The 57,100-nt window shown below is 57.5% G+C and carries 52 protein-coding genes (1 of these 52 cut by a window edge); 23 read left to right on the top strand and 29 right to left on the bottom strand.

The window, feature by feature from the left end; all coding sequences use genetic code 11:
• Positions 1-34: 34 nt before the first annotated feature.
• The 3 genes from smc to PKC29_03160 all read right to left on the bottom strand — a co-directional run bounded on the left by smc (position 35) and on the right by PKC29_03160 (position 8,153).
• Positions 35-3,556, bottom strand: a complete 3,522-nt coding sequence (gene smc / locus PKC29_03150; protein ID HML94408.1) for a chromosome segregation protein SMC — start codon at positions 3,554-3,556, stop codon at positions 35-37.
• Between the two features lie 95 nt (positions 3,557-3,651).
• The gene (locus PKC29_03155) at positions 3,652-6,528 is read right to left on the bottom strand and encodes a DnaJ domain-containing protein (protein ID HML94409.1); all 2,877 of its coding nucleotides are present in this window, start codon (positions 6,526-6,528) and stop codon (positions 3,652-3,654) included.
• A gap of 26 nt (positions 6,529-6,554) precedes the next feature.
• Positions 6,555-8,153 (bottom strand): SurA N-terminal domain-containing protein, encoded by a 1,599-nt coding sequence (locus PKC29_03160; GenBank protein HML94410.1) that lies wholly within the window; start codon positions 8,151-8,153, stop codon positions 6,555-6,557.
• A gap of 273 nt (positions 8,154-8,426) precedes the next feature.
• Here PKC29_03160 and cofD point away from each other — a divergent pair, with 273 nt between their 5' ends.
• The 6 genes from cofD (at position 8,427) to PKC29_03190 (ending at position 14,133) form a co-directional block, all read left to right on the top strand.
• Positions 8,427-9,353, top strand: coding sequence for a 2-phospho-L-lactate transferase (gene cofD, locus PKC29_03165; protein ID HML94411.1), 927 nt, complete (start codon positions 8,427-8,429; stop codon positions 9,351-9,353).
• A gap of 128 nt (positions 9,354-9,481) precedes the next feature.
• A complete protein-coding gene (gene cofG, locus PKC29_03170) occupies positions 9,482-10,762 on the top strand; it encodes a 7,8-didemethyl-8-hydroxy-5-deazariboflavin synthase CofG (protein ID HML94412.1) in 1,281 nt (426 codons plus the stop codon).
• Positions 10,749-11,951, top strand: coding sequence for a 5-amino-6-(D-ribitylamino)uracil--L-tyrosine 4-hydroxyphenyl transferase CofH (gene cofH / locus PKC29_03175; GenBank protein HML94413.1), 1,203 nt, complete (start codon positions 10,749-10,751; stop codon positions 11,949-11,951). The genes cofG and cofH overlap by 14 nt, the downstream gene beginning before the upstream one ends.
• 153 nt (positions 11,952-12,104) lie before the next feature.
• Positions 12,105-12,644 (top strand): hypothetical protein, encoded by a 540-nt coding sequence (locus PKC29_03180; GenBank protein HML94414.1) that lies wholly within the window; start codon positions 12,105-12,107, stop codon positions 12,642-12,644.
• Entirely contained in the window at positions 12,644-13,516 is an 873-nt protein-coding gene (locus PKC29_03185) for a site-specific DNA-methyltransferase (GenBank protein HML94415.1), read from the top strand. The genes PKC29_03180 and PKC29_03185 overlap by 1 nt, the downstream gene beginning before the upstream one ends.
• Positions 13,517-13,524: 8 nt before the next feature.
• Positions 13,525-14,133 (top strand): MutH/Sau3AI family endonuclease, encoded by a 609-nt coding sequence (locus PKC29_03190; GenBank protein ID HML94416.1) that lies wholly within the window; start codon positions 13,525-13,527, stop codon positions 14,131-14,133.
• A gap of 2 nt (positions 14,134-14,135) precedes the next feature.
• Here PKC29_03190 and rimO read toward each other — a convergent pair whose 3' ends face one another.
• Together rimO and PKC29_03200 are read right to left on the bottom strand one after the other, a co-directional pair.
• A complete protein-coding gene (rimO, locus tag PKC29_03195; protein ID HML94417.1) occupies positions 14,136-15,443 on the bottom strand; it encodes a 30S ribosomal protein S12 methylthiotransferase RimO in 1,308 nt (435 codons plus the stop codon).
• A complete protein-coding gene (locus tag PKC29_03200; protein ID HML94418.1) occupies positions 15,440-16,558 on the bottom strand; it encodes an AAA family ATPase in 1,119 nt (372 codons plus the stop codon). The genes rimO and PKC29_03200 overlap by 4 nt, the downstream gene beginning before the upstream one ends.
• Before the next feature lie 250 nt (positions 16,559-16,808).
• On the opposite strand from PKC29_03200, the gene PKC29_03205 reads away from it, so the two are divergent.
• Entirely contained in the window at positions 16,809-17,075 is a 267-nt protein-coding gene (locus tag PKC29_03205) for a hypothetical protein (protein ID HML94419.1), read from the top strand.
• 57 nt (positions 17,076-17,132) lie between these two features.
• Here the strand turns inward: PKC29_03205 and argF are convergent, their stop codons facing one another.
• From argF to argB, 3 genes are read right to left on the bottom strand one after another with little or no spacing between them, the layout of a single operon-like run.
• A complete protein-coding gene (argF, locus tag PKC29_03210) occupies positions 17,133-18,035 on the bottom strand; it encodes an ornithine carbamoyltransferase (GenBank protein HML94420.1) in 903 nt (300 codons plus the stop codon).
• A complete protein-coding gene (locus PKC29_03215; protein ID HML94421.1) occupies positions 18,028-19,230 on the bottom strand; it encodes an acetylornithine transaminase in 1,203 nt (400 codons plus the stop codon). The genes argF and PKC29_03215 overlap by 8 nt, the downstream gene beginning before the upstream one ends.
• A complete protein-coding gene (argB, locus tag PKC29_03220) occupies positions 19,227-20,108 on the bottom strand; it encodes an acetylglutamate kinase (GenBank protein HML94422.1) in 882 nt (293 codons plus the stop codon). Before argB ends, PKC29_03215 begins: the two co-directional genes overlap by 4 nt.
• A 263-nt stretch (positions 20,109-20,371) precedes the next feature.
• Here argB and PKC29_03225 point away from each other — a divergent pair, with 263 nt between their 5' ends.
• A complete protein-coding gene (locus PKC29_03225; protein ID HML94423.1) occupies positions 20,372-21,097 on the top strand; it encodes a chlorite dismutase family protein in 726 nt (241 codons plus the stop codon).
• A 46-nt stretch (positions 21,098-21,143) separates the two neighbouring features.
• Here the strand turns inward: PKC29_03225 and hslU are convergent, their stop codons facing one another.
• The 6 genes from hslU to PKC29_03255 all read right to left on the bottom strand — a co-directional run bounded on the left by hslU (position 21,144) and on the right by PKC29_03255 (position 27,715).
• Positions 21,144-22,505 (bottom strand): ATP-dependent protease ATPase subunit HslU, encoded by a 1,362-nt coding sequence (hslU, locus tag PKC29_03230; GenBank protein ID HML94424.1) that lies wholly within the window; start codon positions 22,503-22,505, stop codon positions 21,144-21,146.
• A 4-nt stretch (positions 22,506-22,509) separates the two neighbouring features.
• Positions 22,510-23,043: an ATP-dependent protease subunit HslV gene (gene hslV, locus PKC29_03235; GenBank protein HML94425.1), complete on the bottom strand. Its 534-nt coding sequence runs from the start codon at positions 23,041-23,043 to the stop codon at positions 22,510-22,512.
• A 2-nt stretch (positions 23,044-23,045) separates the two neighbouring features.
• Positions 23,046-23,942: a tyrosine recombinase XerC gene (locus tag PKC29_03240; protein HML94426.1), complete on the bottom strand. Its 897-nt coding sequence runs from the start codon at positions 23,940-23,942 to the stop codon at positions 23,046-23,048.
• A 145-nt stretch (positions 23,943-24,087) separates the two neighbouring features.
• Entirely contained in the window at positions 24,088-26,769 is a 2,682-nt protein-coding gene (locus PKC29_03245; GenBank protein ID HML94427.1) for a LysM peptidoglycan-binding domain-containing protein, read from the bottom strand.
• Between the two features lie 304 nt (positions 26,770-27,073).
• The gene (locus tag PKC29_03250; protein HML94428.1) at positions 27,074-27,400 is read right to left on the bottom strand and encodes a hypothetical protein; all 327 of its coding nucleotides are present in this window, start codon (positions 27,398-27,400) and stop codon (positions 27,074-27,076) included.
• A gap of 66 nt (positions 27,401-27,466) precedes the next feature.
• Complete coding sequence (locus PKC29_03255) at positions 27,467-27,715, bottom strand: hypothetical protein (protein HML94429.1); 249 nt, start codon at positions 27,713-27,715, stop codon at positions 27,467-27,469.
• A 92-nt stretch (positions 27,716-27,807) separates the two neighbouring features.
• Between PKC29_03255 and PKC29_03260 the strand changes: the two genes are divergently transcribed.
• Positions 27,808-29,106, top strand: a complete 1,299-nt coding sequence (locus PKC29_03260; GenBank protein ID HML94430.1) for a glycosyltransferase family 4 protein — start codon at positions 27,808-27,810, stop codon at positions 29,104-29,106.
• Positions 29,099-30,409, top strand: coding sequence for a flippase (locus PKC29_03265; protein HML94431.1), 1,311 nt, complete (start codon positions 29,099-29,101; stop codon positions 30,407-30,409). Before PKC29_03260 ends, PKC29_03265 begins: the two co-directional genes overlap by 8 nt.
• A gap of 2 nt (positions 30,410-30,411) precedes the next feature.
• Here PKC29_03265 and PKC29_03270 read toward each other — a convergent pair whose 3' ends face one another.
• The gene (locus tag PKC29_03270; protein HML94432.1) at positions 30,412-31,530 is read right to left on the bottom strand and encodes an SGNH/GDSL hydrolase family protein; all 1,119 of its coding nucleotides are present in this window, start codon (positions 31,528-31,530) and stop codon (positions 30,412-30,414) included.
• Between the two features lie 198 nt (positions 31,531-31,728).
• Between PKC29_03270 and PKC29_03275 the strand changes: the two genes are divergently transcribed.
• The 6 genes from PKC29_03275 (at position 31,729) to fmt (ending at position 38,181) form a co-directional block, all read left to right on the top strand.
• Complete coding sequence (locus PKC29_03275; protein HML94433.1) at positions 31,729-32,847, top strand: hypothetical protein; 1,119 nt, start codon at positions 31,729-31,731, stop codon at positions 32,845-32,847.
• Between the two features lie 64 nt (positions 32,848-32,911).
• The gene (locus PKC29_03280; GenBank protein HML94434.1) at positions 32,912-33,526 is read left to right on the top strand and encodes a phosphoribosylanthranilate isomerase; all 615 of its coding nucleotides are present in this window, start codon (positions 32,912-32,914) and stop codon (positions 33,524-33,526) included.
• Positions 33,516-34,724 (top strand): tryptophan synthase subunit beta, encoded by a 1,209-nt coding sequence (gene trpB / locus PKC29_03285; protein ID HML94435.1) that lies wholly within the window; start codon positions 33,516-33,518, stop codon positions 34,722-34,724. The genes PKC29_03280 and trpB overlap by 11 nt, the downstream gene beginning before the upstream one ends.
• 242 nt (positions 34,725-34,966) lie before the next feature.
• Positions 34,967-35,800 carry a tryptophan synthase subunit alpha gene (gene trpA / locus PKC29_03290; protein ID HML94436.1) on the top strand — a complete coding sequence of 278 codons (834 nt, stop codon included), beginning with the start codon at positions 34,967-34,969 and terminating at the stop codon, positions 35,798-35,800.
• Positions 35,800-37,128 carry a DHH family phosphoesterase gene (locus tag PKC29_03295; GenBank protein ID HML94437.1) on the top strand — a complete coding sequence of 443 codons (1,329 nt, stop codon included), beginning with the start codon at positions 35,800-35,802 and terminating at the stop codon, positions 37,126-37,128. The genes trpA and PKC29_03295 overlap by 1 nt, the downstream gene beginning before the upstream one ends.
• 123 nt (positions 37,129-37,251) lie before the next feature.
• Positions 37,252-38,181, top strand: a complete 930-nt coding sequence (gene fmt / locus PKC29_03300; protein HML94438.1) for a methionyl-tRNA formyltransferase — start codon at positions 37,252-37,254, stop codon at positions 38,179-38,181.
• Between the two features lie 7 nt (positions 38,182-38,188).
• Here fmt and PKC29_03305 read toward each other — a convergent pair whose 3' ends face one another.
• The 4 genes from PKC29_03305 to PKC29_03320 form a co-directional block, all read right to left on the bottom strand.
• Complete coding sequence (locus tag PKC29_03305; GenBank protein ID HML94439.1) at positions 38,189-38,809, bottom strand: tetratricopeptide repeat protein; 621 nt, start codon at positions 38,807-38,809, stop codon at positions 38,189-38,191.
• Positions 38,767-39,315 carry a cysteine peptidase family C39 domain-containing protein gene (locus PKC29_03310; protein ID HML94440.1) on the bottom strand — a complete coding sequence of 183 codons (549 nt, stop codon included), beginning with the start codon at positions 39,313-39,315 and terminating at the stop codon, positions 38,767-38,769. Before PKC29_03310 ends, PKC29_03305 begins: the two co-directional genes overlap by 43 nt.
• A 25-nt stretch (positions 39,316-39,340) precedes the next feature.
• On the bottom strand, positions 39,341-39,739 hold the full coding sequence (locus PKC29_03315) for a PA2779 family protein (GenBank protein HML94441.1): 399 nt from the start codon (positions 39,737-39,739) through the stop codon (positions 39,341-39,343).
• Between the two features lie 183 nt (positions 39,740-39,922).
• A complete protein-coding gene (locus PKC29_03320; protein HML94442.1) occupies positions 39,923-40,960 on the bottom strand; it encodes a hypothetical protein in 1,038 nt (345 codons plus the stop codon).
• A gap of 323 nt (positions 40,961-41,283) precedes the next feature.
• On the opposite strand from PKC29_03320, the gene rsmD reads away from it, so the two are divergent.
• The 6 genes from rsmD to PKC29_03350 all read left to right on the top strand — a co-directional run bounded on the left by rsmD (position 41,284) and on the right by PKC29_03350 (position 46,512).
• Entirely contained in the window at positions 41,284-41,838 is a 555-nt protein-coding gene (rsmD, locus tag PKC29_03325; GenBank protein HML94443.1) for a 16S rRNA (guanine(966)-N(2))-methyltransferase RsmD, read from the top strand.
• The gene (gene coaD, locus PKC29_03330) at positions 41,838-42,323 is read left to right on the top strand and encodes a pantetheine-phosphate adenylyltransferase (protein ID HML94444.1); all 486 of its coding nucleotides are present in this window, start codon (positions 41,838-41,840) and stop codon (positions 42,321-42,323) included. Before rsmD ends, coaD begins: the two co-directional genes overlap by 1 nt.
• 15 nt (positions 42,324-42,338) lie before the next feature.
• Complete coding sequence (locus PKC29_03335) at positions 42,339-43,532, top strand: pyridoxal phosphate-dependent aminotransferase (protein ID HML94445.1); 1,194 nt, start codon at positions 42,339-42,341, stop codon at positions 43,530-43,532.
• Positions 43,533-43,631: 99 nt separating this feature from the next.
• Positions 43,632-44,765, top strand: a complete 1,134-nt coding sequence (locus PKC29_03340) for an amino acid ABC transporter substrate-binding protein (GenBank protein HML94446.1) — start codon at positions 43,632-43,634, stop codon at positions 44,763-44,765.
• A gap of 102 nt (positions 44,766-44,867) precedes the next feature.
• Positions 44,868-45,632: an NAD-dependent deacylase gene (locus PKC29_03345; protein HML94447.1), complete on the top strand. Its 765-nt coding sequence runs from the start codon at positions 44,868-44,870 to the stop codon at positions 45,630-45,632.
• Positions 45,633-45,780: 148 nt separating this feature from the next.
• Positions 45,781-46,512 carry a class I SAM-dependent methyltransferase gene (locus PKC29_03350; GenBank protein HML94448.1) on the top strand — a complete coding sequence of 244 codons (732 nt, stop codon included), beginning with the start codon at positions 45,781-45,783 and terminating at the stop codon, positions 46,510-46,512.
• A 39-nt stretch (positions 46,513-46,551) separates the two neighbouring features.
• On the opposite strand, the gene pdxA is transcribed toward PKC29_03350, so the two are convergent.
• The 9 genes from pdxA to PKC29_03395 all read right to left on the bottom strand — a co-directional run bounded on the left by pdxA (position 46,552) and on the right by PKC29_03395 (position 54,602).
• Entirely contained in the window at positions 46,552-47,514 is a 963-nt protein-coding gene (gene pdxA, locus PKC29_03355; GenBank protein ID HML94449.1) for a 4-hydroxythreonine-4-phosphate dehydrogenase PdxA, read from the bottom strand.
• Between the two features lie 46 nt (positions 47,515-47,560).
• A complete protein-coding gene (locus tag PKC29_03360; protein HML94450.1) occupies positions 47,561-48,322 on the bottom strand; it encodes a TatD family hydrolase in 762 nt (253 codons plus the stop codon).
• On the bottom strand, positions 48,322-48,849 hold the full coding sequence (gene nrdR, locus PKC29_03365) for a transcriptional regulator NrdR (GenBank protein HML94451.1): 528 nt from the start codon (positions 48,847-48,849) through the stop codon (positions 48,322-48,324). The genes PKC29_03360 and nrdR overlap by 1 nt, the downstream gene beginning before the upstream one ends.
• Positions 48,850-50,097 (bottom strand): serine hydroxymethyltransferase, encoded by a 1,248-nt coding sequence (glyA, locus tag PKC29_03370; GenBank protein ID HML94452.1) that lies wholly within the window; start codon positions 50,095-50,097, stop codon positions 48,850-48,852. It abuts the gene before it with no gap.
• Between the two features lie 223 nt (positions 50,098-50,320).
• Entirely contained in the window at positions 50,321-50,689 is a 369-nt protein-coding gene (locus PKC29_03375) for a hypothetical protein (GenBank protein ID HML94453.1), read from the bottom strand.
• Entirely contained in the window at positions 50,670-51,539 is an 870-nt protein-coding gene (locus PKC29_03380; GenBank protein ID HML94454.1) for an NAD(+)/NADH kinase, read from the bottom strand. Before PKC29_03380 ends, PKC29_03375 begins: the two co-directional genes overlap by 20 nt.
• A gap of 129 nt (positions 51,540-51,668) precedes the next feature.
• Positions 51,669-52,779 (bottom strand): peptide chain release factor 2 gene (gene prfB, locus PKC29_03385; GenBank protein HML94455.1). Its coding sequence is split into 2 segments (ribosomal slippage): positions 51,669-52,709 and positions 52,711-52,779, totalling 1,110 coding nucleotides; the frame shifts between segments, so codons are not numbered across the junction.
• A gap of 204 nt (positions 52,780-52,983) precedes the next feature.
• A complete protein-coding gene (locus PKC29_03390; protein ID HML94456.1) occupies positions 52,984-53,448 on the bottom strand; it encodes a DUF4411 family protein in 465 nt (154 codons plus the stop codon).
• A gap of 8 nt (positions 53,449-53,456) precedes the next feature.
• A complete protein-coding gene (locus PKC29_03395) occupies positions 53,457-54,602 on the bottom strand; it encodes an ImmA/IrrE family metallo-endopeptidase (GenBank protein ID HML94457.1) in 1,146 nt (381 codons plus the stop codon).
• Between the two features lie 513 nt (positions 54,603-55,115).
• On the opposite strand from PKC29_03395, the gene PKC29_03400 reads away from it, so the two are divergent.
• Positions 55,116-56,255: an alanine--glyoxylate aminotransferase family protein gene (locus tag PKC29_03400; protein HML94458.1), complete on the top strand. Its 1,140-nt coding sequence runs from the start codon at positions 55,116-55,118 to the stop codon at positions 56,253-56,255.
• 163 nt (positions 56,256-56,418) lie between these two features.
• On the opposite strand, the gene PKC29_03405 is transcribed toward PKC29_03400, so the two are convergent.
• Positions 56,419-57,100, bottom strand: partial view of a cation diffusion facilitator family transporter gene (locus PKC29_03405; GenBank protein HML94459.1) — the 3' portion only. Its footprint extends 242 nt past the window's final position; only the last 682 of its 924 coding nucleotides appear in the window; its start codon lies off the right edge, out of view; it ends in the stop codon at positions 56,419-56,421.

Genomic DNA, 57,100 nt, shown 5'->3' on the forward strand with positions numbered 1-57,100 from the left:
AGGTGTATATAGGACTTTTACGCGCGGGGCGAGGTCAGGTGAGGTCCACGGAAACGACCGTGGACGTGCCGGTTTTGTTGGACGTTATGCCTATGAGCGAGTTTACTTCCTGCATGGTTTTCTTGTTGTGAGTGATGAGGATGACCTGCGAATGGTCGTCGATTTCCTTTACGAGCTCGAGGAAGTAGGACGTGTTCCTGTCGTCGAGAGGGGCGTCTATCTCGTCGAAAAGGAGGAACGGCGCCGGTTTTATGAGGCACGCCGCGATTATGAGCGCGATAGCCGAAAGGGCCTTTTCGCCGCCCGAGAGGAGCGTGATCGACTGGAATTTCTTCCCCTTCGGCCTCACCATGACCTCGACGCCCGATTCGAGCATGTTTTCGGGGTCCGTGAGAACGAGCTTTCCTTCGCCGCCTTTGAAGAGCCTGCTGAATATCTCCTGGAACTTCGTGTTCATTATCTCGAACGTCTCGGAGAACCTCTTCTCGGATTCCTTGTCTATTTTGCTTATGGCCTTTCCGAGGGACGAAATAGCCTGGAGGAGGTCGTCCATCTGCTCGTTTAAGAACTGGTACCTCTCTTCGAGCTTCCCGTACTCCTCGGGCGCGAGGAGGTTCACCGGGCCGAATTTCTCGATCTGGGCCTGGAGCTTCCTGAGGCGGGGCTCCTCGGCGGAAAGGTTGATCTCCTCTTCGTCCGTGTCCTCGGGCTCTGCCGGGATTTCCTCTGAGCCGGTCGTGGCGAAGCTGCTCCTTCTCATTGCCTCGGATATGTTCTCGATCTCGATCTGGAGGCCGTTCAAGTCGAGCTCTAAAGAGTTGTTCTTTATCCTGAGCTCGGAGAGCCGGGCGTTCACGGCCTCGCGCTTCTCCTCGGCGGCTCTCAGCTCGGCGAGTATCGCGGCCCTGTCGTCCCGCATCTTCCCGAGCCTTCCTTCGCTCTCGGAAAGCGCCTTCTTTATCTCTTCTATCTCGTCTACGGTGCTCTTGTCCCTGTCGATGAATCTCAGCTTTTCGAGCTTTTTCTCCTCGATGCCCTGCGATTCGAGCTCTAAACGCCTGTCTATGGCCGCGACGCGCCTTTCGAGCCCGGCGATGTCTTCGGTGACGCCCGTTTCCTTCTGCATGAGCGAGGCGCGGCTGACTTTCTTGTCGGCTATCTCGTGCTCTATGGCGCGCTCCTCGTCCTCGGCGCTCTTTATCCGGGCCTCGACGTCGCCGAACCTCTGCTCCAAAACGGCCTTCTCGGCGTCGAGCTTCTCTATCTTCTTCCGCGTCTCTTCCATGAGGGCGAGCTTCTTGTCCGTCTCCATGGACGTTTCGGCGAGGACGCGGTTTATTATCTCGATCCTCTTTTCGAGCTTTTCGAGGTTGTTCTTGAAGTTGTGTACGTCCTTACGCGTCTCGGCCTCTTTTATGTCGAGCCCGACGAGCTCCGCCTGGCGGCTCTTTATGTCGGCGTCGAGCCCTTCGATACGGGCGTCGAGGCCCTCTATCCCGGCCGTCTTCGCGTCTATGAATTTCTGAAGGGCCGCGACGGAGGATTTCAAGTTCTCTATCTCGCGCTTCCTTTCGAGGACGCCCGGCTGCGCAGTGCCGCCCGAGACGGCGCCGCCCGGGTGCATGTAGTCGCCCTCGGCCGTAACGAAAGAGGCGTTTTCAGGGGCCGACGTCCTGAGCTCGACCGCCCGGCCGAGCGTGGGGACGAGGTATATGCTCTTCAGCATTTCCCTTACGGATTCGGGGCCGTCCGGGCCGAGCTCGACGAGCTCGGAGAGGGCCTTGCAGTCGGGGAGCGGGCTTCCGTGCCCCGCGCCGTTCTGCATCCCGCCCGGTATGAACGTCCCGCGCCCGAGAGACCTTTCGCGGAGCGCCCCGACGGCGCGGACGGCCTCGTTGTGTCCGCCGACGACTATCCACTTTATCTTTTCGCCGAGGGCCGATTCGACCGCCCTTTCGTAGCCCTCGAAGGCCGATATAAAGTCCGACACGGTGCCGAGGACGCCGTTCCCCTTGTTTTCGAGTATGAAATCCCTTATGCCCTCGGGGAGCCATTCGTAATTTATTTCTATCTGGTTTAGCGCGTTGAGCCGCGACGCGTTTTCCTTGAGCTCCTCGCGCGCCGATTCGTTTTCGGCGGCGTGCCGGGCCCTTTCCTCGCGGGCGGACCCCATGGCCAGGGTGAGCTCTTCTTTCTTCTCTCTTATCCCGGCCTTACGGGCTTCGTAGTCGGCGAGTATCCGTTCCGTACGCGAGATTTCCGAGACGAGGTGTTCCTTCTCCTCGCCGGCCTCGGCTATTTCACCGTCTATGGATTCCTTCTTGGAGTAAAGCTCCTTCAGCTCCTTTTCGTATCCGAGCGCCGCGCCCTTGAGCGAGCTGTACTCGTCGAGGGTCTTGAAGAGGGAGTCTCTTATCTCCCTGTGCTCGGTCCTTATCTCGGCGAAGCCCGCCTTTACGGCCGCGAGCTTTTCCTCGCTTCCGGCTATGTCCTCGCGGCCTATCCTGAGAGCTTCACGCACTTCTTCCAGGGCTGCCTTCTTGGCGTCGAGCTCGGAGAGGAGGCTGACGCGCTCGTTCGTCATGAGCCCGGTCTCGCTCTCGATCTTTTCGATGAACCTGTCGATGTTGGATATCTCGGTTTTTATGAGCTCCTGGGAGGATATCTTCTGGTTAAGCTCGGTCCTTGTCCTGAATATGGCTTCCTCGAGGTTCCTGAGCGCTTCCTCGGATTCGTGCGCTCGCTGTCCGAGCGCCTTCTGCACCCCGGCTGCCTGGAGGATTTCGGCCTCGGCTTCCGAGACGTGGCGGTCGAGCGTAGCCTTTTCGGCGAGCACCTTCCGCCTCCTGACTTCGAGCTTCCGGGTCTTCGCGCGCAGGATGCGGTATTCGAGGACCCGGGCTTCCTCGGAAAGCTCCCTGAACTCGGCCGCCTGTTTGGCCTGGAGGCTCAGGGTTTCCATCTGCCGCTTGACCTCGTTCGTCATGTCCTTGACGCGGGAGAGGTTCTCGCGCGTGGTCTTGATGCGGGTTTCGGTTTCGCGCCGCCTGAGCTTGTATTTCCTTATACCGGCGACCTCTTCTATGACCGTCCTCTTGTCCTCGGGCTTGGCCGTGATGAGCTGGTCCACACGGCCCTGTCCGATAATCGAGAATGCCCTCGCGCCCGAGCCGGTGTCTATGAATATGTCGGTTATGTCCTTGAGCCTGCACTGGACGCCGTTAAGGTAATACTCGTTCTCGCCCGAGCGGAACACGCGGCGCTTTATCTCGACCTGCTCGAAGTTGTAATTGGGCACCCTCTCCATCACGAGCGACACTTCTGCCATGCCGAGGGGCTTTAAAAACTCGCTCCCGTTCGAGATAATCTCTTCCATGACGTTCGCACGGAGCTGGCGCGGGTTCTGCTCGCCCAGGATCCATCTTATGGCGTCTATGATATTCGACTTGCCGCAGCCGTTCGGCCCCACGATCGCATTGAGCTCGTGGTCGAAGTGGATACGCGTCTTATCGTAGAAGGATTTAAAGCCGGATATTTCCAGTGACTTTATTTTCATTGCAAGGAGTCTCGTTCAAGATAATCAAAACCGGGGCAAAAGTAAATAACCCGCCGGGGAAAATCGCGGCGGGCGAAAGGGCGGCGCAGGGCCGGCTACCTCTTGAAGAGGCTCGACCAGAACTTCTTTTCGGGCTTTTTTTCGTTCCTCGCGCTGGATTTGCGGGTGTTTATGAGCCTGAGCTCTCTTTTGGCCTCGATGTAATCGGGCTCGATCTCTATGGCCTTCTGAAAGCATTTTTCGGCGTTCTTGAGGTCGTTCTGGTGTTTGTAGATGGACCCGAGATAGTAGTGGTTCTCCGGTATCTTCCCGTTCATCCTGATCGCCTTTTCGAGCTCTTTTATCGATTCCCCGAGCACGTTCGACTTGTTTTCGGCGGCGAGATACCTCGTCCACCCGTGGGCGCCCACGTAGGCCGCCTCCTCGGGATTCATACTGACGGCCTCGCGTATATTCTTTTCCGCCTCGGCGTAGTCGCGCTGTATGAGGAGCGTTATGCCCTTTTTAAACGCCATTTCGGCCTCGTATATGTACTTGGCCTGGTTCTTGAGGTCGGCGAGCTCTTCCTGCGAGTCGTATTCCTCCCTCTTGTCGCTCTGGGAGAGGGTTTCGTAGGCCGACGTGATGCGCGTGAATATCTCTTCGGCCTTTAGCCTCGTATCGTGGTCGGCGCCCGGGTGGACGTCGGGATGATAGTTCTTTACGAGCTTGTAGTAAGCGTCGCGTATCTCCTCGCCCTTGGAGCCTTTTTCTATGCCCAGTATCTCGTAATGGTCCTTCGAATCGAGCCCTTCGTAAAAGCTGTTGACGCGCTCGGTGAAAACGTCGCCCGCGCCCTTTTCGGGGATGCCCCAGTTGTGCTCGAACGGCTCGTCGGCCGGTTTTTCTTCGGCTTCCTCGTTCTCCTCGCGCGCGGCGTCCCTGTCGAAGTCGAGGACGAGCTCGGGCTCGGGCTCGGCGGTGCCGGGCTCGACGGAGGAATGGAACGGGTCCCGGGCGCCGGCGCCCCCGGCCTCGCCGGACGGGGCGGCGTCTTTCGCCCCGGGCTCCGTGGGGGCCGTCCCGGTCTCGTCTTCTTCGAGGTAGAAGGCGCTCTCGAAGCCCGCCTCGCCGGAGCCTGGCTCTTCTCCCGCGGCGCTCTCTTCCGGCTCGTCGAAAGAGCTGAAATCGATCTCCCATACCTTCTCTTCTTTCCGCTCTTCCCCGGCCTCCGTGGCCTCGCTCGTATCCGGAGGCTCACTCGTTTCAAGGGCCTCGCCGGGCGTTGGCCCCGGCTCCGTTTCGCTGGCCGAGGGGCCGGTTTCGATTTCGAAGACCTCTCCCGTCTCTTCGCCCTCGGACTCCATCGATATCGATTCTATGGGAACCTCTTCGTTCTCCACCTCCCACGGCATCGGCGACTCGTCGTTCTGAAAGGGCTTCCAGCCGCCGGAAGCTTCCCCGGAGGGCTTTTCGTCGTCGTCCGGCAGGTCGAGAAGGAGGTCTTTTATACCGGAGAGAGGGTCTTCTTCCCCGGGTTCCGGGGCTTCGTTCGTTTCGGATGTCTCTTCGAGCGAGAGCCCGGGCTCCATTCCGGAATCGAGCTCCGTATCGAGGGACAGCTCCTCCCAATTGTCCCCGGTCGGCAGATCGCTTTCGCCGGGTCCGGGCGGTCTGTCCTCGAGGCCGGGGGCGAAGTCGTCCGTATCTCCGGCGTCTTCGGGCGGATCGTCCGTTTCGATCTCCCAGACCTTTTCCTCCATCTCCTCTTCGGCCGTGCCGGGGGGAGTCTCCAGCGTGACGTCCGCCGCTTCTTCCGTCCCGGCCGCGTGTGAAGCCTCTTCGGCGGCGATGTCCGCCATGGCGGCGTCCCTTTCGGGCTCCATTTCGCTGAGCCTCTTTTCGATCGAAGCCCGTCCTACCCTGTCCACTGCCAGGCCCGGTATGGAGAGGAGCCTGAAAAGCGATAGGAAGTAGAGGAGCTTAAGCGTCTCGTCCTTTTCGAGGCGCGAGGATTCGAGCACTTCCCTTAAATGCGCCCTCGGTTTTAAAAGCTGTACGAATCTGAGCTCTTTGGGCTTGAGCCCGAGGCTGCCGACTTCCGATTTAAGCCTGGGCTTGACCTCGACGAGGGGGTTTCTGCCCACGAGGTCCTCGACGTCGACGTATCTTTTTATCCCTTCGTATACGAGCCGGGGGAGACTCAGCTGATACGATACGGCCTCGCCGGGCGAATTCGCGCCCTCTTTGAATTCGTACCTGCCCTGGAGGTAATAAAACCCCCGGAGTATTTTCTCTTCTATCTGGAGCTCGAGGTAGCTGTTGAGCTCGTGGGGGGATGTGATGCCCATGCCGAAGAGTATCTCCCCGAATTTCCGGTCGGTGCTTGCGGAAATGTCTATCGCCTTTTCGTAGCTCTCGCGGTCGATCTTACCCCTGTCGAGGAGTATGCGCCCTATGGCGGTTTCGACGTCGCCGCCCTCGGCGAACGTCGGAACGCCGCCCGTGAAGTAGACGTCGAGATTGGAGTTCGACTTTATCGAAAGTATCCCCGTCTTTTTCTTCTCGTATATGTCGGCGAGGATGCAGGGGAAGAAGGTAGACCCCATGCTGCCTTCGCTCTCGGTGTTCGCGGGCTCTTTCTTGGGGGTCTTCTCTGAATAGTTCTGCTTGATGAAGTCGAAGAGGGATGTCAGGCGGTTCTTGTCGTCGAATATCAGGATGGGCCTTCGCCCCGGTGCGGGAGCGCCGCCGGCCGCGAAATCGAACGTCTCGAAATCGTTCGAGGACTTGAGGGACGTGAGAAGAGCCGGGCTCAGCTCCTGGTCTATGAGCTCCAGAACCGCGAGGTCGGGCTTCTCGTAGAACAGCCTGTCGAGGCCGTCCTTGTAGTTCAGGACCACGGTGGTATATAACTCTCTTAACTCCAGGAATTCCTTGATTACGTAGCAGTAATCCCTGTCGGAACCGATGACAAGAGCTCTCCTAGACAATGTTACCTGCTGCTCCCTGATGCATTTTATCCCTGTGCGGGGAATAACTGGGCGTTCGGTATTATTTCGGCCCTCCGCCTCATGTCCTGAAGCCAGTTCTGCATGATCTCGGCGCGCTGGCGGTCGAGCTGATGCGTCCTTATTTCCTCTTTCTTCTGCTGAAAATCGTCCATCGAAACGCCCTGTTTATCTTTAAACGAGACTATGTAGAAATTCTCGCCGCTAGTATAGACCCTGTTCGACACCGCGAGCTTCGGGTCTATCCGGAAGGCTTCGGCCCTGAGCTCGGCCGAGCCTATCCCGGGGACGTTATCCCTCCGGGAGAAGTAGCCCGTTTCCTTTATCTCGAGCCCGAGCTTTTTCGCCTCGGCCTGGAGGTTCGCCCTGCCTGCCGCGTTCAGCTCCTTGACTATCGCGGCGGCTTTTTCGGACGCAACGGAGGCTGCCTTCTCCTCTTTTAACGCGAGGGCCGCTTTTTCTTTCGCTTCTTCGAACGTCTGCTCGCGCTTTGGAGTTACCTCCGTTACCTCGACGGCCCAGACCGTGCTCCCGACGGGGGTGAGGAACGTCTGCCCGGATTCGGTTTCGAAGGCCCTCCGCGTGATTACGGGAGGGATGTCGTCGATAACCCTTGCCTGCCTGAACGGCCCCGCTTCGAGCACGGGCCCGGCGGAGTATTCGGCCGCTACGGCGTCTACCGATTTCGCCGAGGCGCTCCCCGTCTCGCCGGAAAGCCGCTGCCTCGCCGCCTCGGCGCGCCCGGCCTTGAGCCTGGCCTCTATGTCGCCCCTGACCTCTTCCAGCGGGCGGACCTCGCCGTCTTCGGTCTGGAACTCGTCCGAATAGGCGTCGTAGTAAGACTTGATTTCCTCGTCGGTGATTTTTATGCTGGATTCGAAGGCTTCGGGGGTGAGCTTTACGTACCGTATCTTTCTCGTTTCGGGCATTACGAATTTCGCCCTGTTCTTTTCGTAATAGCTTTTTACCTCGTCTTCGGCCGGGTTCTCTTCGCTTGCGAAATCTTCCGCCGAGAGCTGTATGTACGCGATGTTTACCTTCTCGTTCTCCATGGTGTAGGCGCTCAGAAGATTCTCGTCCGTGACGACGGCCGTGTTCTGTATTATCCCGGACATTTTATCGGCGAGCATCTCTTCCCTGTATGTCGCCTCGAAGTCCTCGACCGACTGGTTCCGGGTTTGCCGTATGAAATTCGCGAACATCTCGCCGCCCACGAACTTGCCGTCTATCTGGAAGGCCGGGTTCGAGGTTATGGACTCGACCAGCTCTTCGTCCGTTACCCTGAGCCCGAGCTCTTTTGCCTTCTGGGCGAGGAGCTTCGTATTTATGAGCTGGTTAAGGGCTATGGCGTTTAACTGGAGCATCTGGTCGGGCGTGAGGTCGGCGTCCGGGCTGATCTGGGACTTTATTATGTCGCGCATGATGGCGAAATCCGCCGCGCTTATTTCCTCGCCGTTGACCTCGGCCGCCACGTTTACGGGCGTAGACATCATCCCGGCGAAATCGTCGGACATGAACCCCAGTCCGAGCACCATTATCACTGCAAGTAAAATCAGAACGCCCCTTACGAACCAGGCGTTTTTACTCCTTATTATATCAAGACTCATCTGTGTATATACCCCTCGGGCGGATAATTTATATAAAAATCTATATCACTTCGGATTCAGTTTCAACTGAGCGCGGGAATAACGGGCCGGCTCGCCGGGCCCGCGGCGGGAAACGGGCGGGGGGCGGTTTCCCCGGCGAAGGGGGGCGTAGGCGGGCTCACGCGCGCGCGGCAACTTGACAGCCCCGGGGGGGTTAAATATGCTTACCGGCTCAATCTCCCGGCCGCTTTTGCCGAGGGAAGGAGCTAACTTCTCTCTAAAAGGTTTAACCTCATGATAACTGCTCTCGGAGGCGGGGTCGGGGCCGCGAAATTCCTTGAAGGCCTTTCCGCCGTAATCGGCAGTGAACCCCTTAACGCAGTCGTAAACACGGGGGACGACGTTACGATCCACGGTTTAAGGGTCTCTCCGGACGTCGATACCGTCATATACAGGCTCTCGGGCCGCGTGGACAGGCAGAGGGGCTGGGGCCTGAAAGAGGACACGTTCAGGTGCCTTTCGGCCCTTTCGAGGCTCGGAGGGGAGACATGGTTCAATATCGGGGATTCGGACTTCGCGACCCACATTTTCAGGACGCACCTGCGTGCGTGCGGGGTTACGGCCACGGAGACGGCGTTGAGGATAGCCGCCGCTTTCGGTCTGCCCGGCAACATAAACGTCCTCCCGATGACCGACGACGACGTCGAGACGTGGATAGAGACGCCCGAGGGGGAGATGCACTTTCAGGAATATCTCGTAAAGAAGAAGATGAAGCCCGAGGTCCTGGGCGTAACCCTCAAAAATATAGAGAGCGCCGCGCCCACGCCCGCGGTCCTGGACGCCATCCGGGGGGCGAGGGGGGTAGTGATCTGCCCGAGTAATCCCATAATCAGCATCGGGCCGATTCTCGCCCTGGGGGGCGTAAGGGACGCCATAAGGCAGTCCGGGGCCAAAAAGATAGCCATAAGCCCCCTCGTCGGCGACGCGCCCCTGAAAGGTCCCGCCGACAGGCTCATGAAGGGGCTCGGGCTAAGGGTGAGCTCCGTCCAGGTGGCCGAGCTATACGGGGACTTCCTCGACGTCATGATCATCGATACACGGGACGCCCACGAGGCGGACGAGATAAAAAGCCTCGGAATCGAGCCCCTGGTAACCGACATACTTATGCCCGTCCCCGAAAGGGCGGCGGCGCTGGCCAATACCGTGACAAGCCTCCTTTGACGCCGTTCTTTCGGCTTGACTTTATCCGCCCGTTTGTGAGAATATTACTTGATACGCTTGGGGTGAAAGCGCCTTCCAGGTGTTAAAGCAATTTCTTCCGCGGGGCCGCGGGGGGAAAGTCTCTTAATATGAAGAACATGGAAGCTCTCATACCTTCGGGGGATAATACTCCCTTTCCCGACCGTTTGCGCGGTATTACGGACATGCTCGGTGCCGGGGCCGCGGCGACGGTAAAAACGGGCGGCATAATAGAGAAGGTCCTTTCCGGCGAGGCGATAAACAGGGAGGACGCCCTTACTATCGCCGGGCTGGGGAACGACGAGCTTCCCTATATACTCCTGGCCGCGTCCGAGATAAGGGACAGGGGTAAGGGAAGAGTGCTCACGTTCTCACGGAACGTTTTCGTCCCGCTGACGCAGCTCTGCAGGAACCACTGCGGATACTGCACCTTTAAATACGAGCCCGGGGAGGGGGCTCTCTTCCTGACGCCGGAAGAGGTTCTCGATATGGCGTCGAAGGGGGCGCAGCTCGGCTGCACGGAGCTCCTCTTCGTCACGGGGGACAAGCCCGAGCTCAAATATAAAGAATACAGGGACGCCCTCGGCGCTATGGGCTACGGAACCACCGCCGAATACCTCGTAGACATGGGCGCGGCGTCGCTCGCCTACGGGATTTTCCCGCACACGAACCTCGGGCTCGCGACGCACGACGAGCTCCTCGGCTTTAAGAAATCGAACCCCAGCATGGGGCTCATGCTCGAAAACATCAGCATGCGCCTCCTCAAAAAGGGCGAAGCGCATCACAGGTGCCCGGACAAGGTTCCGAAGCAGCGCATGAAGACTATGGAAACGGCGGGCGAGCTCGGCATCCCGTGGACGACGGGGATTCTCGTCGGCATCGGCGAGACGTGGGAAGAGAGGATCGATTCCCTCTTCGCTATAAAGGACCTCAACGACGCCTACGGGCACATACAGGAATTAATCATACAGAACTTCTGCCCGAAGCAGGGGATAATCATGGAAAAGTACCCGCCCCCCGATTTCGTGGACATGCTGAAGATAGTGTCGATAACGAGGCTCGTCTTCGGAAAGGACATGAACGTACAGATTCCGCCCAATTTGAACCCGGGGACTTACCAGCTCTTTTTATATTCCGGCGTAAACGACCTGGGCGGCGTTTCGCCGATAACCATAGACTACGTGAATCCGGAGGCCCCGTGGCCGAAGCTCGAAAGCATGAGAGAGCTTTCGGAAGAGGCGGGCTTTACGCTCAGGGAAAGGCTCCCTGTATACCCGGAATTTATTAGCGAGAAATACATCGACGGCCCGCTTCTGGAAAAGGTGAGGGCGGCGGTCGATGAGACCGGCTACGTGCCGCTTGAGGAGACAGACCCCGATGGATCGAATTGAAGACGCCATATCATACATACAGGACACGAGAGGCCTCGGGCTGGACGGCGTTCTCGGCAGGGTGAACGGCGCCACGGGAAAGATTCTGGACAAGGCGCTCTCGGGGGAGGAGATTTCGGTCGAGGAATCCATCCACCTCTTCGCCATAACCGACCCCGACGAGCTTACGGCCCTGGCCGTAACGGCCGACGCCATACGGAAAGAGGATGTGGGCGACGTGGTCACCTACGTCGTAAACAGGAATATTAACTTTACGAACATATGCAACACGTACTGCGGCTTTTGTAACTTCATGGCGCCGGAGGGGGACGAGAGGGCGTATTTCCTCTCCATGGACGAGATAGCGGACAGGGTGAAGGAGGCCTGGGACATAGGGGCGACGGAAGTCTGCATGCAGGGGGGGATGCACCCCGACATCGACGGGAATTTTTACGTCGAGCTCATAAAGGCCGTGAAAAAAGCCGTCCCCGAGATGCACACCCACGCCTTTTCGCCGTTCGAGATATTCTACGGCGCGCAGACGCTCGGCATTTCCGAAGAAGATTTCATAGTGAAGTTAAAAGACGTCGGCCACAACACCTTCCCGGGGACGGCGGCCGAGATACTCGTCGAGGAAGTGAGGAAGATAATCGCTCCTCGGAAGATGCCGACCGAGGCGTGGATAAGGATCGTCAAGAAGGCGCACAAGGCGGGCATGCGGACGACGTCCACGATAATGTACGGACACGTCGACAAGCCCCACCACTGGGCCGAGCACATCGGCATACTGAGAGACATCCAGAAAGAGACGGGCGGGTTCACGGAATTCGTCCCGCTCCGGTTCATCCCCTGGAACACGAGGCTCTTCAAGCACTCGAAGGGCAAGGTGCAGGAAGGGCCGGGCGACGTTAACCAGCTCAAGATGTACGGCGTTTCGCGACTCATGCTCCGCGGGTGGATAAACAACATACAGGTCTCGTGGGTGAAGCAGGGGCCCGAGTTCGCGCAGTTCTCGCTGACGGCGGGGGCCAACGACTTCGGAGGCACGCTGATGGAGGAGCAGATTTCGCGCTCCGCCGGCGCCAGCTACGGGCAGTATTTCCCGCCCGAAGAGTTCAGGCGTCTCACGAGGGAGATAGGCCGAATCCCCGCCGAAAGGACCACCACGTACGGCATTCGCCGGATGTTCGATAAGGACGGGGTGAATTAAGGCGTCTTGTGGCTATGTAACTCATCCCTTTGTTGAACCAGAAGAGAGTTTTTCTCATCTAAATTGTTATTTCAGTAGCGCACCTCTTGTTAACAAATCTGCAGTGTAGTGTTAAGATAGTTGTGTTCTATAATGATTGTGGGAAGTCTTCTCATGAGTAAAGTGAAAAAGAATGTATACGTCCATGATATTGATTTGAAATCATTAAATATACGAAATGCTCCAAGAGAAGACTTTAGAGAAGCGATTGAAGCCCTAGAGTATAGAGGATATGAAGTCGAGAATATACAAGATGGACGAAAAATAGTTATTACGAAGCCGGGTGGCAAATTCACGTACGGCAAGATAAAAAAAGAAGATTTCATGGTTTTTGTTCACAATCCAACGGATAAAACCATGTGGTTAATTTCTCATAAAAATATCTATGAGGACCTGGTGGAAAAAGGCAATCAGGATGTTCCAGCAACCCTTAAAATAATCGATGCTCTTGAAAGGGTTTATGTGGGTGAAGAGCCGGATGAAGTATTGGCTTCGGTAAACTTGGTCAATCCCTGTGGGGAGTTGCCCGAGGTTTTACTAAAAGCATACAAGTGGATTTGGGGTCAAGAGGATGTGAACTACCCAACCGGTAAGGGCAGGGACATGTCCTTTGATGGCATAAGAGAGCTTAGAACGACACTTTCGGAGCAGTGATCTTGGATCCTTTCTTTACTAGCAAAAATATCAGGCTTTACCTTGGCGATGTTTTAGACACGTTGCGTCGACTGCCCGATGGTTGTATCGATCTGATATTTGCGGACCCGCCGTACAATCTTTCCAACAACGGATTTACATGCCACGCCGGACGCAGAGTGAGTGTCAATAAAGGCTCATGGGATAAGAGTAACGGCGTAGAAGAGGATTATAAGTTTCATTATAAGTGGATCGAAGAGTGCCGAAGGGTGCTGAAGCCCGATGGCTCACTCTGGATATCGGGGACTTACCATTCGATCTATGCCTGCGGATTCGCCCTTCAGACTCAAGGATGGCATATGATTAACGATATTAGCTGGTACAAGCCAAATGCCGCGCCCAATCTCGCTTGCAGGATGTTTACTGCCAGTCACGAAACGCTGTTGTGGGTTAGGAAGAGCAAAAGCGCGAAACACTTTTTTAATTACGACGTTGCCAAGAACTATAATTGGAATGGAGATTCTTTGAAAAAGCCTGGGAAGCAGATGAGAAGCGTATGGGCTATTAACACACCAAAGAATGGTGAAAAAAAGTATGGGAAGCACCCTACGCAAAAACCGGAAGCTTTGCTGGAACGTATTATCCTCACTTGTAGCAGCGAAAATGACATCATACTCGATCCGTTTTGTGGGAGCGCAACGACAGGTGTAGTTGCATTGAGACATAATAGAAAATTCGTCGGTATTGATATGGATAGGGCATATCTGGATACGTATGCTGTTCCTAGGCTTAAGGATGTCATTGAGAAGAACTCTTTGCTTACATATAACGAAAAAAAGCACAACGCAAAAGCGGCAAGAGATGAAAAAGCGGACTACGGAATCTTGCCGTAACATTCTCCATGGAAAGAATTGAAGCAATAAGAAAACTGAATGAGCTTGTGGGAAAGAATTTACACGAGCTCGCGCAACTCTACGGTGTCACCGTATACAAAAACGACAAGGTGAATAAGGGCTGGGCTGGCCACGTTTTTGAGAGACATCTTCAGATCCCTTTGAATTCAGCACAATCTCCCAATTTCGGGTCTTGGGAGTTGAAATGTATTCCTCTGAAGCTCAAACGGAACGGCTTGCTGACTTTCAAAGAAACCATGGCAATTACTATGATAGATCCTGTTAATGTTGCGCAGAAGGAATTTCATGAAAGCCATCTTCTGGCAAAATTGCAAAAAGCAGTCGTTGTTGCGAGAACGGTTGGGGCTTCAGTGAGTGAGCCCACATATATACATTCAGTAGTGGAGTTTGATCTGGATGGTGAGCTGTACGAAGCGGTGAAAAAGGACTACGATTTGGTTAGAGAAATGATCTTGGATCCGTCTAAGGGGTTCAGTGCTCTATCAGGAAAGATGGGTTATTTTATACAACCCCGTACAAAAGGGCCCGGCCACGGTTCCATTTCGAGAGCGTTTTATGCACGGCCGAGGTTCCTTGCAGAATTCATAAAGTTGTAACGCTAAAGTATTACTCCCCTGAGGTCGTAAACGTCGGCGTCGGTGATTTTTATATTCACGAGGTCGCCGGTCTTTAATTTCAGCTCTCCGGTTTTCTTCACGTACGTGTACCCGTCAACTTCGGGGGCCTGCGAGGGAATCCTGGCTATATAATCGCCGTTTTCCTCGCCTTCGATGAACCCTTCGTGGACGGTTCCTACGAGGGAGAGGTTCTTCCTCAGCGACACCTCGGACTGCGCTTCTAAAAGCCGCTCGTACCTTTCTTCCTTGACCTCTTCGGGCACCTGGTCTTCCATGACACCCGCCGGGGTTCCCTCTTCCTGCGAGTACTTGAACGCGCCTGCCCTGTCGAACCCCGTCTCTTCTACGAATTCCAGGAGCTCCTCGAATTCGTCGTCCGTCTCTCCGGGAAAGCCGACTATGAACGTCGTCCGGAGGACGACGCCGTCAATCCCGTCCCGGAGCTTCTTCAGTATCTCCCTTATGCGGGCGGGCGGGGTCTTCCTGTCCATTGCCTTCAGCATGCGCTCGCTTATGTGCTGGAGCGGCATGTCGATGTAGGGGAGGATCTTCTCCTCCTTTGCTATGAGCTCGACGAGGGAGTCTGTTATTCCCCACGGGTAGCAGTAGTGAATCCTTATCCACCCGAGGCCGTCCACCGTGGCCAGCTCGCGGAGCATCGTTTCGAGGTTCGTCCCGATGTCGCGCCCGTAGCTAGTCATGTCCTGCGCGATGAGGTTTATCTCCCGTACGCCCTGCCTGACGAGGCTCTCGGCCTCGCCGACTATGGAGGCGACGGGCCTGCTCTTCATGACGCCGCGCATCTTCGGGATGATGCAGAAGGAGCACGTACGCGAGCAGCCTTCGGAGACTTTCACGTAGGCGTAGTGCTTCGGCGTGAGCATGACACGCGGCGTGTCGGGGTCGTATATCGTCCCCGGCGGATTTTTGTGTATCGTCCCCGGCCGCCTGTCTTCGAGGACCTCACCTATCTTGAGGAGGTTCCCCGTCCCCCAGAATGCGTCTACCTCGGGCAGCTCGTGCTTCAGCACCTCGGCGTATCTCTCGACGAGGCATCCCGTGACGATGAGCTTCCGGCAGCTCCCGCTGACCTTCCTTTCGGAGAGATCGAGGATCGTGTCGATGGACTCCTTCTTCGCGTCTCCTATAAAGCCGCAGGTGTTTACAATTATTACGTCGGCTTTGTCTTCGGGCGAGATCTCGTGGCCGGACCTTGTTAAAGCTCCGCTCATGATCTCGCTGTCGACGAGGTTCTTCGAGCAGCCGAGGCTCACTATGGATATCTTCATGCGCGTTTTTTCAAGATGTGAGAAACCCTGCCCGAGTCCATCGTAAGGATTATCTCTCCCTCGTCTCCCTTTCCGAAGTTCTCGAACGCCACCTCTTCGAGGTGCCTCGATATTATAACATCCAGGCCGCGGGCCCCCGTCTGCCGCCTTACGGCTTCGTCGATTATGAACTCGGCGACGCCCGGCTCGATGCGGAGCAAAAAGCCCTCTTCCTCGAATTCCCTCTGGTAGTTCCGGGTCTTGATGTGGATTATCTCCATGAGCGTATTTTTGTTTAGCGGCGAAAACGGCACTATGCGGTTGAACCGCGAAATGAGCTCGGGCAGGAACCCGAACATGTGAAACTTCGATATGTCGTCCGCCTCGTCTTCCGTCAGGCTGTAGGCTATGGAATCGTCCTCGCTCATTCCTTCCTCGAGCTTCTGCATGAAGCCGAGGCTCCGCTTTTCGAGGAGGCTCCGTATGCCTGAGAAAGCGCCCACCGAAAAGAACGTTATGTCGCGGGTCGAGATGAGCGCCCTCGGTCCCCTGCTCGAAAATCCGAAGTCGAGCGGTATCTGGACGTCCGTCCCTTCGAGAATCTTCAGCAGCTCTCTCTGTACGCCGTACCCGGAGACGTCCTTCGTCGTCCCCTGCCCGGCGAACCTCGCGCTGCTGTAGGCCCCGGCTATCTTGTCGAACTCGTCGAGCACGATGACGCCGCACTCGGCGATGTCTATGCTCTCGTTCGCCGCGTAGACGAGCTGGACCAGGATGTTCACGACGTCGTCGCCGACGTATCCCGATTCGGTGAACTTCGTCATGTCGATGATGACGTAGGGCAGCTTGAATATTTCGCCGAAAAGGAGCTCGATGAGATACGTCTTGCCGCAGCCCGTCGGCCCCATGAGTATGGTGTTCGGGCGGGGCGGCAGAACGGTGCGCGGCGTGTTTTTCGTATGGAGGAGCTTCAGTCTCTTGACGTGCCTGTAAGAGGCGAGTGACACCGCCTTGCGGGCGAGCGGCTGGCCCCTGTATCCGAGCTTTTCGAGCTCCGCGTATATCTTTTTGGGTGAGGGAAGAGGGACTGTCTGAATGAAATCCTTAACGTAGTAAACCTTCTCTCCTCTTCTCATAAGCGCCGCCTCACGGATTATTATTCTAAGAATTCTGGCAGTCTTTTCAAGCTATGCCTATATTATACCCCCTCCGCCGGCGAGAGGCCGGAAATTCCCGTTCTTTAATATAATTTCGGAGCTTTTATGATTCGCCGCTTTAAGTATGCCGTTTAACCGTTTGCCGGGGCGGATTTATCCCATTGACTATTTTCGGGACGATTATTATAATTTGGCGTAGGAACCTGATGACCGCTTGAGGAGGTGGAACATGAAATACTTTGCCGGAATGCTTCTTGGAATCATGGTCTTCGCTTCGGCCGCGATGGGGGCGGACTCCCCTAGGATAACCAACTACAACTATAACCCGAGCGACGCGCTTCATCCGTTCAAGCTCATAAGCATGGCCGCGAGGCCCCCGCTCGGGATCGCGACCCTTTTCGTCAAGGGCACCTACTGGGTTCTGGACGTCGATCCGATAAACAGGGCGTTTAACATCGACACCGATCCCTCGATGAACATCGACTCCGATTATTAAGGGAACATAAGGAAAACCGGGGCGGTTTCGTGTTCTACGGGCCGCTTCCGTAAACTCTCAGTCCTTCATGAACATTTCGAGTATGGCTTTGCCCGCGTGGAGCTTGTTCTCCGCCTGGTCGAAGATTATCGACTGCGGGCCGTCGGCGACTTCCGCCGTTATCTCCTCGCCCCTGTGTGCCGGAAGGCAGTGCATGACGAGGGCGTCTTTCGAGGCCCTGGTCAAGAGCTCTGCGTTTACCTGGTAGGGCCTGAACATCTTCATCCTCTTGTCGGTCCCCTCTTCCTGGCCCATGCTTACCCAGACGTCGGTGTATATGACGTCCGCGCCGCTTACGGCTTCGTCCGGGTCGTTTGTCACCTCTACGCCCTCGCCGCTTACGCCGAGCGACGAGAAGTCGGGCTCGTAGCCGCGCGGGGTCGCTATAGCGAGCTTAAAGCCGAGTATCGCCGCCGCGCCTATGAACGAATTGGCGACGTTGTTGCCGTCGCCGATGAAGGCGAGCTTCATGTCGCCGACGTCGAGTCCCCTTTCCTTTATCGTGAAGAGGTCGGCTACGATCTGCGTCGGATGCCCGAGGTCCGTAAGCGCGTTTATCACCGGTATAGTAGAGTGCTTCGCGAATTCTTCCAGCTTCTCTTGCTCGAAGAGCCGGAGTATAACGCCGTCGAGGTACGACGAGAGCACCTTCGCGGTGTCTTCGACCGTTTCGCCGCGCCCGAGCTGAAGATCGTTCGGGTTAAGATAAAGCGCGTTTGCGCCGAGGTCGTTTATCGCGACCTCGAAAGAAACGCGGGTCCTCGTCGAGAGCTTCTCGAAGATGAGCGCTATCGATTTCCCGGCGAGCGTGTGCGTCGGCGTGCCGGCCTTCTTCGCGGCCTTGAGCTCGGCCGAGCGCCTGAAGAGATGCTCGAAATCCTCCTTGCCTATGTCCGCAATCCTGAGGAAGCTTCTAGGCATTCCCGGCCTCGTCGAGTGATTCGCTGATAATGTCAATTGCCTCGTCTATCTCCTTTTTGCCTGCTATGAGCGGGGGGAGGAGCCTCATGACCCGCTGCTCCGTGAGTATCGTCAGGAGCCCCTTGCCGACGGCCCTCGTTACGACGTCCTTTGCGATATCGGGGGATTTGAACTCGACGCCGAGTATGAGCCCCTTGCCCCTTACCTCCTTTACGAGGCCGGGGTGCGCCTCTTTTATCCCGGCGAGCCTTTCGAGGAAATATTCCCCGGACGACGCGGCCCGGTCCAGAAGGCCGTCTTCCATTATAGTCTTTATGACGGCGAGCCCCGCGCTCATCGCGACGGGATTGCCGCCGAGGGTGGTGCCGTGTACGCCCGGCGTGAAGTGCCTGGCCACCCGGTCCGTCGCCAGGAAAGCGCCGCAGGGTATGCCGCCGCCGAGCGCCTTCGCGAGCGTCATTATGTCCGGCTCGACGCCGTAATGCTCGTATGCAAAGAGCTTCCCGGTCCTGCCCATCCCGACCTGGATCTCGTCGAGCATGAGCAGCACTTTCTTCTTCCTGGTGAGACGCCTTACGTCTCTCAGATAATTCTCGTACGGTATTTTTACGCCGTTTTCGCCCTGTATCGGCTCGAGCATTACGGCGCAGACCTTCTCGTCGGAAAGGGCCTTTTCTATTGACTCGATCTTTCCGTAAGGCACGGCCTTGAACCCCGGGAGGAGCGGCTTGAAGCCGGCCTGGTATTTCTTGTTCGTCGCGCTGAGCGCGCCGAGGGTCCTTCCGTGGAAGGAATCGCGCGCGTGGACTATCTTGTAGCGCCCGCCGTTGGCCCCGCCCCATTTTCGGGCGAGCTTTATCGCGCCCTCGTTGGCCTCCGTCCCGCTGTTACAGAAAAACACCTTGTCGGCGAAGGAATTCTCGACGAGGAGCCGCGCGAGCTCGGCCTGCTTTTCGACGTGGAAGAGGTTGGACACCTGCATCAGCGTCCTGCACTGCTCGGTGACGGCGCGGACTATGTTCGGATGGCAGTGGCCGAGGTTGTTGACGGCTATGCCCGTGATGAAATCGAGGTACTGTTTCCCGTCCTCGTCCCACACCCGGCATCCCTTGCCGCGGACAAGCGCTATGGGGTAGCGGCCGTACGTATTCATCAGGTACTCGCCGCTTTCGGCTATCGTTTCTTCGCTGCTCAAAGAAGTATCTCCGTTCCAACGCCCGCGTCGGTGAATATTTCGAGGATGAGGGCGTGGTCTATTGTGCCGTCTATTATGTGCACCTTGTCGACGCCTGCGTGAAGGGCCTCTATGGCGCACATGATCTTGGGGATCATCCCGCCGGAGATCGCCTCCTGCCTTATGAGCTCGCGCGCTTCGGATTCGGTGATGCTCGAAAGGAGGTTCTTTTCCTTGTCGAAGATACCCGGGACGTTCGTCATCAGTATGAGCTTTACGGCCTTGAGCGCGCCGGCTATCTTCCCGGCCACGTGGTCGGCGTTGATGTTGTACGTCCGGCCTTCCTTGTCGAACCCGGTCGGCGCGATCACGGGAATGAATCCCGAGTCTTCGAGGACTTTGATCAGGTGCGGGTTCACCGACTCGACCTCGCCGACCATGCCGAGGTCGGACCCGGCCGGTATCTCGATGCCGTTTTCGGCCGCGAAGGTATCGAGGTTCAGCTTCCGTGCGAGGATCATCTTGCCTTCCTTTCCCGAAACGCCGACGGCCTTTCCGCCCATCGCCTGGATCGCCTCGATTATCTTCTGGTTTATCTTCCCGACGAGCACCATCTCGGCGACTTCCATCGTCGCCTCGTCCGTCACACGGAGCCCCGCAATGAACTCGGATTCCATGCCGAGCCTTTTCAGGTGATTACCTATCTGCGGGCCGCCGCCGTGTATGACCACGGGGTGAATGCCCACGAACTTCATCAGCACGATGTCGCGCGCGAAGTCGTGGAGGTCGTCGTCGCCGATGCTCCCGCCGTATTTTATTACGATAGTTTCGCCGTAAAACTCCTCGATATAAGGGAGCGCTTCGACGAGTGTTTTAGCTTTTTGAATGAGATTTTTCATTTATTCTGCCGCGCCGGTAAATAAAGCTGATTATTATAAGATAAATATGGTTCTATGCCAATAAAATCTTTTCGGCCCGCGGAAAGGCAAATAGGGAGGAAAACCCCGCCGGAACCCTGTCCCGAAAATAATCCGGCTTTAAAGTTGCCCAAAATTGACGGACGGTTATAAAAAGGGGGGCGGCGAAGCGCCCGTTTTCCGGAAATTCCCGAATCGCCAAGGGGGTTTTAAGCTGTTATATTTTTCCCGGAAAGGAGTGAAACATGCAAGAAGCAAACGACAATTCTGTTTTGGATATAAGCGAAAAGGGGAGGGCGAAGGACGGGACGGTCCTGTCCTCGGACAGGCGGATGCTGATGCAGCTCCTCGCGTTCGGCGGCTGCCTCGATACGGGGAAGATAATAAAGGAGCTCGAAGGCTCGGGCACGGACTTCGTCCTCTACGCCGACATCAACGACCCCTACGGCGTCGGGCTTTTGTCTCTCAACGAGGACCCGGGTTTCTTCGTCGGCGAGCTCCGCGAGTTCCTCGCGCGCCCGGCCTTCACCGGGCTTACGCCCAAGCCCGAGTACACCATGCTCGGGAGGACGTATTCCCTCGGCTACGAGCCCGACCTCGAAAGGACCCTCGTCCACGGGCCCCGTGAGAAGGTGCTTAACCCCGCGCTCAAGTGGGCGATATGGTACCCGCTCCAGCGTAACAAGCTCTTCGAGACGCTTTCGGAAGACGAGCGCCGCTCGGTGCTGGGGGAGCACGGCAAGGTAGGGTTCAAGTTCGGCCAGGCAGGGCTCGGAACGGATATCAGGCTCGCGTGTCACGGGCTCGACAGGAACGACAACGACTTCGTAATCGCGGTCCTCGGCGCAAAGCTCTACCCGCTCTCGATCCTGATAGAGACCATGCGCGGGACGAAGCAGACGTCGATGTACCTCGAAAGCCTGGGGCCGTTCTTCGTCGGGAACGTCCTGTGGCAGACCCCGGTCGGGTAACCGCCTCTCCACGAAAACGCGGCGCGCCGGAATCGCCCGTGCGCGCCTAGAGTATGTACCTGCTGAGGTCCCTGTCCTTTACGATGTCGGCTATCTTTTCCTTAACGTAATTCGCGTCGATCGTAATCTTTTCGTGTCCCATGTCGGGGGCGTTGAAGGATATCTCGTCGAGCATCCGCTCCATTATGGTGTGGAGCCTTCGCGCGCCGATGTTCTCCATGGATTCGTTTACGGTGTGGGCCGTCTCGGCGATTTCCCTTATCGCATCCTCCGAGAAGATGAGGTCTACGTTCTCCGTGTTCAGGAGCTCGACGTACTGCTTTATGAGCGCGTTCCGGGGCTGGGTCAGGATCATGATGAAGTCTTCCGTAGTCAGCGGTTCGAGCTCGACCCTTATCGGGAACCTGCCCTGTAGCTCGGGGATGAGGTCGGACGGCTTCGAGACGTGAAACGCCCCCGCGCCGATGAAGAGGATATGGTCCGTCTTCACCATGCCGTGCTTCGTGTTGACCGTGCAGCCCTCGATTATCGGGAGGAGGTCACGCTGGACGCCTTCTCTCGATACGTCGGGCCCGGCCGAGCTTTCGCGGCCCGCGACCTTGTCTATCTCGTCGATGAAGATTATCCCCGACTGCTCGACCCTCTCTATGGATTTCTTTATGACGTTGTCCATGTCGATGAGCTTCTGCGCCTCTTCCTGTATCAGCACTTCCATCGCGTCGGGGACGCGGACCTTACGCTTCTTGGTCTTTTTGGGGAAGAGGTTTCCGAGCATGTCGGATATGTTGACGTCCATCTCTTCGAGGCCGGACGGCGAGAACACCTGTATGGGAAAATTCTTCGACGTGACCTCTATGTCCACGAACCTTTCGTCGAGCTTCCCCTCGCGGAGGAGCCTGCGCAGCTTCTCGCGCGTTTCGCTGCTTGACTCAGCCTGCTGCGCCGGCTCGGCCTGCGGGGGCTGATGCGCCTGCGGGGCCTGGGGCGTGGGGAAGAGGAGGTCCAGCATCCTTTCCTCGGCGAGGTCCTCGGCCCTCGTGCGTACGGTCTGCTTCTCCTCGTCGGTCACCATCTTTATGGCGATGTCGGTGAGGTCCCTGATCATCGATTCGACGTCCCTTCCGACGTAGCCGACCTCGGTGAACTTCGAAGCCTCGACCTTTAAGAACGGGGCCTGGGCGAGCTTGGCGAGACGCCGGGCTATCTCGGTCTTGCCGACGCCCGTCGGGCCTATCATGAGTATGTTCTTGGGCGCTATCTCGTCCTTGAGCTCGGGGGAGACGCGCTGGCGCCGCCAGCGGTTCCTGAGCGCGATCGATACCGCACGCTTGGCCTTGTTCTGGCCTATGATATACCTGTCGAGCTCCGAGACTATCTCTCTCGGGGTGAAAAACGTTTCATTGCTCATTTTGTCAAAGTTCCTCTACCGTGATTTTATCGTTCGTATAAATGCATATCTCGGACGCTATCTTGAGGGATTCCTCGGCTATCTGCCTCGCCGAAAGGTCGGAGAACCTGCTGAGCGCCTTGGCCGCTGCCTGTGCGAACGTGCCGCCCGAGCCTACGGCTATTACGTTGTCGTCGGGCTCCAGCACGTCGCCGCTCCCGGAGATGAGAAACATGCTGTCCTTGTCCGCCACCGCGAGGAGCGCTTCGAGCCGCCGGAGTATCCTGTCCGTCCGCCAGTCCCTCGCGAGCTCGACGGCAGCCCGGCGGAGGTTCCCCCTGTACTCTTCGAGCTTCGCCTCGAACTTGTCGAAGAGGGTCATGGCGTCGGCCGTGGCCCCGGCGAATCCGACGAGCACCTTGCCCTCGAATATCTTCCTCACTTTCTTGGCCGAATGCTTTACCGCGGCATGACCCAGGGTTACCTGGCCGTCCCCGGCCATCGCGACGCCGTCCTTGATCTTTACGCATACTATCGTAGTTCCGTGAAATTGTTCCATGTCTATGCTCTGGGATGAGTTTTGTCGTATATCTCCATTAATTTTTCTATCGAGGTATGAGTATACCTTTGAGTCGTGGAAAGGCTCGCGTGTCCGAGCATTTCCTGGATCGCCCGGAGGTCGGCCCCGCCCCCCAAAAGGTGGGTCGCGAACGAGTGCCTGAGCACGTGCGGGCTTACGTTCTTGGGGATGCCGGCAGCTATCGCGCGCTTCTTTATTATCCTGTCCACGCTTCTTACCGTTAGCCTCCCGCCGCGGGAATTCACGAAGAGCTGGTCTCCTTTCGGCTTCATGTCGAGCCTGTGGGCGAGGTATTTCCTTATGGCCTCCGCCGCACGGGAGCCTATCGGCACCTGCCTTTCCTTTCTCCCCTTGCCGAGGACTTTAACCGTCAGGCCGGCGAGGTCGATGTCGCCGAGGTCGGCCCCGGCGAGCTCGCTTACCCTGAGGCCGCTAGAATAGAGTAGCTCCAGTATGGCGCTGTCCCTGGCGTCGAGCGCGCCGTCGCCCGACACCGTGTCGAGGAGCTTTACGACCTCGTCCACCGTGAGAAACGACGGGAGCCTCTTTTCGCCCCTGGGCGTCGGGACGAGCCTGGCGAGGTTTAATTTCACCGCCCCGGTCTTCATCAGGAACTCGAAGAACGTCCTTACGGAAGAGAGCTTCCTCGAAATCGATACCTTCTTGTTCTGCGTATAAAGCCAGCCTATATAGGCCCTTATGGGGGCCTCGTCGAGCTTCCTGGCGTCGAATTCTTCCCCTTCTCCCGGGATGAGCTTTTTTTGCCTGGCGACGCCGACGAATTCGCCGACGTCGGTCATGTAGGCCTTGACGGTGTGCTGCGAGTAATTTCTTTCGGAGAGGAGAAATTCCCTGAAGCTGTCCAGATAATGGTCCATGGCGCAGTTCACATTAATATAATCACCAGGTCCGGTCTTTCAATGGACGGACTTTGCCGTCCTGTAATTCGCTGGAATTTCCGGAGAGGCTGGCGGGCCGAGCGGAGCATCCCGGATTCGGGAGCGGCCCGGCGCGCCGGAGGCGTCAGTTCTTATCGAAGCCGCCGTACCCTTTGCTCATCTCGTCGTAGAAGAGCCCGGAGAGCTGGACCCTCTTGGCGCCGATGTATCTCTTCCTGTAGTACTGCTTGTTGATGTTGTCTATCGTCACCTTGCGGGACGCGGACGACGCGTGGATGAATTCGTCGTTCCCCATGTAGATGCCGACGTGGGAGGGGTATTTCGCGTACGTGATGAAGAACACGAGGTCGCCGGTGTCGAGCTCGTCTCTCTTGACGCTCTTGCCCGACCTGTAGTAGATGTCCCTCGCCGTACGGGGGAGGTTGACGTTGAACCTGCTGAAAACCTTTTTGACGTAGCCAGAGCAGTCTATGCCGGTGATGAAATCGTTGCCGCCGAATTTGTACGGCGCGCCGAGGTATTTCTTCGCCACCTGTATGATGCTCTCCTTAGAGAACCTTCCGTTCTTCCCGGAATCGTCGGACGCATTATCTGCCTTGCCGCCGGACTGTATGGTGCTCTTGTCGGCTACCGCGACGTAGGCGGCGTCCTGCCCGGGGATGGTCGGAATGTAGAGCACCTGTCCCGCGTTTATCGTGCTGCCCTTGATGTTGTTTTCGGTTTTGAGCGCGGTAATCGTGATGCCGTACTTGGCCGCTACGCTCGCGAGCGTGTCGCCTTTTTCGACGACGTATTCACGCTTCGGGCTGGCCGTCGCTATAACCTTCGCGCCCACTCCGAGCGCGGGCTCGGCGTCCACAGCTTCCGTGATTCCCGGAATGTTGAGCTTCGCTCCGGCCCTTAAGGTGTTGCCCCTGAGGCCGTTCGCCTTCTTGAGCTCGCTTACAGAAACCCCGAACCTGCTCGCTATCCTGCCGAGCGTGTCGCCCCTGGCTACCGTGTAGCGGGACGACGTAACCTTTTCCTGGGGCACGGGGATGAGGAGTATGTCGCCCTTGCCTATACGGTCGGACTTTAAGGCGCTCGCCTTTTTGATCTCGTCTACAGTCACGTCGAAGCCGGACGCGATCCCTCCGAGCGTGTCGCCTTCCTTGACCACGTATCTCTTCTTTATGTATACCTCGGCGGAGGCGGTTTCTTCCGGGGCCTGTGCGGAAACCGCTTCGGCTGCGGTGACCGCAGGCTCGGCCACGACTATGACGTCTTTCTTTACGGGGCCGGGGACCTTCAACACCTGGCCGATCCTGATGTTGCTGCTCTTAAGGCCGTTGGCTTGCTTGAGCTCGTTCTGGGATACGCCGTGTTTAATCGCGAGCCGTCCGAGCGTGTCGCCTTTCGCGACCTTGTAGCTGCCGTCGAATTTGGCTGTTAAAGCCGGGTCCGCGGTTTCGGATTCCGCGGGCGATGCCGGCGTGAGGGCGAGCTCCTGCCCGATGCGGATATTATTGCTCTTAAGGCCGTTAATCTTTTTGAGCTGGCTTACCGAGACGCCGAACCTGCCGCCTATCCCGCCGAGCGTGTCGCCCTTACGCACCGTGTATACGCCGGGGACTTCGGGGGCGCTGTCGGCGGAAGAGGGAGCGGGCTTTTCGTCCGCGCCCGCCGTTTCGACGGCCTCGGCCAGCTTCGCCGAACCGGGCACCACGAGCTTTTGCCCTATGCGGAGGTTCCTGCTGTCGATGCTGTTGAGCTCGACGAGGTCTTTTGTGCTGACGCCGAGCTTCCGCGCGATGCCACCGGGCGTGTCGCCCTTCGAGACCGTGTAGTAGGTGATTGTCGATGGAGCGGGTTTTACGTTTTCAGCCTCGGCTTCTTCGGCCTTAACGGGGACGGGGGCCGTTTCGGCGGCCGCTGTGACTGCACCCGCGGAACCGGGGACGATGAGCTCCTGTCCTATCCTGAGGCTCTTGCTGTCGATGTCGTTCAGTTTTATCAGGTCGCTCGTGCTGACGCCGAGCTTCTGTGCTATGCCGCCCGGGGTGTCGCCCTTACGGACGACGTATACGCCGCCCGCGGGGGCTTTCTTAACGGTGGTTTCAGCGGGTTTTGCCTCGGCGGTTTTTACTTCGGCAGTCTTTATTTCATCGGGGGCGGCATCGGGGGCCTTCGCCGCCGGCGCACCGCCCGGGATCCGGAGGGTTTGGCCGACGCTTATCTTATCCGTTTTCAGCCCGTTCCCGGCCTTGAGCTCGCGGCTCGACATGCCGTATTTCGCCGCTATGTGGCCGAGCGTATCGCCGTTTTTGACCGTGTAGGTCGCCGGGATTGCGGGGGCGGGGGCCTTTGCGGGCCCTTGGGACACTTCGCCCGTTGCCGGCTGTGCCTTGGCGCTCTTTACGCTCGAATTCTGTCCGGAGGGGATTGCAAGTTTTTGCCCGATTTGTAGTTTTGTGCTGCTTAATCCGTTTTCGTTCTGTAAAGCCGCTGTCGATACGCCGTGTCTTTCGGCTATTTCGCCCAGGGTGTCGCCTTTCTTTACTATGTACTCTTTATTATTGCTGCCATCCTCTGCATTGCTTCTTGTTTCGGCCGAACCGCCCGAATTAGGGACAGTCAAAACATCGCCTATATCCAATCTGTTATTTTCGAGATTATTGACGGATTTCAGGTCTTCAACGGTTACGCCGAATTTTAACGCCAAGCCGTAAAGGTTATCTCCTTTTTTCACGGTGTATTTGCTTGCTGTGAAAGCAGTTACGGGAAGGAGAAATACAAAAAGAACCACCAGGGAATACCTAATCGCCATGCCTTATACCTCCTAGAGAGACAAAAACTGTTTTGATCCATACCGGGTTGGGAATCCGGTAGACCGGATGTGCTTCTAGGTTCTGGTTGTCAAAGAACTAAGTAAATTACTTAAACCTTGGAACTGATTATACACGAATGCGTTCGGATATTAAAGAGGGATTAACTCCTGTCCCGAAATTTATAAAAGAGCCGTATTCCGGTGGGTTGCGGGGTATTGTTAAAGAAACCGGGGGCATGTTTAAAGGCCCCGCCGGGGGTGTTTTCAACTGCCCGGGCACGGCCCGGAAAGCGTGCGGTTAAGGCTACTGGTTTAAATACGGGGTGTTGGCGAGGAGCCATTCGGCGAGCGGGAGGCCCTCTACGTGATAAATGTCTATGAAGCCTTCCTCGTCCTTTTCCCTGACGAAGACCTCGCTGACAAGACCGACCGCGATCCTGCGTACGTCCTCGTGCCCGAGGCCCGAGGTGTCGATGACGTCCGACATTTTAAACGTGATGACGCCGGACTTCGACTCGCTGAATTCCCTGTCGTCCGAGAATTCGATGGCAAAGGTAACTTCGAGCGCGCCTTTATTGTCGGGCCCTACGTCCGAAAGCTCTATGATCCTGATATAATCGAGTGCGGTCATATCGTGCTCTTAAAAGATTAACCGATTTGCCGGCCCGGTTTGCCGTGGCCCGAAGCCGCGCGATGCTCATTCGATGATGTTAGTGCAGATGTAGAGGAACTCGTCCCCGAGCTCCCAGCCGACGGTCATTATCTGTATGTGCCCCTTGTCGTGGAGGTCCTTAAGGGTTTCGACTACCTTTATTTTCGTCCCGGCGTGGTCGAGGCCCGGGTTCGACTCGACGACCTTACGCGTGAGCTTTTCGGTATTCGTATTCCCCTGGCCCGCGCCGCCTGTGCACATCTGTTTCAAGAGTTCCATTTCGAGCTCGTTCATACGTCTCTCCCGGCTTCCGCTGAATCGCGTCGCTGAAGCCTTTACCTTGTCCGGGCGTTAAAGGGCATCGGAACCGGCCGTGAAATTCAGCCATGAAATATAGTGTATTATACAATGAAGCGCAATCGGGGCCGCCCGGGGAGGACGGCGGGACGGCGGCGCCCGAGACGCGGCTCCAACGCATGAAGGTCCTTATATATACGCACGAATTCCCGCCCTTTCTGGGCGGGCTCGCGACGACGTCGTTAAAGCTCGCAAGCGGGCTTCTGGCCTCGGGGCTCGATGTTTCGGTGCTCGCCCCCGGATACGGAAAGAGCGCCCACGGGGACGACGGCGGCCTCGGCGTCAGGGTTACGAGGATTCCTTCGCTCGGCGCGGGGCTTGCGAAGGCTGTCCCCTTCGCGGACATAGTTCTCGGACGCATGCATCTCTCACGCGCCGTCGCCGCCGAGCAGCCCGACGCCGTCCTTTTCGTAACGGAGGAAGCCGAGGCCGCGGGCGGCCTCCTCCCGTCTTATCCTTTCGTCCCGATACCGAGGGTCGCGGGGTCGGGGATAACGACGTGCTTTCTCGGGAATAATCCTTTAAAGCGTCTCATGCGCCGTCCGATGGCGAGGCTCTACAGGAGCTCGCCGCTCGTCATCGCGGTGAGCGAAAGCACCAGGGGGCTCCTTCGCGAAGTCGGCGTCCCGCCCGAAAAGATAAAGGTGATATATAACGGCGTCGAGGACGAGATGCTGAGTAAAGCTCCGGACGCCGCGAAGGTCGAAGCCCTCCGCCGGAGGTACGGTATACCCCCGGGGGCGAAGGTGCTTGTCACTGTCGCAAGGGTGCTCCCGCGAAAGGGGCAGGATACCGTCATAAAGTCGCTCCCTGCCGTTCTCGCGGAATTCCCGGATACCTATTACATGATCGTCGGCGACGGGAGATACGTCCAAAGCTTCGGGGAGCTCGCGCGGAGCCTCGGGGTTTCGGAGAGGGTTATATTCACGGGCGGCGTCGGGCATTCGGACGTCGCCGATTATTTCGATCTTTCCGACGCATTCGTAATGCCGAACAGGTACTGGAACGACAAGATAGAAGGGCTTCCGAACGTCCTCCTCGAAGCCTCGGCCCGTGGTAAGCCCGTCATCGCCGGGAATCACGGCGGGTCCGTCGAGGCCGTCGGGGACGGCGTCACCGGGTTTCTCGTGGACCCCGAAAGCGTAAGCGCCGTATCCGGGGCCGTGCTGAAACTTTTCAGGGACGCCGGGCTTGCGCGCGGGATGGGCGAGAAGGGAAGGGCCCGCGTCTCGGGGCGCCACACCATGAAGGTGATGATGGAGAATTACGCCTCGGCAATAAGGGGCGCGGTCGAAAGCTGGAGCAGGGGGGCGGCGCAGGATGCCTGAACCTTCGGGCAGTCAGAGGAAGCTCTTTTTAAACGCCGCGTATCTCTTCGGCGGGAAGGCCGCCGCCGGCGGGTTCGCCGCGCTACAGACGGTCATAATGGCCAGGATTCTCGGGGTCTCGGACTTCGGGCTTCTCCAGCTCGTCATCGCCTACATCGCCATGATGAACCAGCTCTTCGACGTCCGCGTGTGGGAGACGGCGGTCAAGTACATCGGGACCTACTGGAGCGCGCACGACGCGGACAAGACCCGCGCCATGATAAAGCTCTCCTACCTCCTCGACATCGGGAGCGGGGCCGTCTCGTTCGTTATCGCGGTGCTCACGGCGAAGCTCATAAGCGACTACGTCCTCCACGAGCCCGGTGCGTACGTCTACATCCGGGTGTTCGCCCTCAGCCTCTTCATCGAGACGGCGAAGCTCACGTCGGACGCCATACTTCGCGTGTTCGACAAGTTCGGGATTATCGCCATCGTGAACACGCTCGAAAACTTCGTTCAGCTTATACTCGTAAGCGCTTTTCTCCTCCTCGGGAGGGGGATAATGGGTGCGCTCTACGGGCTGGTAATCTCGAAGTTCGTAACCGTTATTATAAGGCTGACGTTCGTAGACCGGACGCTCGGGGAGAAAGGGCTCCGGAGCTGGCTCATGTCGGACCTCCGCCTGATACGGGGCGAATGGAGGGAGATAGGCTGGTTCCTCGGGAACACGAGCCTCATGGCGACGCTCAAGATGGGGAGCGACAAGTACCTCGGCATGATGCTCCTCGGATACCTCGCCGGGAACGAGGCCGTCGGGCTCTACAGGGTCGCCAATTCCGCCTCGGGCATAGTGAACCGCATCGTCGATACGTTAAACGAGGCCATATTCCCCGAGCTCGTGAGGTTCACCAGCGCAAGCGCGATCAAGGAGTTTAAAAAGTATATAAAGGCCTCGACGAAAAACCTCCTCAAGATCATCGTACCCGTGACGGCCGTCATAGTCGTCCTCGCGGGGCCGCTGGTCAAATACATATTCGGCACGGAGTATCTGCCCGCCGTGAACACGCTCAGGATACTGGCCGTCGGCGTCCTCATATCGCGCTTTACGTACTGGATAAGCCCGGCTCTCCTCGCCATGGGCCGGTCGGGCGTGAGGACCGTCTTCTCGATATTCACGACCGTCGTCTACCTGGGGCTGATGCTGATTTTCGTCCCGCCCTATTCCTACGAAGGCGCGGCGCTGGCGTTCCTTGGATTCGCCGTGATAAAGTCGGCCATGTCCTACGGCATATTCGGGTACTACGTAAGGAAGGACCACGGTTAGGGCTACTTATCCTGCGCGGCGTCGGGTGACTTTTTTATCAGCCCGTTCTCGTGGAGGAACTTCGCGAAGAGCTCGCCCTTTATCTCGGCGCCGAGCTCGTTCTCGTGCCTCCCGTCGCCCCAGTACTTCTTGTCGTCCGGCATTACGGCCTCGAAGTCGAAGAGCGGTATGCCGTTTTCGGCGGCGACTTTTTCGAGGACCTCGTTCATTTCCCTGAACCCCCTCTGGTAGTGGGGGGTCGAGGCGTAATCGTCCATGTACGGCGACCACGCCCACGTGACGAAGACCATATCGACGCCGCCGGCCTTCGTTATCGCGACCATGTTGCGGAGGTTCCGCTCGAAGAATATCGGCGGGTTCTTGTCCAGCAGCTCCATGGGGTCGTGCTTCGCGACCGAGTATGGGCCGTACGCGGTGTCGGGCGTTACGAAGTTGCCGATGCCGACCTGTTTCGTGATGCCCGTCTTCCTCAGAATAACCCTGAAGAGCGCGCTGTGCTCCAGAATCGGCACGGGGGGAGGGTCCCACTGCTTACGCCTCCCCGAGTCGTCGGATTTATACGACGCCGGGTCGACGAACCTCGCGTGGACGTCGTTCGTCCCCTCGTATTCGATGACGAGGTCCGGGTCTATGTCGAGCACCCTGAACTCGAGGTTGATAAGCGTCTCCCACGAGTTGTATCCGCCGACGCCCGCGTTTATCACTTCGACGTTCTCGTAGCCGTACTTGTCCCTTAGCTCGCGCTCCATCACGGCCGTAAACGTCTTGTCGTTGTCGTTTATGCCTATGTTATAGGTCGTCGAGCCGCCGAGGACGGCGATCCTGAAGACGCCCTCGGGCTTCTCGCGCGGGAACTCGTCGTTCCTGAATCCGAGCGAGTTATGGTGCGCCTTGCCCCTTTTGAAATGAGGGTTCGGGTAGTAGTTGAGGTAGTGGTGCCGGACGTAGCGCTGGTCGTCGGGGCTCAGGTACGAGTAGACGGAATACTGGAGGCTCTCCTCTTCGGGGATGATCGCGAGCCATATGCGCGTCCCGATTTCGAGGACGACGAGCGTAAAAAGAATGCTGACGAGTACCAGCGTCGATTTTTTGAACGGGGGCTTTTTCGCGGGTTCTCTCATATGTTCTGATGCCTGTTACCGGACGGCCCGAAGCGGCTCTTTAAGGTCTCGGGTCTCATGGGTTAAAAGCGGATTTTCAGGTGCATATTATATCATAGCCGGAAGCCGGGACGGGGCGCCTTTTTTTGTTGTCCGTCCCCTCGGCCTCGTTTATATTACCTGAGTGACTGCCGGGCCGCCCGCCGGAAGATAATAGAGGTGAGATTGAAAAGATACATTAAAATCGTTCTCGTGGTCCTCGGGTCTGTAATCGTGTCGCTCGCGGCGGCCGAGGGGCTTTCGCGCCTCTTCCTCGACCCTATAGATTTCTTAAAGCCGACGCGCGTATACGACCCCGTTCTAAGGTATACGATCGAGCCCGGCACCGGGGCGCACGACAAGTGGGGCTTCCGGAACAAGTCCGTCCCCGTGAAGGCCGACATCGTGGCCGTAGGCGACTCGCACACCTACGGCATAAGCGCGACGGCCGAAGACTCCTGGCCGTCGGTGCTCGCCAAAATGAGGGGCGGGACGGTCTATAACCTGTCGCTCGGCGGCTACGGCCCCGCAGAATATTTTTACCTAATGGCCGACAAGGCCGTCAGGCTCGCGCCCGGTTACGTCGTAGTCGGGTTTTATCTCGGGAACGACCTCAGGGATTCTTTCAACGCCGTCTACGGTGTAGGGCTCTGGGAGCGTATGAGACAGCCCGGCTTTTCCGTGGACAAAGCGGACGATGACGACGAGCCGGGTGAATCGGGCGCCGGGCTCGGGGAATGGCTCGCCGGGCACAGCGTATTTTACAGGCTCGTAAGCTCGTCCTTCATCGGCGACAACCTCCGGCAGATGCGAAGGCTAAGGCGGGGGGAGGAGATAGTCATGTTCGAGGACTCGGCTTCCGGCATAGAGGCCGGGTTCACCCCCGAAAGGAGGCTCCGGGGGCTCGACCTCGAAGACCCCGAGGTGAAGGAGGGGCTCAGGCTCAGCCTCGAATTCTTCGGCCGCATGAACATGCTCCTCGAAGGGACGGACACGAAGCTCCTCGTCGTCATGATTCCGACGAAGGAGAGCGTCTACGCCCGGTACATAGAAGGTAACAAATCCCTTCCGGCCTCGAAAAAGATCGACCGTCTCGTGGCAAACGAAAGGGAGGTCAACGCCCGGGTGAAGGAGTATTTCGACGCACACGGCATAGCGTACGTAGACGTCCTGGGCGCACTCAGCCAAAAGGCCGGGAGCGAGCAGCTCTACCCCGCAAACTTCGGCGGCCACACGAACGGCAGCGGCTACCGCATAATCGCCGAGACTATAAACGCCTACCTCGAAAAGGCCCGATAACGCCCCCTCGCTGCACCGGACGGGTTTACAGAGCCCGGGCACGGTTCTATAATTCTCCTTCTTCATGGTAAGGATAAAGGTTTGCGGAATAACGTCTATAGGAGACGCGCTGGCGGCGGTCGAAGCCGGTGCGGACGCCCTCGGCTTCGTCTTCTACGAGGGGAGCAAGAGGTATATCCCGCCCGCCGAGGCGCGGAAGATAACGGCCGCGCTCCCGCCGTTCGTCGCAGCAGTCGGCGTGTTCGTCAACGCCTCTCCCGATGAGATATCGGCGGCTGTCCGGGCGTCCGGCACGGGCGTCGTGCAGCTCCACGGCGACGAGACGCCGGAGCTTGCGTCCCGCGTGCCGTTCCCGGTCATAAAGGCCGTGAGGGTGGCCGACCGTGTAGACCCGGGCGAAGTTGAACTTTATCCCGTACAGGCTATCCTCTTCGATAAACGCTCGGACGACATGTACGGCGGGACGGGGAAGAGCTTCGACTGGTCGATTCTCCGTGGCCTCGATACCGGAAAGAAGGTGATCCTTTCGGGCGGGCTTACGGCGGACAACGTGGCCGGGGCCGTGGAAGTCGTAAGGCCCTACGCGGTGGACGTGAGCACGGGCGTCGAGGATTCCCCGGGCAGGAAAAATCACTTGAAAATAAGACAATTCATACAGGCGGTGAGAAATGGCGGTTAAACCCACGCTCCCCGACGCTTCGGGTCATTACGGCATATTCGGGGGCAAATACGTTTCCGAAACCCTGATGCCCGCGGTGCATCAGCTCGAAAAGGCGTACGAGGAGGTGAGGGACGATCCCGCCTTCAAGAAGGAGCTGGACTACTATCTCACCGAATACGTCGGCAGGCCGACGCCGCTTTATTTCGCCGAGCAGCTTACGAAGAGGCTCGGCGGGGCGAAGATATACTTAAAGCGCGAGGACCTCGCCCACACGGGCGCCCACAAGATAAACAACACGATAGGCCAGGCGCTTCTCGCGGCCCGCATGGGCAAGAAGCGCATAATCGCCGAGACGGGCGCGGGCCAGCACGGGGTCGCGACGGCTACGGTAGCCGCGCTCCTCGACATGGAGTGCGAGATATTCATGGGCCTCGAAGACACCCGGAGGCAGGCGCTCAACGTCATGAGGATGAAGCTCCTCGGCGCGAAGGTGAGGGAGGTCACCCAGGGGACGCAGACCCTTAAGGACGCCATGAACGAGGCGATGAGGGACTGGATAACGAACGTCAGGACTACTTTCTATATTATAGGCAGCGTCGCCGGGCCCCACCCGTACCCGATGATAGTGAGGGACTTTCAGTCCGTCATCGGCTCCGAGGCGAGGGAGCAGATACTACAGAAAGAGGGCAGGCTGCCCGACCTTCTCGTCGCCTGCGTCGGCGGCGGGTCGAACGCCATGGGGCTCTTCTATCCCTTCGTCGGCGACGAGGGCGTCGCCATGACGGGCGTCGAAGCGGCGGGCGGGGGCATCGAGACGGGCGTCCACGCCGCGAGCATCTCCGCCGGGACTGTAGGCGTCCTCCACGGGAGCAAGACGTACCTCCTCCAGGACGAGGACGGGCAGGTGAAGCCGACGCATTCGCTCGCGCCTGGGCTGGATTACCCGGGCGTCGGGCCCGAGCACTCGTACTTTAGCGATACTGGCCGCGTCAGCTATACTAATGTTACGGATACGGAAGCGCTCGAAGGGTTCAAGCTTCTTTCGCAGACGGAGGGTATAATACCGGCGCTCGAGTCCTCGCACGCCATAGCGCATGTCATGAAGGCGGCGCCCGGGATGTCCCCGGATTCGGTGCTCATCGTTTGCCTCTCGGGGCGCGGGGACAAGGATATGCATTCCGTGGCGGATCTCCTGTCCGGCGGGCGGAAGCAGTGACCGTTCGTAATGTAATCCACTGCAGAAACACGAAATTTGATGACCTCGCGGGGGAAGCGGGCAGGGGAAAAATCTTGACTTTACATTCAGAAGTGTTAGAGTTTGTCCGATACAAAAGGGGCCGGGTTTCCTGACTTAAAAAGAGAAGAAGTAAGAAAAGCGGCGTAATCTGCTGAAATTCAGGGTTCGGTACAAATGCTTCCCAATTTTCTTTGCCCGATTCGCGGAAAATTCAAAGACAAATGAGCAGAATATCAGAAAAGTTCAATGAGCTTAGGCAGAGGAACAGGATCGCTCTCGTGAGCTATATCACGGCGGGGGATCCGTCTCTCGATACGACGGCCGAAATCGCCGTCGAGCTCGAAGAGAGCGGGGCCGACATAATAGAGCTCGGCGTGCCGTTTTCCGACCCGATGGCCGACGGCCCGGTCATACAATTAGCCTCGGAAAGGGCGCTCGCCGGCGGCGCTACGCTCGCCGGGGTGCTCGACACCGTAAAGAAGATACGGGAGAAATCCTCCATTCCGATAATCCTCTTCGGGTATTACAACCCGTTTTTCAAATACGGCCTCGAAAAGGTAGTGAAGGACGCGGCCGAAGCCGGCGCGGACGGCTTCTTGATAGTGGACCTTCCGCCGGAAGAGGCGGGCGAGTTCAAGGCGCATACCGACAAGGCCGGGATGGACATAGTGTTCCTTCTCGCGCCCACGAGCACGTCCGAGAGGATAGGGCTCGTCGCCGAGAACGCGAGCGGGTTCGTCTATCTCGTATCGGTTACGGGCGTCACGGGCGAGAGGCCCGAGATGAATTATTCGCTCGAAGGGCTTACGGACGAGATAAGGCAGGCCACGGGGCTCCCGGTGGGGATAGGGTTCGGCATTTCTTCCCCCGAGCAGGTGGCGGGGCTTTCTGGCTACGCCGACGCGGTTATCATCGGGAGCGCGATAGTCAGGATTATCGAGCGGTACGGGAGCGAGAAGGAAAAGCTCCTTAACGAGCTTTCGGGATTCGTCGGCGGGCTCAGCGCGGCCTGCGAGAGGAATAACGGCGCGTCTCCCGGAAGGGCTGAAAGCTGATGCAGAAAGAGCTGAGAAGATATCTCTTCGTCGGGGATTTCGATTCCTTTCTCCTCGGGATTTTCTCGAAACGGGGCGAGGTAATATGGGTGAGCTCCCTCGAAGAGGCGCTTAACCAGACCGGGAACTTTTCGGTCATCATGATAGACAAGCGGTATTTTTCGCCAGAGCTTACGAACGAGCTATCGGCGCATTACCCGCAGACACCGCTTATCGTCAGCAACGGCGAGCCCATGGAGGAGCCCCCTCCGTCGGTCAGGTTCGTCGCGTTTCACAAGCTCCTTACGGACGAAATAGCGCGCGAGGAAAAGCTCGCGAGGACTGAGCTCAGGGTGGAAGAGCTGAGGCGCGTCCACGCCAACGGCAAGAAGATGCTGATTCTCCTCCACGACCATCCCGACCCCGACTCCATCGCAGGCGCGCTCGCGCTGAGGGCGCTTCTGAAACGTAACAAGCAGACGGCCATCATTGGCCACCTCGGCGACAGGATTTCCCGCCCCGAAAATGTCGCCATGATAGAGCTCCTCGAAATAGACCTCCAGGAGCTCGAAATGAAGCAGTTAAAGGATTTCGACTCCATTGCGCTCGTAGACGTTCAGCCGCCGTTTTTCGGCCCCGGGCTGCCGCCCGTCGATACGGTCATCGACCACCACCCGCTCGTCGGCTCGTACGAGGCCCGCTTCAAGGAAGTGAGGGCCGAGGAAGGGGCGACTTCGACCATACTGACGAAGTACCTCCGCGCCTCGCAGACGGACATATCCGAGAGGCTCGCGACGGCGCTCCTTTACGGCATCAAGACGGACACCGTGATACTCAACAGGGACACCGATCCGGACGACATCGAGGCGTTCACGTTCCTTTACCCTCTCGCGAACCTCGGGCTTTTAAGACGCATAGAGCGCGCCGAGGTCCCGCCCGACGAGATCAAATCGCTCGGCAAGGCGCTCGCGGACCACTGGATAGCGAGCAGCATATTTTTCGTCAACGTGGGCAGGGTGGACCGCGAGTACCTCATACCCAAGATGGCCGATTTCGGCATACAGGTGAAGGACGTCGAGTGGTCCATAGCGTTCGGCATCCTCGACAACAAGCATCTCATCATTTCCGTGAGGAACGTCGGGTACGTGAAGAGCGCGGGCCGCCTCGTGAGGGAGCTCTTCAAGGACATCGGGAGCGCGGGCGGGCACAGGTCCGCCGCCAAGGCCGTCATACCGCTCGCCAGGGTCAGGAAGGAGATCGGCAAGGGCTCTCAGGACGCCATAAAGAAGTGGGTGACCGATCTCTTCACGAAGGCAGTCACCGAAAAGCCCGAAGAAGAGGCGCAGTAATTTTTGCCCCGGACGGAGCGCCGGCGTGAATCCCTGAAAACCCTTCACCGAAATCCCGGTCAGCGGTTCTCAACACCGCAGCGCGTTTGAACACCACGCCTTAACCGAATATAATCCCAGCCTATGAAAATCGTCTTCATGGGCACCCCCGAATTCGCGGTCCCTTCGCTTAGCGCCCTTATCGGCGCGGGTTACGAGGTAGCCGCCGTAGTAACGCAGCCGGACAGGCCGAGCGGGAGGGGGAAGGTGCTGACTCCGCCGCCCGTGAAAACCGCGGCCGAAGCCGCCGGCATACCCGTCCTTCAGCCGTCGAAGATTCGGACGGAGGAGTTTTACTCCGGGCTGTCGTCTTACTCGCCCGATCTCATATGCGTGACGGCGTACGGGAGAATACTGCCGAAATCCATCCTCGACCTGCCGCTGTACGGGTGCGTCAACGTCCACGCGTCGCTTCTTCCGAAGTACAGGGGCGCCGCCCCGATCAACTGGGCCATCGTGAGGGGCGAGAGCGTAACGGGCATCACTACCATGCTCATGGACGAGGGGATGGATACGGGCGGCATGCTCCTCCGGCGCGAGGTCGCGATCGAGGACGACGATACGGGCGAGACGCTTTCGCGGAAGCTCTCGATCGTTGGCGGGGATCTCCTCGCCGAAACGTTGGCGCTCCTCGAAGAGGGAAGGCTCCGCCCCGAAAAACAGGACGAGTCGCTGGCGACATACGCCCCGATTATAAAAAAAGAGGACGGGCTCATAGACTGGTCGAAACCAGCCCGTGACATACGAAACCTCGTCAGGGGAATGCTCCCGTGGCCGGGGGCCTATACCTTCGTCGGCGGAAAGATGCTGAAGATATTCATGGCCGCCGTTTCGGAAGGCGAGGGCCGGCCCGGAGAGGTTATAAAGTCGGGCGGCGGCGTGCTCCGCGTGGCGGCGGGCGATGGGGCGCTCGACATCGTCGAGCTCCAGATAGAGGGCGGGAAGAGGCTCGAGGCGGCGGCGTTTCTCGCCGGGAGAAAGATTGCCGAAGGCGCTATCCTCGGAAGCGCGTGACTCCCCGTCAGCCGCATCCCCCCGGGACGCCGGCCTTTACGAGATTGGCCGATATCCCGGCCCTTAGCGCCTCGTCACCGGCGGCTTTCGTGCAGGCTTCTTCGAGCGACTCGACTGCCTTGTCCGTTTCGCCGAGCCCGAGATACAGCATCCCCAGCGTATCGAGCGCGTAGGCCGGCATGTCGCCCCGAGGCGAGGCGGCGAGGAGAATATCGAGCCCTTTTTCATAGTCCTTTCCCGTTTCCAGGTAGATCGAGGCCAGGTTGTTGGCCGCGTCCATGGATTTCGGGTCCCTGTCGAGCGCCTTTCTGTAGCACCTCTCGGCCTCGGTGTATTCGCCCTCCTTCATGTAAACGTTCCCGAGGTTGACGAGGGGCGTCACGAGGCTCCCGTCGAGGGCGATAGCCCGCTTGTATTCCCTTATGGCGAGGCCGTGTTTCCCCTCCCTCTCGTAGATGACGCCGAGGTCGTTGTGCTCCTCGGCAGTGAGAGGATCGTCCGTGTAAAGCGAGCCGTAGAGGGCGGCGCAGCCGCCAAGGGGGATTACGAAAACGAGCAGGGTCAGCGCGAGCTTTACGGCGGGGTTCATTTCCTTACTACCAGCATGAGCCTGTTCATCTTCTTCCATTCGCCGTCGAGCTTTTCGAACGGGATTTCCTGCCCGCCCTTGTCCCCGGTGTGGAGTATGAAGGTCCCCTTCGCGGCGTCGTAGCCGTAAACGACGTAGTAGTGGGGGACGCTCACCTTCCACTTTCCCCTATCGACGAGGAGAATCGCGGGCACGCCCTCGTCGATTAGCGCCGTTAGAGACTCTTCGCCCCCGTTTACGGCTTCGGTCCTGTAGCCCTCGGCCCGGGCGTAGTTCTCCATGTCGGATATGAGGGCGCCGTCGAGGCCGGGCGTGTAAACCGCCTCGGCTATCTCGTCCTGTCCGACGCCGCGTCCGTAGAACTGCATGACCGACGCCATGGCCGCCGGCCCGCAGTACTTGTCTTTTTGTTTCACGAACGGCACGCCGTCTAATATTACCCTTCCCGGTGCGGAAGGCGCTCCGCCGGGGCGCGACTCGGACGCTGCTGCTGCGGAGATGGTGAGAAGGGCTGCCGCGGCGAAGAGCGTTATGATTTTAAGCATTTCGGATTCACCCGTTCGGGCAGTGCTACACCCTCTTGAACAGGTAGATGATCAAGAGCACGAGGGCGGCGATCACCAGGATCGCGATTACTATCCCGAGGCCCGAGTCTCCGCCCGCCGGTATTTTGTCGGCGAGGGCGGCCATCTGGTGCACCTGCTCGTCGGTCATCGAGCCGAGCTTCTGCGAGACTTCGTCCGGCGTTAGCCCGTGGCCCATGAGCTTGTTCGCCACTATCTTGTTTTCGAGGGCCCTCTTTATCTTGAGCTCGTTGATTTCCCTTGCTGTGGGGTCGCTGCCGCCGGTCATCATCTTCGACTCTGCGGTCGCCGCGCGGGCGCCGGGCGTGATGAGCGAAACCGGGGTGAACGTCGCGAGTATTAAAATCAGAATAGAGAAATGAAATCCCTGTCTTGCTAAAATCAACGTCAATCCTCCTTTGCGCGTAATTCAGGTCAGGAGTTTATTATTTTATCGTATAAAACCGCCGGGCAAAGAAATTTTTTATTGCCGTACCGCCCGGATTCGGCTTTTGGGGGTAAGGTCCGTTCTCCGGACGCTTACCCCCTTCGCGTATATATACGGGCAACCCTTCTTTCGTCTCACGGCCTAGGTCGGCTCGGGAGTAGGCTCCGGACTGGGTTCGGGGCTCGGCTCGGGGCTGGGGGCCGGGCTTGCGCTCGGCGCAGGGCTCGGTTCGGGACTCGGGCTAGGGCCCGGGCCGGGGCCTTCTATGATCTCCCCGCATCCGTCGGCGTCTATGGCGGCGTTGCCGACCACGTCGAAAGTGCTTTCCCCCGCATCGAATATACATGCGTCGGCGGTGAATCCGATGAACGAGTTGCCGTCGGCCTTGGCTCCGTTCTCGGCCGCGGCAATATCCACGTTGCCGACCACGTCCAGCACTACGCTCGCATTGCCGCGCGCTCTTATGCCGTCACCGAACGCGTCGCAGATAATATCGCCGTCCGTCGTCGCCAGCGTCACCTGCGAAGTGCCGCGCGCGTCGACGCACCTTTCGCAGTTTGTAAGTATTATGTCCTCGGGGTCGATTATGAGGTTACAGTTCCCTTCGGTCCTTATGCAGTCTTCGCCGCCGCCGTCGATCACGATGTCCTCGCCGGGATTCTTGATAATTTCGAGCGTGCCGTTCTGGCAGCGTATGGGGCCTTCGGTCTCGACTATCTCTACCTCTTCACCCGGGGGCGCATTGAGGTCTATGGTTACGACGATATCGAGCACCGATCCGGCCTGGACAGTAATGCTTATGGAGACGATCGTGCCGTCTATATTGAATTCCAGGAGAATGTCCTCTGCGGATTCGAGGTTGAAGCTGAGGGAGAAGCTCCCGTCGGGGTCGGTGACGGTCGTATCCAGCACCTCCCCGTCCACGATGGCGGAAACCGTTATGCCGCTCTGCGCCTTCGCGTCCTTCACGATGCTCAGCATCTCGATGAGCTCGGCGAATTTGAAGGATTTATCCTCCGCTCCGTTCATTGCAATAACGTCCGAGATCCGCCCGTTGATAACGGTGGTCTGTCCGTTCCCCCCGCCTCCGCCATTCCCGTCTCCGTCACAGCCGAGGAATAAAAACGAGGCCGCGACGATTATCGCCGGGAATAAAACCAAGGTCATGAATTTTTTCATGGATGCATCCTCCTCGTGGATCCAGGGGCCGGCCCCTGGTCGTTATTGCGATATTACACAGGCAATTAACAGAAGACCTGCAATTAAACAGGACAACTACCATTAAACTGACAACTGTAATTGCAATTGACGGGCCAATCATCATGAATATGCAATTGTGAGTTTTTCGGGAATGTTATATTCCGCGCCTTGGCCGGGGCCCCTTAAAAAGCGTACGAAAACGTACATATTAAACTGTGCAAAACGGCACAAGAAGACTACGCTTCCAACCTGGAAAACACGTTTTTGCCAAACATAGAGCCTATGGTACTATATCAACCCTTATGTTGCAGGTGCTAACAGGGACGCAGAAGGGGAGGAAGCTCAAGGTTCCGAAAGGAAGGACTATCCGCCCGACGACGAGCAGGGTGAAGAAGTCGATTTTCGACAGCCTCGGCGATATATCCGACCTTAGAGTGCTCGATATATTCGCGGGCACGGGCGGTCTCGGAATCGAATCGCTCAGCCGCGACGCCGCACACGTAACCTTCATAGAGAAGGACGCGTCGGTGTTCAAGATACTTTGCCAGAACCTCACCACCTGCGGCTTTCTGGACAAGGCGACCGCCATGTGCTCGGATTACGTCCAGGCGCTACGGGCGCTTTCGGCCAAGGGAGAGGCGTTCGACATTATATTCATAGACCCGCCGTATCCGCTTTATGCGACCCACACGGTGAAGGACTTCATACTCGCGGCGGCCCCCGTGCTTTCACAGTCGGGGATAATGGTAATCGAGCACGACCACAAGATAGACGACGCACCGCCCGGGTTCGACAGGACGACGAAGCCCTTCGGCGGAACGCACGTAAGCTATTTCAGAAGGAGCGGTGAGGAGTGATGAAGAAGGTAGCCATATATCCCGGTTCGTTCGACCCGTTGACCAACGGCCACAGAAACGTGATAGAGCGCGGCGTGAAGGTGTTCGACACCGTCGTCGTCGCGGTGGCGCACAATACGTCGAAGAAAACGATCTTCACTCTCGAAGAGCGCGTCGAAATACTGAACGAGATATTCGGCGGACGCGAGGACGTCAGGGTCGATTTTTTCGAGGGGCTCCTCGTGGATTACGTAAAGAGGATGGGCACCAACATCGTCCTGAGAGGAATGAGGACGGTGTCCGATTTCGAATACGAGCTCCAGATGGCGCTCGCCAATAAGTCCCTCAGCCAGGAGCTCGAAACCGTGTTCATGGTTACGGACAGCGAGTTTTCCCACATAAGCTCGTCCGTCATAAGAGAGGTCGTCTCCCTCGGGGGCTCGGCCGAGAACATGGTGCCCGACATAGTAGAAAAGAAACTCAGGGAAAAGTTACTTAAACGCTAGGAGGACGAAGCCCACATGAAGCTTTCTGCCCGTGCTAACAGGATTCAGCCGTCGGCAACGCTGGCAATAACCGCAAAGGAGAAGGCCCTTAAAGCCCAGGGCGTGGACGTAGTCGGATTCGGCGCAGGAGAGCCCGATTTCGACAGCCCGGATTACGTGAAGGAGGCCGGGATAGAGGCCATAAATAAGGGCTATACCAAATATACCCCGGTGGGCGGCATAGACCAGCTCAAGGACGCAATAATAGAGAGGATGAAGCAGGATTACGGCTTCGGATACGATAAAGCCGAGCTCGTCGTATCCTGCGGCGCGAAACACACGCTCTTTAACCTCACCCAGGCGATAATAGACGTCGGCGACGAGGTCATAATCCCGGCGCCGTACTGGGTCTCCTACCCCGAGCAGGTCACGTTCGCCGAGGGGACGCCGGTGATTCTCGAGACCCGCGAAGAGGACGGTTTCAGGATCGATCCGGACGAGCTGAAAAAGCTCATCGGTCCGAAGACGAAGGCGCTCGTCCTCAACTATCCCTCGAACCCCACAGGCGTAACGTACAGCGAGGACGAGCTCAGGGCCATAGTGGACGTCGCCATGGCGGCGGGGATCACGATCATCTCGGACGAAATATACGACAAGATAATCTACGACGGGGCGAAGCACACCCCCGTGGCGTCGCTCGGCGAGGACGTTAAGAAGGCGACGATACTCGTAAACGGCACCTCGAAGACGTATTCCATGACCGGGTGGAGGATCGGATTCGCCGCCGGGGACAAGGACGTCATCAAGGCCATGGCGAATATCCAGGGCCAGTCCACGTCGAACCCGACGTCGATAGCGCAGTGGGCTGCAGTGAGCGCGTACGCGAGCCCGCAGGACCTCATCGCAGAGAGGACGGCCGAGTTCGAAAAGAGGAAGAACTACATCGTGGAAAGGCTTAACTCGATTCCCGGAATAAAGTGCGTAAGCCCCAGGGGCGCCTTCTACGCGTTCCCGAACGTCTCGTCTTTCTACGGGAAATCCTTTAACGGCAAGGTTGTTAACAGCTCGCTCGACTTCACCGGGTTCCTCCTCGAAGAGGCCAAGGTCGCGGTCGTGCCGGGCGATTCGTTCGGCGCCGACTCCAACGTGCGCATATCCTTCGCCACCTCCATGGAGAACATCGTAAAGGGGATGGACAGGATAGAAGAGGCGGTGGCGAAGCTCGCCTGACGGCAGGCTCCATACAATTCGAATACAAACGGCTCCGCAAATGCATTATCCTAAATGCATATGCGGGGCCTTTTTTTTGCCGCCCCGAAGAGGCCGGCCATGAAGCGAATAAAGCTCGGCATATCGATTTCGCTCACGGGGAGCTATTCGGTGCAAGGGGTCGAGAGCTTCCGGGGGCTTTCGCTCTACGTCTCGGACGTAAACGCAAGGGGCGGCATCCACGTCGCCCAGCTCGGGCGCAGGCTGCCCGTCGATCTCGTGCACATCGACGACGAGAGCGACGCGGACATCTGCCGGAGGAACGTCGAAAGGCTCATGACGAAGGAGCAGGCGGATATCCTCCTCGGCCCGTATTCGAGCTCGCTCGCCCTCGCTGCGGCTGAGGAGGCCGAAGCGGGGGACGTCACGCTCTGGAACCACGGGGGCTCGACGGACGAAATGGACGAGCGGGGGTTTACGTGCCTCGTGAGCGCCATAACGCCGGCGAGCATGTATTCGCGGGGGATAATCGCGCTTGTGAGAAAGACGGACCCCGGCGCGCGGCGGATAGCTGCTTTCAGCGCTTTCGACAGCGGCTTTTCTCGTAACGTCGCGCGCGGTGTTGACTTGTACGGAGCGGAATACGGGTTCGAGGTGAGGAGGTTCGAATTCCGGACGGGGAGGGAGGATTTTTCGGAGCTCCTGCCCGAGGCGATGGACTGGGAGCCGGATCTCGTCATCGGCATGGGCAGGCTCAACGACGATCTTCTCCTCGCCGGGCGAATGATAGATACGGGGGCGAGGCCGAAAGCGGCCGCGCTGGCCGCGGCGTCGATAGGGCTTTTCAGGGAGGCGTTCGGCGACTACGCCGAGGGGTTCATGTCGTCGAGCCAGTGGGAGAGGGAGGGCGGCAAGGACCCCGACGCCGGGCCGACGTCCGAAGAGTTCTTCGAGAGATACGAGGCCGCCTACGGACACGCCCCTGACTTCGTGGCCGCACAGGGCTATAACATAGGCGTCGTAATCGAAGAATGTATCGGGAGGGCGGGCGTGCTCGACAGGAGGACTCTCAGGGACATCGCGAGAGAGATAGATTTCCGCACGTTCTACGGGCGCTTCAAGACCGACGCGCGCGGCGGCCAGACGGGGCACGAGATGGTCACCGTACAGTGGCAGGGCGGCGGGAAGGCCGTCGTCTATCCCGAAGCTCCCGCATCCGGGAGGCTCGCATACCCGGCGCGGTTTAATTTCTGAAACGCACACGGAAAAGCAGCCTCTTTCGGCGCTTTTTTTCCGCCGCCGGACCCTAGCACGAAAAAGGCCAGCATCCCGGTTATGTGCTGTAAACTTATTAGCATGGGTGATAGTGGAGACAGGGAAGAGAAGGAGCTATCCGAGGCAAGGGAGATACTGGAGCGCTCCTCGTCCGTGATAGCGCTGTCGGGGGCGGGTATATCCGCCGAAAGCGGCGTCCCGACGTTCAGGGGAACGGACGGCCTGTGGCGGAATTTCAGATCGGAGAACCTCGCGACTCCCGAGGCCTTCTGGGACAATCCCAGGCTGGTCTGGGAATGGTACGACTGGAGGCGGTGCGCCATAAAGGACGCGAGGCCCAATCCCGGGCATTTCGCGCTGGCGGAGCTCGAAAGCCAGAAGAGGAAATTCACCCTCGTAACGCAAAACATAGACGGGCTTCACCAGATGGCCGGCAGCAGGAACATCCTCGAGATGCACGGCAATCTGTGGGAGATAAAATGTACGAAGTGCGGGCTCGTGACGAAGGACTACAGGGTGCCGCTCGAAGAGCTGCCGCCCGTGTGTCCGTCGTGCGGGGGGATGGGGAGGCCGAACGTCGTCTGGTTCGGCGAGCTCATCCCTATGGATGTCATAGACGAGACGCTCAAGGCAATAGAGGAAAGCGATGTCATGCTCATCATCGGGACGTCGGGCGTCGTCGAGCCGGCTGCGTCGATGGGCCTCGTCGCGAAGCAGGCCGGGAAGACGGTCATCGAAATCAACCTCGAGCATACGCCGAATTCGTCCCTGTTCGATATTACGATACTCGGAAAGTCCGGCGAGGTGCTTCCACTTCTCTACACCCCCCGCGTGGCGTATAGCTGAATCCCGGTTACTCATACGGACGGCCTGTTACGGGCCGGGTATATTTAACTTCCTCCATCGAGCATGGAATAAGTCATTCAAAACCTTTCCGCCTGAAACTTATGCACTATGCCGGGCGGGGACGGGACGTTATTGTCGAGGGGAAGTCATGTCCGAAACGGTAAAAGAGAGCATATGGCAGAAAAAGGAGAACGCCGAGGCGTTCCTCCGGGACGAGAGGGGAGCGGTCCCCGGCGCAGGGCTCCAGATGTCCGTCATCGAGTGCGTGATACGCGAATGGGCCCCGGCGCCGAAGCGTGCTCTCGACCTCGGGTGCGGCGACGGCGTCCTCGGGCGTTATCTGCTCGGCGCTTTTCCCGGTGTGGAGTGCGTCTTCGCCGATTTCTCCGGGCCCATGCTCGAAGCTGCGCGCGCGAAGCTCGGGAAGGACGGCGGCCACAGGCTCGTAAAGGCGGATTTTTCTTCGCCCGCATGGATGGAGAGCGTAAAGCAGTACGCGCCCTTCGACGCCATAGTCTCAGGCTTCGCCATACATCACCTCCACGACGACAGAAAGAAGGAGCTATATTCCGAGATACTCGGCCTCCTTTCCCCGGGCGGCGTCTTTTTAAACCTGGAGCACGTAAAATCCCGGACCCCCGAAGTCGAGCGCCTGTTCGAGGAGTTCTATACCGATCACCTGCACGAGTGTTTCCTGGGCGTCGATCCGGGCGCGAGCCGCGAAGCCGCGGCGGGCGTATACAGGAACAGGCCCGACAGGGAAGAGGACAAGCCCGCCCTCGCCGAAGATCAGTGCGAGTGGCTCAGGGAAACCGGGTACAGGGACGTAGACTGTTTCTTCAAGGTTTTCGCTATTGCGATATTCGGCGGGCGGAAATAGCTTCGCATTGTCCTGCCGCGCAGCCCTCGCCGGAGGGATTTACTTCGCCCGCTTCGCTATGCGGACACGCGCCAGCCTTACGGCCACGTCGATTGCGGCCTTCATGCTGGACGGGTCCGCGATTCCCTTCCACGCAATGTCGTACGCGGTCCCGTGGTCGGGGGACGTTCTTATGATCGGCAGCCCCGCCGTCATGTTAACGCCCTTTTCGAAAGAGAGCATCTTGAACGGTATCAGGCCCTGGTCGTGATACATCGCGACGACGGCGTCCCACTTCCCCTTGTTCGCATGATAGAAGAGTGTGTCGGCGGGGTAGGGGCCCTCGGCGTCGATGCCGGACTCCCTCGCTTCGAGCACCGCCGGCGTTATGTGGACTATCTCTTCGTTCCCGAAAGCGCCCGACTCCCCCGCGTGCGGGTTAAGGCCGCAGACGGCGATTTTCGGAGAGTCTATTCCGAAAAGGTTCCTGAGCGATTCGTGAGTGACGTTGATCGTCGAGAGGACGCGCTCATTCGTGACGAGCTCCGGGACGTTCGCGAGCGCCGTGTGAATCGTGACGAGTACGACGCGGAACCTCCCGCCCTCGAACATCATCACTGCGTTGTCGGCGCCGGTCAGGTCCTTCAGCATCTCTGTATGCCCGGGGTAGTGCGAGCCGGCGAGGTGGGTCGATTCCTTGCTTATCGGCGCGGTGACGACGGCGTCTATCTCTCCGGACATCGCCGCCGCGACGGCTGCCCTGATACAGGATAGGCTGGCCTCCCCGGCCGTCCCGTCCACCTTGCCGGGAGCGACGCCGCCCATGCCGAGCCCTGATGTCTCCACCAGTTTATATTCGGGGAAGGCCCCGGCGAGCCCGGACGCGGCGTTAAGAACGTCGCGGCTTCCGAATACCACCGCGTCGTATTCGTCCCCGCCCCTGGCGAGCGCCTTTACGACGACCTCGGGGCCTATGCCGTTCGGGTCGCCCATCGTGATTCCTATAACGGGTTTTCTATCCATGCGCAGTATGTCTCCGGGGATGTTCCGAGGGGCCGGCAAGGCCTCTTCAGCCGTCGAGTCCGAACAGCCTGGACGCGTTTTCGGACGTAAGGCGTGCGAGCTCTTCCGTGGTCAATCCCCTGACTTCGGCCACCGTTTCGGCCGTGTGCCTGACGTAGGCGGGCTCGTTCGGCTTGCCCCTGAACGGCACAGGGGCGAGGTAGGGCGAATCCGTTTCGATAAGTATCCTGCCTGAGGGCACCCTGGCCGCCGCCGCCCTTAATTCGTCAGACCTCTTGAAGGTGACGATGCCCGAAAACGATATGTAGAACCCGAGGTCGAGATACCTCTTGGCCGTCTCGTAATTCCCCGTAAAGCAGTGTATTACACCCCTCTTCCCGGAAACGTCCTCCGATTTAAGTATACCGACGAGGTCCTCGTCCGCGTCCCTTACGTGTATGATTATCGGGAGAGCGCGCCTCCGGGCGATGGCTATCTGGCCCGTGAACGAGCGTATCTGCGTTTCCCTGTCGGAATTCATGTAGAAATAGTCGAGCCCCGTCTCGCCGATGGCGACAACGCCGGGCGAGCCCGCCAGCTCTTCGATAGCCGAAAGCGTCTCCGCGTCGGCCGAGGCTGCAGCGTGCGGGTGTACGCCGACGGCGGCGTATATGCCTTTGCGCCCTTCGGCGAAAGCGAGCGTCTTCTTCGAGGATTCGAGCCCGGACGAGATCGATATTATCCTTTCGACCCCGTTCGAGCGAGCCCGTTCTACTGCGCCCTCCGGGTCTTCGAGGGAGTCGAGGTGGGCGTGCGTGTCCGTAAGCATTATTTTTCTTTCTTTTCCTGTATGAGCGTGAGCGGATGGACGGCGTCTTTAGAATCGCCGAGTCCCTCTCCGCCCTTTTCCCTGAGGAGCTCTTTCAGCTCGTTCATGAACTGGTTCACGTCTTTAAAAGACCTGTAGACGGAGGCGAACCTCACGTACGCGACTTCGTCTATTTCGTAGAGCTTGCTTATCACCCTCTCGCCGATCTCGCTGCTGTCTACCTCTCTTTCGCCCCTCTCCTGGAGCTCCCTTTCGTAGCCGGAGACGAAGGATTCGATATCCTCCATGCTGATCGGCCGTTTCTCGCAGGCCTTTATCATCCCCGCGATTATCTTGCTCCTGTCGAAGGGCTCTCTCACTCCCCCCTTCTTGACCACCAGCAGCTCGACCTCCTCGACCCTCTCGTACGTCGTGAAGCGGCTCTTGCAGTCGAGGCATTCCCTCCGCCTGCGTATGGACGTTTCTTCCTTCGCGAGGCGCGAGTCGATGACCTTGCTTTCGAGGCTGGAGCAGTACGGGCATTTCATTTACGTCAGCCTGCGGCTGTACATCGGGAATTGCGAGCACAGCTCCCTTACGTCGTCCTTTATTCTCGAAAGGACCTTTTCATTGCCGGGGTTGTTGAACGCTTCTTTGATGAACCCGGCGATGACGTCCATTTCCTTTTCTTTCATTCCCCTCGTCGTGATTGCGGGGGTGCCGATTCTTATTCCGCTAGTCACGGCCGGAGGCAGCGGGTCGTACGGTATGGCGTTCTTGTTCACCGTTATCCCGGCCTGCTCCAGCGTCTCCTCGGCGATCTTCCCCGTAAGCTCCGTTCCCCGGAGGTTGATGAGGTTAAGGTGCGTGTCCGTTCCGCCGGAGACGAGCTTGAAGCCCGATTCCATCAGCTTCCCGCCGAGGCGTTTCGAGTTCGCCAGGATCTGCTTCTGGTATTCCTTAAACGATGGCTGGAGCGCCTCCTTGAACGCGACCGCCTTGGCGGCGATAACGTGCATGAGCGGCCCGCCCTGTACGCCGGGGAACACGCGGCTGTTGACCTTCTTCTCGTGCTCCTCCTTCATCATCGTCATGCCGCCCCTCGGGCCGCGGAGGGTCTTGTGAGTCGTCGTCGTAACGAAGTCGCAGTACGGGACGGGGTTACTGTAGAGCCCCGCGACCACAAGCCCGGCGGGGTGCGCTATGTCGGCCATGAGGAGCGCGCCGGACTCGTCGGCTATCTCCCTGAATTTGGCGAAGTCGATGTCCCTCGGGTATGCGCTCCATCCGGCGATTATGAGCTTCGGCCTGTGTTCGAGCGCGAGCCTCTTCACCTCGTCGTAATCTATGAGATTCGTGTCTTCGGTGACGCCGTAGGCGACGACGTTATAGAGCCGCCCTGAAAAATTAACGGGGCTTCCGTGTGTGAGGTGCCCGCCGTGCGCGAGGTTCATACCGAGCACGGTGTCCCCGGGCTCGACGACCGAGAAGTAAACGGCCATGTTGGCCTGGGCGCCCGAATGGGGCTGGACGTTCACGGCGTCGCATCCGAAGAGCTCCTTCGCCCTGTCGCGGGCGAGGTCTTCGGCCACGTCCACGAATTCGCAGCCGCCGTAGTATCTCTTGCCCGGAAGTCCCTCGGCATATTTGTTCGTGAGCACCGAGCCCAGCGCTTCGAGAACCGCTTCGCTCACGTAATTCTCGGACGCTATTAATTCGAGCTTATATTCCTGCCGCTCTGTTTCTGCTTTTATGGCCGCATATATTTCCGGGTCCGCCTGTTCGAGTATCGACATCTATTCGCCTCCTTGGATGCGGGAAAAGCCTATACAAATTTGCGCCCCGTGGCAAGAAAGCGAAGGCCCCGCCCCGGCGCGGTACGATACGGTTATTATACCCGCCCCGGGGGCCGGCAACGCCCGGCTCGTTTAATAAAATATATACGTGCGGAGCCCCGGAGGGCGAAAAAATTCTAAGGCTTACGGGAGGTTAAAGCGCCGGGCGGCGGAGATGGCCGCGTCAGATGTTGAGGTTGACCTCGAAGCTCCCGAGGTTCACCTTCGCGGCAAGACCGCTCTTCCAGCAGAGGTCCCTCGCGGCGTTCTGTTGTTCTTTCGGCACGAGTAGGGTCAGCTTGACGCCGAGCTCGGAGAGCTCCTTCCACTTTGGCACCCTGCCGGGCTCTATCGTCTCCGCCGTTTCGACCTCCACGATCTGGACGACCTGGCCGTAGTTGACAAGTATGGCGTCCGGGTACTTCCCCTTGTATTTGTGGGCCTTTTCGTCCCCGGGGTTCGTGCGGACCTCGCTGTAGAGCCGGCCGTACTTCTCTTTTATCTTCCTTATTACCCAGTCGTGAAGGAACTGCTCATCCGTTGACCTTGCCATATCTCTCCCCCCACATGAGCTTGGTTTTGAGTATGGTGAAGAAATCCCTGTAAGGGGACTTTATCAGCTTCACGCTCGTATTCGACTGTATCGCCTCTACCACGTCGCCGGTGTTGAGCTGTATCCCTATCTGGCCGTCGAGCGTTAGGTACGTGTCGGGCTCCTGCGTCGTTATGGCTATTTCGACCTTCATGCTGCTGGATACGACGAGCGGCCTGTTTGTCAGCGTATGCGGGCATATGGGCGTGAGTATCGTGACAGGGAGAGTAGGGTGGACGATAGGGCCGCCTGCGGAAAGCGAATACGCCGTCGAGCCGGTCGGCGTCGAGATTATAAGCCCGTCGGCCTTGTACGTCGTCACGTGAGAGCCGTCTATGTATATGGCGAGGTCTATTATCCGGGCGACGGCCTGCTTGTTTATGACGACGTCGTTTAGGACCTCGTGCTTCCCGATCTTCTTCCTCCCCCTGCGTATCGTGGTGAGGAGCATGTGCCGGTCCTCGACTTCGTAGTCGCCCGAGAGTATGCGCTCCATCATCGGGTGTATTTCGTCCACGGTTATTTCGGTCAGAAAACCGAGCCCGCCGAGGTTTATGCCGAGGATCGGTGTCCCGTGCCTGGACGCGAGGCGCGCGACGCCGAGGAACGTGCCGTCGCCGCCGAAGACGAGTATGACGTCTACGAGGGCGGGAATTTTTTCGGCCGCGGCCGATTTCCCGGCCGGTGAGCGTTTGGCGAGGGGCTTGTCGAGGTAGACTTCGACCCCCCTGTCCACGAGCCATTTGCTGAGTGCGGAGACGAGCTCGAAGGTCTTTTCTATATTCGTTTTACCGATTATGCCGATCTTCAAATATGCTCCCCTCCGGAGAGGCTTTACGCCCCGGATTCGGCGAGTCCTGCAGAATCCGTTTCCGGGCATAAATATACCACCCTTGATGAGTAATCAAAGGGCTTTCCCGGGCAGGCCGGCGCATGTTTCCTAGGACGCTTTCTGTCCCGAGCTCATGAGGAGGTAGCTCTTTATGAACTCGCCGAGATCGCCGTCGAGCACGGGATCGACGTTGCCCGTTTCGAAGTCCGTCCTGTGATCCTTTATCATCCGGTACGGGTGGAGGACGTAGGAGCGTATCTGGCTCCCCCAGCCGATCTCCTTCTTCGTCGACTGGAGCTCGTCGAATTTTTCCCTTTGCTTTTCCTTTTCGAGCTCGTAGAGCCGCGCCCTCAATATCTTCATCGCGGTCGCGCGGTTCTGGTGCTGCGAGCGCTCGTTCTGGCAGCTAACGACGATGCCGGTCGGCAAGTGCGTTATGCGTATGGCGGAGTCCGTCTTGTTGACGTGCTGTCCGCCCGCGCCGCTCGCGCGGTAGGTGTCCACGCGGAGGTCCTTCTCGTTTATATCGACCTCGATGTCCTCGTCGATCTCCGGCGAAACGAAGACGGACGCGAACGACGTGTGCCGTCTCTTGTTCGAGTCGAACGGTGATATCCTGACGAGCCTGTGCACCCCGCTCTCGCCCTTTAAGTACCCGAAGGCATACTCCCCCTGTACGAGGAACGTAGCGCTCTTTATTCCCGCTTCGTCGCCTTCCTGGTACTCGACCATCTCGGTTTTGTAATCGTTGAGCTCGGCGTATCGGAGGTACATCCTCAAAAGTATCTCGGCCCAGTCCTGGGCTTCCGTCCCGCCGGCCCCGGCGTTTATCGAAACGATTGCGTTCCGGGCGTCGTCGGGCTCGCCGAGTATACGCTTGAATTCGAGCTCCTCGACGCCGTTCTCGACTTCCGCCAGCTTCCCGGCGGCCTCGCGGGACGCCTCTTCGTCCTCTTCCTCGAGCGAGAGCTCCTCCAGCACCTCGACGTCTTCGAGCTCGCTCGAGAGCTTCTCCCAGCTTTCTATCGTATTTTTGATGAGGGACTGTTCCCTCAGTATCCCCTGGGCGCTGGCGGCGTCATCCCAGAAGTCCGGCTTGCCGGTTATTTCTTCGAGCTCCTTAAGACGTGCGTTTTTGCCGGGCAGGTCAAAGAAAGTCTCCGAGCGTGGCCAGCCTCTTCTTGAGATCCTGAATTCTTTCCCTGTTTTCTCCGGTCATCGTTTTCTCCCTGCGTGAATGAAATTCGGTATGAGAATATGGGGATAATATAAGGGCATAGTGTTCAAATGCAAGAATCGAGGGCGGTTTCGAAGAGTTGTCAGTGAAGAGTGATTTTCGTTCTCTAATGCCTTATGCTTGATGTCTGTACCAATTGCCCGAGCTAGAAGAAAATTTGGTGGAAAGTGTGGATGAAGGTATCTTTTAAAAGCTCCATCCTTCTTTTTCCATAAACTGTTCAAGGTCCATACAGGACACACTGAAGTGTTTGCAAATATTTGGGATTTTAGCAGCATTTGGCTTAAATATCTCTCCAGTTACTACTATTTTTCCTTGGACTGCAGCCTTAGCAATAACCAAAGGATCTGCATTTAATCCTCCTTTTATTAATTTCTGCTGTTCGATGTTTTGTCTAAAGTGCGGGATAGCAAATATATGTTTTAATACTTCTGCTTCATCAGCGTCTGTCACTTGAAATACTTGTGGATGGCTGTCTGCCCACGTACTTAAAGCATCTGTTTGTGCTTGAATTTCTCTAAGATTTTCACGCGTGGAAATAATATGGCCATTGTCAATTAAGCTATCGAAGTTTTTCCAGAGCGTAGGAAACCTTTTAGGATAATAATGTCGGAACATAACAATCAATGGAGATGTATCGAAAACGTACATGTTTTTTGCTACTCGTTACTTGTCAGAGAATTGTACGTTTCTTCAAATTTTTCGAGAAATTTAGGCTGGATGTTCAAATAATCGCTTAATTGAAGTGCATCGAACCTATTTTGATGATATTTAGTTAGTGCTAAATCAATATAAGGGTGACCCAAATAGGTTATTTGTGTGTAATAATAATTGCCTCCCTCTCCTTTACTCTTATTGTTCTCCTCCATCCATACGGCTACTTTTTCTCTGTACAATTGTGAACTGACCATATTCCTGTCCAAATATTTCCGGAGTATTACTTCTCTGCTTACTTTATACTTATTGGCGAGAGAGCTAATATTTTGTTCATTGATTTTTAGTCCAATGATTGATTCTGTAAAATCTGTATCTGGAACTAGAAATTTCCCTGCGAATTCGTTGCAAAATATTTCAATCCTTCGTTCATTATTCCGAAGGATATCAATGTAATTATCGTTCTCTTTGTCTATACCACTCGTATGAAATAACAAATGAGCTAGCTCATGAAAAAGTGTAAATATCTGTCTAGTAATAGCAGTGCTATTGTTTACATATATAAGTGGAAACTGATCATGGTACAGGCAAATTCCTGAATACCCATTCGCGCGAAAAGCATCCTTGAAAACATAAACTCCGTGGGTCGTTAGAAGATTACGCCAGTTGTCGAATGCCTCGTAATGATTGTGCCAATCGACCTGCTCTTTCAAAGGAATTTGCAGGTAATCCCTAACTTCTGAGGCTAGTTCGTTTGTAGATTTTTTCAAGTCAAGGTCCAAGTCTCTGATTATAAAATTCCTAGAAGGATTAATACCTTCATGAAGTTCGATTAGGTTTAATTGCATTGCTTTGGCTTTTCTAATCTGCATTCGCACCATGGGTGGCATGTATTCAAACTCTATTTCCGGCAAGGTCCTGAATGACTTTTCAATAGGTTCTAACTCTGGTGGTTCTGGAAAGAAGAAGACAACGATTGGACATTTAAATTTGTCAGAAAGTTGTTCAAGTTGATTATAAGTAGGATAAGAGTCACCTGATTCCCACTCTCCGTAAAACTTGTACCTATCAGTCATTTCTTGAATGGAGAACCCCGATCTTTCTCTAGCCCATTTTAAAACGGACGGTGTAATAGGTATACGTTTGGGCATAACCATTTCCTCAGTCACTATTTTACTGAGTCGTTCCTAAAATGCTAAACGAGCGCTCCATAAAAATAAAGATTTATTAATATACTATATAGCAACTTTTCCGCGCATGCTAGAAGCGGATATATCTCTCGTATTGTCTTAATCATGGGAATAGGCGCGATATGTAAGGTTACTCCCTGGCCTTCTCTCGCGTGAGGACGGTTCTGAAAGTATAGGGATTTCAGCCGCGCTCGTGCAGCCGTGCCGGCAGGTCGTGCAGCCTTGCCCGGGTCCTGTCCTCCAAAAATATGACGAAATTCCCCGCCCGGCATTTGAGTTATCATGAAATTTGGGTAGATTTTTATGGTTTCTGTCCTGTCGGCAACGTAACCAATCGCCATTACCGGATAAGTTGTCGCATATTTGTACACGGGCAAGAGGCCGTTTCGAGAAAGTGCTTTCAGAATATGACAATAACCCGCAAGTAATTTGCGGAACTATTCCAACACCGTACATACGGAGGAGATTCCAACAGTGAAAAATTACGTGTTCACGCCAGGGCCTGTAGCCGTTCCGAGCGAAGTTCTTCTGGAAATGGCAAAGCCCATTATCCACCACAGGACTAAAGAATTCGAGGCTATTTTCGCCGAGGTGAGAGAGGGGCTCAAGTATATATTCGACACGAAGGAAGAGGTATTCGTACTCGCCGCCTCCGGGACGGGGGCGATGGAAGCCGCCGTGGTAAACACGCTTTCCGGCGGGGACAGGGTCCTCGTGATCAACGGCGGCAAATTCGGCGAAAGGTGGGGCAAGATAGCCCGCGCCTACGGGCTCGACGTCGTCGAGATGAAGGTCGAGTGGGGATACTCCGCCGACCCGGCCGAGGTCGAAAAGGCCCTCGACGCCGATCCTTCTATAAAGGCGGTCCTCTTCCAGGCGAGCGAAACCTCGACCGGCGTTCTTCATCCGACGAAGGAGATAGCCGCGATTACGCGCAAGCGGGACGGAGTCATATCCATAGTAGACGGCATCACCGGCGTCGGCGTCTTCCCGCTCGAGTTCGACGGATGGGGTATAGACGTTCTCGTCGGCGGCTCGCAGAAGGCGTTCATGCTCCCCCCGGGGCTTTCCTTCATAGCGCTCAGCAAGAAGGCGTGGAAGTTCTACGAATCCTCCAACCTTCCCAAGTTCTACTTCGACTTAAAGCCGGCGCTCAAGAACGCCGAGAATAACACGACACCGTACACCCCGGCCGTTACGCTCATAATCGGCCTCGCCGCCGTGCTGAAGAGGTTCAGGGCCGAGGGCAGGGACGCCATGCAGAAGCGCCACGAGAAGCTCGCCTTCGCGATGAGGGAGGCCATGAAGGCGATCGGGCTCGATCCTTACGTAAAGAGCGTTCCGAGCCCGGCGCTCACGACGGTAATCGCCCCGCCCGAGATCGGGTCGGGCCCTGTTATCAAGGCGCTTGCGAGCGAGTTCGGCATCACGGTCGCAAACGGCCAGGACCAGGCCAAGGGCGTCATCTTCCGCATATCCCACATCGGCGACATAGACGTTACGGACACCATCACGGCGGTCGCCGCTATAGAGAGCGTCCTTAACGGTCTCGGCTACAAGTTCGATTTCGGAGCAGCCACGAAAAAGGCGTCCGAGATTCTGAGCGCGAAGTAAACCTTAAATATCAAACGAGAAATTCGAGGCCCCGGCACTTCGCCGGGGCCTTTCTTTTTCAGCTCTTTAGAATTCCCCGAGGGATGCGGCCTGTCACGGGCCTTACAGGACGTTGTGCTTGTGCGGATTATTGAATTCGCGGAGGCGTATCAGGCTTGCGGCTCTACGCCTTTTTGGTGTCTGAATTCCCGTAGCAGGGGCTCAGGGCCTCGTCGCACTCCTCGGTTTCGATCTGGAGAGTGACGTGGCTTATCTGGAACTTTTCGAGGAGGAGCGATTTTATCCTGGCCATTAGCGCCTCGCCCGACTGCATGTCCGAAACGACCAGGTGCGCGCTCAGGGCTTCGTGCCCCTGCGTGAGCGTCCAGGCGTGGAGGTCGTGGACGCTTATCACGCCGTCCTGCGAGCATATGGATTTTTCGACGGCGTCGATGTCGAGGCGGCTCGGGGTCCCTTCGAGTAATATGTGCGATGAATCGCGTACGAGAGTCCACGCCCCCCTCAGTATGAGCACCGAGATGAAAATGCTTATTATGCTGTCGGCGTAGTACCAGTCTGTGAATATCATCACCAGGCCGGCCGCTATGGCGCCTATAGACCCGAGCGCGTCGCTTATGACGTGATACATCGCGGCCTTGATGTTGAGGTTGTCGCTCCTGAATTTATAGAGGACGTACGCCGAGCCCAGGTTGAGCAAAAGCCCGGCTGCGGCCACTATCGTCATGTCGAGGCTCTTTACAGGCTCGGGGGTTTTTAACCTGTGAAAGGCCTCTATGATTATCCATACGGATATACCGAAGAGGAGAAGGCCGTTGATGAACGCGGCCAGTATCTCGGCCCTGTAG

This window comes from Thermodesulfobacteriota bacterium, assembly GCA_035325995.1.
Classification (GTDB): Bacteria; Desulfobacterota_D; UBA1144; order Nemesobacterales; family UBA2774; genus JADLGH01.

Excerpts from the sequence above, each read along its gene's own strand:
- smc (HML94408.1), bottom strand. The coding sequence starts at position 3,556 with ATGAAAATAAAGTCACTGGAAATATCCGGCTTTAAATCCTTCTACGAT.
- PKC29_03160 (HML94410.1), bottom strand. The coding sequence starts at position 8,153 with ATGAGTCTTGATATAATAAGGAGTAAAAACGCCTGGTTCGTAAGGGGC.
- cofD (HML94411.1), top strand. The coding sequence starts at position 8,427 with ATGATAACTGCTCTCGGAGGCGGGGTCGGGGCCGCGAAATTCCTTGAA.
- cofG (HML94412.1), top strand. The coding sequence starts at position 9,482 with ATGAAGAACATGGAAGCTCTCATACCTTCGGGGGATAATACTCCCTTT.
- cofH (HML94413.1), top strand. The coding sequence starts at position 10,749 with ATGGATCGAATTGAAGACGCCATATCATACATACAGGACACGAGAGGC.
- PKC29_03180 (HML94414.1), top strand. The coding sequence starts at position 12,105 with ATGAGTAAAGTGAAAAAGAATGTATACGTCCATGATATTGATTTGAAA.
- PKC29_03190 (HML94416.1), top strand. The coding sequence starts at position 13,525 with ATGGAAAGAATTGAAGCAATAAGAAAACTGAATGAGCTTGTGGGAAAG.
- rimO (HML94417.1), bottom strand. The coding sequence starts at position 15,443 with ATGAAGATATCCATAGTGAGCCTCGGCTGCTCGAAGAACCTCGTCGAC.
- PKC29_03200 (HML94418.1), bottom strand. The coding sequence starts at position 16,558 with ATGAGAAGAGGAGAGAAGGTTTACTACGTTAAGGATTTCATTCAGACA.
- PKC29_03205 (HML94419.1), top strand. The coding sequence starts at position 16,809 with ATGAAATACTTTGCCGGAATGCTTCTTGGAATCATGGTCTTCGCTTCG.
- argF (HML94420.1), bottom strand. The coding sequence starts at position 18,035 with ATGCCTAGAAGCTTCCTCAGGATTGCGGACATAGGCAAGGAGGATTTC.
- argB (HML94422.1), bottom strand. The coding sequence starts at position 20,108 with ATGAAAAATCTCATTCAAAAAGCTAAAACACTCGTCGAAGCGCTCCCT.
- PKC29_03225 (HML94423.1), top strand. The coding sequence starts at position 20,372 with ATGCAAGAAGCAAACGACAATTCTGTTTTGGATATAAGCGAAAAGGGG.
- hslU (HML94424.1), bottom strand. The coding sequence starts at position 22,505 with ATGAGCAATGAAACGTTTTTCACCCCGAGAGAGATAGTCTCGGAGCTC.
- hslV (HML94425.1), bottom strand. The coding sequence starts at position 23,043 with ATGGAACAATTTCACGGAACTACGATAGTATGCGTAAAGATCAAGGAC.
- PKC29_03240 (HML94426.1), bottom strand. The coding sequence starts at position 23,942 with ATGGACCATTATCTGGACAGCTTCAGGGAATTTCTCCTCTCCGAAAGA.
- PKC29_03245 (HML94427.1), bottom strand. The coding sequence starts at position 26,769 with ATGGCGATTAGGTATTCCCTGGTGGTTCTTTTTGTATTTCTCCTTCCC.
- PKC29_03250 (HML94428.1), bottom strand. The coding sequence starts at position 27,400 with ATGACCGCACTCGATTATATCAGGATCATAGAGCTTTCGGACGTAGGG.
- PKC29_03255 (HML94429.1), bottom strand. The coding sequence starts at position 27,715 with ATGAACGAGCTCGAAATGGAACTCTTGAAACAGATGTGCACAGGCGGC.
- PKC29_03260 (HML94430.1), top strand. The coding sequence starts at position 27,808 with ATGAAATATAGTGTATTATACAATGAAGCGCAATCGGGGCCGCCCGGG.
- PKC29_03265 (HML94431.1), top strand. The coding sequence starts at position 29,099 with ATGCCTGAACCTTCGGGCAGTCAGAGGAAGCTCTTTTTAAACGCCGCG.
- PKC29_03270 (HML94432.1), bottom strand. The coding sequence starts at position 31,530 with ATGAGAGAACCCGCGAAAAAGCCCCCGTTCAAAAAATCGACGCTGGTA.
- PKC29_03280 (HML94434.1), top strand. The coding sequence starts at position 32,912 with ATGGTAAGGATAAAGGTTTGCGGAATAACGTCTATAGGAGACGCGCTG.
- trpB (HML94435.1), top strand. The coding sequence starts at position 33,516 with ATGGCGGTTAAACCCACGCTCCCCGACGCTTCGGGTCATTACGGCATA.
- trpA (HML94436.1), top strand. The coding sequence starts at position 34,967 with ATGAGCAGAATATCAGAAAAGTTCAATGAGCTTAGGCAGAGGAACAGG.
- PKC29_03295 (HML94437.1), top strand. The coding sequence starts at position 35,800 with ATGCAGAAAGAGCTGAGAAGATATCTCTTCGTCGGGGATTTCGATTCC.
- fmt (HML94438.1), top strand. The coding sequence starts at position 37,252 with ATGAAAATCGTCTTCATGGGCACCCCCGAATTCGCGGTCCCTTCGCTT.
- PKC29_03305 (HML94439.1), bottom strand. The coding sequence starts at position 38,809 with ATGGAAGAAGATGAACAGGCTCATGCTGGTAGTAAGGAAATGAACCCC.
- PKC29_03310 (HML94440.1), bottom strand. The coding sequence starts at position 39,315 with ATGCTTAAAATCATAACGCTCTTCGCCGCGGCAGCCCTTCTCACCATC.
- PKC29_03320 (HML94442.1), bottom strand. The coding sequence starts at position 40,960 with ATGAAAAAATTCATGACCTTGGTTTTATTCCCGGCGATAATCGTCGCG.
- rsmD (HML94443.1), top strand. The coding sequence starts at position 41,284 with ATGTTGCAGGTGCTAACAGGGACGCAGAAGGGGAGGAAGCTCAAGGTT.
- coaD (HML94444.1), top strand. The coding sequence starts at position 41,838 with ATGAAGAAGGTAGCCATATATCCCGGTTCGTTCGACCCGTTGACCAAC.
- PKC29_03335 (HML94445.1), top strand. The coding sequence starts at position 42,339 with ATGAAGCTTTCTGCCCGTGCTAACAGGATTCAGCCGTCGGCAACGCTG.
- PKC29_03340 (HML94446.1), top strand. The coding sequence starts at position 43,632 with ATGAAGCGAATAAAGCTCGGCATATCGATTTCGCTCACGGGGAGCTAT.
- PKC29_03345 (HML94447.1), top strand. The coding sequence starts at position 44,868 with ATGGGTGATAGTGGAGACAGGGAAGAGAAGGAGCTATCCGAGGCAAGG.
- PKC29_03350 (HML94448.1), top strand. The coding sequence starts at position 45,781 with ATGTCCGAAACGGTAAAAGAGAGCATATGGCAGAAAAAGGAGAACGCC.
- pdxA (HML94449.1), bottom strand. The coding sequence starts at position 47,514 with ATGGATAGAAAACCCGTTATAGGAATCACGATGGGCGACCCGAACGGC.
- PKC29_03360 (HML94450.1), bottom strand. The coding sequence starts at position 48,322 with ATGCTTACGGACACGCACGCCCACCTCGACTCCCTCGAAGACCCGGAG.
- nrdR (HML94451.1), bottom strand. The coding sequence starts at position 48,849 with ATGAAATGCCCGTACTGCTCCAGCCTCGAAAGCAAGGTCATCGACTCG.
- glyA (HML94452.1), bottom strand. The coding sequence starts at position 50,097 with ATGTCGATACTCGAACAGGCGGACCCGGAAATATATGCGGCCATAAAA.
- PKC29_03375 (HML94453.1), bottom strand. The coding sequence starts at position 50,689 with ATGGCAAGGTCAACGGATGAGCAGTTCCTTCACGACTGGGTAATAAGG.
- PKC29_03390 (HML94456.1), bottom strand. The coding sequence starts at position 53,448 with ATGTACGTTTTCGATACATCTCCATTGATTGTTATGTTCCGACATTAT.
- PKC29_03395 (HML94457.1), bottom strand. The coding sequence starts at position 54,602 with ATGCCCAAACGTATACCTATTACACCGTCCGTTTTAAAATGGGCTAGA.